Source organism: Streptomyces daliensis (assembly GCF_054782395.1).
This window is the reverse complement of the sequence record NZ_BAAGSO010000029.1, coordinates 110,884-168,554: the sequence shown is the minus strand read 5'-3', so window position 1 is coordinate 168,554 and position 57,671 is coordinate 110,884. Positions and strand designations below refer to the sequence as shown.

Here is a 57,671-nt window from a genome sequence, read left to right as displayed (position 1 = left end):
CCCATTCACCCGTACGAAGGACCTCCGGTGCCGGGCGGGACGACCACCGTGCTCTACGCGCCGACCTGGGAGGGCTGGACCGACGACCCGGGCAACACCTCGGTCGTCCTGGCCGGTGAGGCGATCGTCCGCGCCCTGCTCGCCGACCCCGCCGTACGGCTGCTCTACAAGCCGCATCCCATGACCGGCTCCGTCGACCCGCGCGCCGCCGAGGCCGACCAGCGCATCCGGGAACTGGTGCGCGAGGCGAGCGCCGCGCGCGCCGCCGAGCGGGGCGAACGGAACGGGGGAGCCGAGGGAGCCGGGGAGGGGGCGGCGGAGCTGGAGCGGCGCCGCGCCGAGCTGGAGGCGCTGACCACGTGCGCCTTCCGCCGGGGCGCCGACGAGGCCGAGCGGATGCTGCTCCAGGGCGCGCCCAGGGGCAGCCGCACCGCGCGCGTGGAGGAGGCCACCCGCGCCTGGGAGGAGGCGTACTGGGCCTCGTTCCCCGCGTGGGAGCACCGCGTCGTCACGGGGCGCAGGCCCGGCATCTACGCCTGCTTCAACCGGACGCACCTGCTCGTCTCCGACGTCTCCTCCGTGGTCTCCGACTTCCTCGCGAGCCAGAAGCCGTACGCCGTGGTCAACACCAGCGGACTGAGCGAGGCCGACTTCAAGGCCGGGTACCCGACCGTGCGGGCCGCCACGATCCTCTCCCCCGACGCGTCCGGGGTGCCCGCGCTGCTGGAGTCGGTCAGGCACCCGGAAAAGGACACCCTCGCGCAGGCCCGCAAGGAGCTGAAGACGCACTTGCTCGGCCCCTCCGAGCCGCCCTCCCTCGTCCGCTTCAACCAGGCGGCGCTCGCCCTCGGGGCGCAGGCCGAGGCGCGCAACGCGCGGCAGACGAACGGGCACGCGGCGCGCCTCGCCGAGGCCGAGGCGGTGGGCAGGGAGGCCAGGGACGACGCCGAACTCGTCGGCCGTCAGGCCCTGGCCGACGCGCTCGGCGACGAGGAGGGGCTCTGCCCCTGACGCGGCGAGGACGGCTGGCCCTGGGCCGGGTGGCCCCCCGTCTGGTGGCCCCCGGTCTGGTGGGGCGTCCGCTCGGCCGGTTCCTGCTCGGGCATGGTGTCCGCCGTCTGCGGCTCCTCCTCCGGGACGGGCTGGAGGGCGAGCGCGAGGTCGTTGTTGACGGAGAAGTACGCGCGGACCCCCGTACCGCTGTCGCCGAGCCGCGCCCGGGGCAGCACGTCCGTCTTCTTGCGGGCCGCGAGGTCGTCCAGCAGCCGCGCGAGGCGCACGGCCGCCGCGTCCTGGCCGCCGGGGCGCAGCCACAGGTCCCAGACCGCGTCGCCGGAACCGGAGTCCAGGGCACCGGGAAGGTCGTAGGGCAGCTCGAAGGCGACCGACGGCGGCCCGTCGCCGCCGTCCGCAGCGCTCCCGGTGTTCGCGACGCTCACCGGCACCTCGAAGCCGCGCTCCTTGTCCGTCCGCGCGACGGCCAGCACGGCCGCCTCCCTGAGCGCTTCCGGGCGCCCGGCAGCGCCGTACAGCAATGCCTCTACGTGGAACGCTTCCCGCCCCAGGGCGATCGAGGTGACCTCGGCGTGGCCCTGGCGGCGCCAGGTGCGCAGGGCGAGATAGCCGTCGGAGGTGGTGTACGGCACCCAGGGCGCCACGGCTCCGTCCTCGTCGAGCGGCACGGGCAGGGACAGCAGCCGCGCCGTCTCCACGAGGTCGGCGCGCACGCGCTTGCGCTTGCCGTCCCGTTCCCGCTCCACGTAGAGGTCCCAGCGGGCCTCGGCCAGGCGGTGGCCCGAGCGGTCGAGGCGGGTCTCGGTCCAGCCGTCGACGGCGGCGCCGCGCGGGGGGAGGGGGACGCGGACGGTCTCCGTCCTGGCGCCGTGCCGGGTGCGCAGCAGCAGCGCGGCGCCGTCCTCGGGGAGCCGTTTGGCGCGCAGCCTGACCACGACCGAGCCGTCGGCGGCGACGCGCACATGGGCCTGCGGCCGGGGCAGCGAGGCCGGGGCCTTGCGGGGCACGGGCTGCTGCCCGCGCAGCAGCCGCCGCACGGCGCGCACGAGGGGGGCGAGGCGGCGGCGCAGGGAGGGGCGGAGGAGACGGCGCAGAAGGCGCCGCAGGGACGGCCGGCCGCGGCGCTTCCCCTTGCCGCCCGCGCCGCCGGACGCGCCGGGCCTGTCGCCCACGCCGGACCCGTCGCCCGTGCCGGACGCGCCCGCCCCGTCGGACCCCGTGACCGTGGACGTGGCCGCGCCCGCGTCCGCGCCCTCCGGAGGCTGCGCCTGCCGCGCGCCCCTGGCGGGCCGCGCTGCGGCCAGCACGGGCCGCTCGGCCAGCAGCTTCCCGATGAGCTGCTCGTACTCGGCGGCGACGCGGTCCGGCGCGTACCGCGCGGCCTTCAGCAGCGCGGCCTGGCCCATGCGGCGGCGCAGGTCCGGGCTCTCGACGAGCTGGAGCAGCGCGTCCGCGTAGGCGCGCACGGTGAACGATTCCTCGTCCCCCAGCGGCGCGAGGAGGCCGTCCTTGCCGTTGGTGAGGATCTCGCCAGGACCGTACGGGCAGTCCGTGCTGACGACCGGGACCCCGCAGTGCATGGCCTCGACGAGGGTCATCCCGAAGGACTCGGCGTCGGAGGAGACGGCGGCGATGGCGCCCTTGGCCCACTCCGGCTCGATGGGGGAGTGGGCGCCCATGAGGAAGGCGCGGTCGGACAGGCCGAGGCTGTCGATGTGGGCGCGCAGCGCGGGCTGGCGCTTGCCGCGCCCGTAGAGCCGCAGTTTCCAGTCGGGGTGCTTCTCGGAGACGAGCGCGAAGGCGTTCAGCAGCCGGTCGTAGCGCTTGATCTTGATCAGCCGCCCGGCCGCGACGATCAGCTTGCTCTCGCCGTCCGACGGCTCGATGTCGGCAGCCGGAACGGCGTTGGGGACGCAGACGACGCGGACGCCGGTGCCCTCGTCGTTCTCGCCCCTGGCGCCCAGCGCCTCGCGGTAGTGGGCCGCGTCGGCGTAGGAGACGGTGACGAAGGCGTCGAGCCGTCTGATCGCGGCGTCCTGGTGGCTGCGCACGTGTTCGACGTGCATCTCGCGGGTGAGGTGCTCCTGGCCGATGCGCACGTACCGGTCGCTGCCGTAGGCGGCGAGGTAGTCGTTGAGCTTGGGCCGGGTGGCGATCACGACGTCGGCGTCGGTCTGGTGCAGGTAGTCGCGGATCCGCTGGTCGCCGAGGTGGGTGGCGATGCCGCGCTCGAAGTGGTCGGTGCCCTCGGTGAAGCGTCTGCTGGGCCGGTGGAAGAGGGGATCGTCGCCGTCGTAGTCCCGGGAGTCCCTGCGCAGGTCGAGAAGCGGGATCAGCTTGACCCTGGGGTCGAAGGGGAGGGCGGGCTTCTCCGTGTTCCGGCGGAGGCTGGCGACCTCGACGGTGTGGCGCTCGGCGAGTGCCCGGGAGAGGTTCACCGTTGACCGGATCGTTCCGCCGATGCCGTAGGCGTTGTCCAGCAGGAAGGCGATCTTCATCTGCTCCAGCTTCCTCACAGAGTGCGACTCGGAAGACGCGGTCATAATGCCCCACATCGTGAATATTGTTCCGTTATGTAGTGAATGCCGCGACGGGGGTTGACGAGGGCTCGACGCGCAACGCGGTCAGGTGATATGGGCTAAGAGAACGTCGTATGTCCCTCTTTCGGGGGTGCGGCGGCATGGCCCACCCCGTGGCGCGGAGGGCGCGCCTACGGTCTGGTCAATGTCCTCAGCCACGCTCGGCCGCACCGACCGGTCCGATCACACCGACCGCACCGTGGCCGCGGCCCAGGCCGGAGCCGGGGCCGACGGTGCCGCCCGTGATCCCTTCCTTGACAACGCCAAGTTCCTGCTGGTGGTTCTGGTCGTCATTGGTCACGGATGGGGACCGATTTCCGACGAGATGCGCGGTCTCAAGACGCTCTATCTCGTCGTCTACGCCTTCCACATGCCGGTCTTCGTCTTCCTCTGCGGCTACTTCTCGCGGGGCTTCACCGGCAGCCCCGAGCAGATCAGGAAGCTGGTCGCCGGGGTCCTGCTGCCGTATCTGGTCTTCGAGACGGTGTACGCGGGGCTGTACGCGCTGCTGTGGGACGACCCGTTCCCCGTCTCCCCGAGCGACCCCCTCTACCTGTGCTGGTTCCTGCTGGCGCTCTTCCTCTGGCGGCTGACCGCGCCCCTGTGGCGCGCCGTGCGCTGGCCCGTCGCCGTCGCCGCCGTGATCTCGGTGGCCGCCGGGGCGCTGGACGTCGGCTACGAGCTGGGGCTCGCCCGCGTGCTGATGTTCCTGCCGTGGTTCGTGCTCGGGCTGCGGATGCGACGCGAGCACCTGCGGCCCCTGCGCTGCGCCGCGGCCCGCCGCCTGGCCCTGCCCGTGCTGGTGACCGCCGTCGCCGGGGCCTGGTGCGTGGCCCCGTACGTCAGCACGGGCTGGCTGCTGATGCAGCACGGCGCCGCGGACCTGGGGGTGCCCGACGTGGTCTACGTCCCCATGCGGCTCGCCCTGTTCGCGGTCAGCGCCGTCGTGGGCGCCGCCTTCCTCGCCCTCGTGCCGGGGCGCCGTGCGGGGTGCACCGCGCTGGGCGCTGCGACGATGTACCCGTTCCTGCTGCACGGGCTCGTGATCAAGACCTTCGAGGGTGCCGGGGGCTACGACATCATCCTCTCGGGTGGTCTTCTGGCGGGCGCCGTGTTGACGGTCGCGACGACGGCGCTCGCGCTCGGCCTCTACGCCCCTCCCGTACGCCGCGTGCTGCGGCCCCTCGTCGAGCCCCGGTTTCCCCGGTGGCTGGAACCGGACGCGGAGCGGGGCGGCAGGCGGGACGCCGAGCGGGGGAGTCCCGGCGCCGAGCGGGGCGGGGGAGGGGCCGGTGAACGGGCCGCGGAGCACCGCCGTCCGTCACCCGTACGGACGAATCCGGCGACGGATGCCGGGCCGTCCAACACGAGCTGAACCCTCAGTGGACGCCCCGAGGCGCCTGGCGGAAGCCCTTTCCGGCCACCGGCCAACGGGATGCGCCACCCCTCGACGCCGCCGTATACAGGATGGCCAGATGCTCCGCCGTCCGAGGAGAAGCGCTCCGCATGACTCCCGCAGCAACTGCAAACGCCACCGCCGCCTCCACCACCTCGTCGGCCGGGGACCTGCCGCAGCCTCGGTCCTTCTACGAGGTGCCCGGCTGGTTCTACAACTCCGACGTCGTCCTGTTCGACTGGTTCCTCGACCGCCAGTGGCGGCGGGAGCAGCGGGGCGACCTGCTGGAGATGGGCGCGTACATGGGCAAGAGCGCCGTGATGATGCGCGCCTACCTGCGCGAGGAGGAGACCTTCACCGTCTGCGACCTCTTCGACTCCGAGGAGGCCCCCAGTGAGCACAACGAGCGCGAGATGCGCGGCTCCTACGCGTCGCTGACCCGCCGCGCCTTCGAGGCCAACTTCCTCGCGTTCCACGACGAGCTGCCCCGCATCATCCAGGCCCCGACCTCCGTGGTCCCCGACGAGGTCGAGGCGGACAGCTGCCGCTTTGTGCACGTCGACGCGTCGCACATGTACGAGCACGTGCACCAGGACATCGCCTCGGCCCGCGACGTGCTCACGGACAGCGGCGTCGTCGTCCTCGACGACTTCCGCTCCGAGCACACGCCCGGCGTCGCCTGCGCGGCCTGGCAGGCGGTGCTGGAGGGCGGTCTGAAGCCGGTCTGCGTCAGCGGCCAGAAGCTCTACGGGACGTGGGGCGAGCACGCGGCCGACCTCCAGGAGGAGCTGCACGCGGAGCTGCGCGAGCGCGGCGACTGCTGGCTCCAGTGGCAGGAGGTCGCCGGGCAGCCGCTGCTGCTCGTCGGCGGGCGCAAGGCGGAGCCCCCTCGGGTCCCGGCCTCGCGCCACGAGCGGCGCGGCGGACGCGGCGGCGGGGGCCGTCCCGGGGGCCCCGGCGGCCCCGCGGGCACCAAGCACCCCGCTGGCTCCCCCCGGCTGCGGCGGATCGCCCGCGACCTCCTCCCGCCCCTCGTCGCCCGCCCCCTCGCCCGCGCGCTGCGGTCCGGGCGGCGCGGCTGACGCGGGCCGACGACGGGCCACGGCCACGGCCGACGGAAGCCGACGGCGGCTGACGCGGCCGACAACGAAGGAGAGCCACCGTGACGTACCGCAGCATGCCCGGCGCGCAGGTCGCCGACGACGCCGAGATCGGCGCGGGGACCACCGTGTGGGAACTGGCGCAGATCCGCGAGCACGCGAGGCTCGGGGAGGACTGCGTGATCGGCCGGGGCGCCTACGTGGGCCCCGGCGTGCTGATCGGGCGCCGCGTCAAGCTCCAGAACCACGCCCTCGTCTACGAACCGGCCCGTCTGGGCGACGGCGTCTTCGTCGGCCCCGCCGTGGTCCTCACCAACGACCGCAACCCCCGCTCCGTCGATCCCGAGGGCGGCCTGAAGCGGGCGGGGGACTGGGAGGCGGTCGGCGTGACCGTCGAGGAGGGTGCCTCGCTGGGGGCGCGCTGCGTGTGCGTGGCGCCCCTGCGGATCGGCCGCTGGGCCATGGTCGCGGCAGGCGCCGTGGTCACGGCCGACGTCCCCGACTTCGCGCTCGTGGTCGGGGTGCCAGCGCGCCGCGTCGGCTGGGTCGGCCGCGCGGGGGAGCGGCTGCGCGAGCGTCCGGGGCACCCCGGCGTGTGGGAGTGCCCGGAGACCGGCACGGTCTACGAGGAGTCGGGCGGCACGCTGACGGAACGAGCACGTTGACGGAACGGGCGGGTTTACGGTCCTGGCGCGTCGGAAGAACGCAGCCGCGCCGCGCGAGCCCGGGCACCCCGGTCGGGCGAACCGTGTGGGCAAGGCGGGTGAATTGTCGTACCGGAGTGCAAGGTCCTACGGGATTGCGGGTTGACATAAGGCGTACAGCCATATCCGCCGTGAACCCAAAGGACACCGCTATGCAGGGCTTGCACCACGACATGATCCCGCCTGCCAGCCCGGTGATCGGGGACGAGGAGATCGAGGCCGCCGTGCGCGTGCTGCGCGACGGGCGGGTCGTCCAGGGGCCGGAGGTCGCCGCGTTCGAGGAGGAGTTCGCCGAGGTCACGGGCGGGCGCGAGTGCGTCGCCGTCAACTCGGGCACCTCCGCGCTGCACCTGGCGCTGCTCGCGCTGGGCATCGGCCCAGGGGACGAGGTCGTCGTCCCCTCCTTCTCCTTCGCGGCGACCGCGAACGCCGTGCGCCTCGCGGGCGCCGAGCCCGTGTTCGCGGAGATCGACCCCGACACGTTCTGCCTCGATCCGGAGGCGGCGGCCTCGGCCATCGGGCCCCGCACGGCCGCGCTGCTGCCCGTGCACCTCTACGGGCATCCGGCCGCCATGGACGCGCTGGTGCCGCTCGCCGAGCGGCACGGGCTCGCGATCGTCGAGGACGCCTGCCAGGCGCACGGCGCGGCGCTGCACGACAAGCCGGTCGGCAGCTTCGGCGCGGCGGCCTGCTTCAGCTTCTATCCGACGAAGAACATGCACTCCCTGGAGGGCGGCATGATCGCCGTCGCGGACGGGCGCCAGGCGCGCACGCTGCGGCTGCTGCGCAACCAGGGCATGGAGCAGCGCTACGTGAACGAGATCGTCGGCGCGAACATGCGGATGACGGATGTGGCGGCGGCCGTCGGCCGCGTCCAGTTGCGCAGGCTCCCCGACGCCACCGAGGCGCGCCGCGCCAACGCCATGGCGCTCGACGGCGCCCTCCACGCGCTGCCCACCCCGAAGGTGGCGCCCGGCGCGCGGCACGTCTACCACCAGTACACGGTGCGGGTGCCGGGCGGCGCGGCCGTACGGGACGAGCTGGCCCGTGAGCTGGCGGCGCGCGGCGTGGGCAGCGCGGTCTACTACCCGACGCCGATCCACCGCCTCAAGCCCTACGAGAGCTGCGGCGCGCAGCTGCCGCTGACCGACCTGGCCTGCGACGAGGTGCTGTCCCTGCCGGTGCACCCCGCGCTGTCCGTGTGCGACATCGCCCGTATCACCGAGGTCGTCAACGGCTCGGCGACCGCCGTGCTCGCGGGCGCGATGGCCACGCCCGGCACGTCCACCACGACGGCCGCACCCGTCGCGCCCACGGAAGGCCCCGGCGTCGCGGAGGTGCCCTCGTGACCCGCCAGGCGCTGCGCGCCGGACTCGTCGGGCTCGGCGCCATGGGCCGCAACCACGCGCGCGTGCTGGCCGGGCTCGACGGGGTGGAGCTGATCGGTGCCGTCGACCCGGCGGGCGACCCGAGCGGCAGCCTGCACGGCGCGCCCGTACTGGAGGGGCTGGCGCAACTGCTGGCGCTGCGGCCCGACTACGTGGTCGTGGCCTGCCCCACGGCGCACCACGAGGAGGTCGGCCTCCAGCTCGCCGCCAACGGGGTCTGCGCCCTCATCGAGAAGCCGCTCGCGCACTCGGTGGCCGCCGCCGAGCGCCTGGTCGACGCGTTCGAGGCGCGGGGCCTGGTCGCCGGGGTCGGCCACATCGAGCGCTTCAACCCGGCGCTCCAGCAATTGCGCGCCCGCCTGGAGGCGGGCGAACTCGGCGAGGTCTACCAGGTGGTGACCCGTCGCCAGGGCCCCTTCCCGCACCGCATAGCGGACGTGGGCGTGGTCAAGGACCTGGCCACCCACGACATCGACCTCACGAGCTGGATCACCGGGCGCTCCTACGCGTCGCTGTCCGCGCGCACCCTCTCCAAGAGCGGGCGCCCGCACGAGGACATGGTGGCCGTGGTCGGGGAGCTGGACGACGGCACGATGGTCAGCCATCTCGTCAACTGGCTGAGCCCGCTCAAGGAGCGCTTCACCGCCGTGACGGGGGAGCGCGGTTGCTTCGTCGCGGACACCCTGACGGCCGACCTGAGCTTCCACGCCAACGGCGCCGTCACGACGGAGTGGGAGGCACTGCGCGCCTTCCGGGGCGTGGCCGAGGGCGACATGATCCGCTACGCCTTCCCCAAGCGGGAGCCGCTGGCCGTGGAGCACGAGCGGTTCAGGGACGCGGTCGTGGGCGAGGACAGCGGGATCGTCACCGCGCGGGAGGGGCTGCGCACGGTGCGGGTCTCCACGGCCGTGCTGGAGTCGGCGCGGCTCGGGCTCGTGCTGCCGGGGCACGCCGGGGCCGACGGGTTCGACGGAACCGGCGCGTCCGGCGCGTCCGGCGCGATGGCGGACTGGGAGGCGTGGGACCCGGAGGCGGAGGCCAGGGCCGTCGGCCTGGGCGGGCGGCACGACGGCGCGGCGGACGCGGAGGACCCGGTTCCCTGAGCCGGTCCGGGTTCTCTCTGGGTTCTCCGGCGACGGCGACGGCGCCGGCGCACCGACTCCGTCCCCCGTCTCCGTCGCCGGAGAACCGGTCGGTCGTCTCAGTCGTCCTGGGCCGCGGCCTCCTCCGCCAGCAGCTCCACGACCAGCTCGGCGGCCGAGCCGTCCCCGTAGGGCGCGTCGGCCGGTGCCTCCGCCGGGGCGCTGCGCACCGCCGTGTCCGCCCAGGCCGTGCCGCCCAGCAGATGCGGGTCGGGCACCAGCGTGTTCCAGCCCTCGGTCAGGGTCTCGGGCCACTCGGTCTCGGTGCGCAGCGTCGTGCAGGCGCGGCCCAGCAGATATGCCTCCTTCTGGAGCCCGCCCGAGTCGGTGACCACCCCGGACGAGCCGAGCACGGCCGCGATCAGCTCCGCGTACGGCAGCGGCCTGCCCACCCGCACCGCGCCCCGCTCCAGCTTCACGCCATGCTCCTCGGCGCGGGCCAGCAGCCGGGGGTGCGCGGGCAGCACGACGGGCAGCGGCAGTTCGGCCAGGGCTCCGACGAGCGCTTCGAGGCGTCCCGGGGGGTCGGTGTTCTCGGCGCGGTGGAGGGTGGCGACGAGGTACGGCCTGGACGCGTCCACCCCGTCGGGCAGCTCGGGCGCCGGGATGTCACCGGCGAGCACCCGGTCCCGTACGCGCAGGCACACGTCGGCCATCACGTCGCCGGTGAGCCGGGAGCGGTCGGCGAGGCCCTCGGCCGCGAGATGGCGCATGGCCTCCTTGGTGGGCGCGAGCAGCAGGTCGGCGGTGTGGTCGGTGAGGACACGGTTGTGCTCCTCGGGCATGCGGCGGTTGAACGAGCGCAGCCCGGCCTCCAGGTGTGCCACCCGTAGGTGCTGCTTCACCGCCGCGAGCGCGCCGGCGAGGGTGGAGTTGGTGTCGCCGTAGACGAGGGTCCAGTCGGGCCGCTCCGCCTCCAGCACCGGGTCGAGCGCGCTCAGCGCGGCCCCCGTCTGCGCCCCGTGGCTGCCGGAGCCGACGCCGAGGTGCACATCGGGGGAGGGGATGCCGAGGCCGGTGAAGAAGACGTCGGAGAGGTCCGCGTCGTAGTGCTGTCCGGTGTGCACGATGGTGTGGCTGACGCCGAGCGCGGCGCACGCCTCGGCCATGGGGGCCAGTTTGACGAGTTGGGGGCGGGCGCCGACGACGCTGAGTACCTTCACTTCGGTGAACCGTCCTTGTCGTTCTTGTCGAGTGCGGTGGTGGCGACGAGGGACGGGTGGCGGCGCGCCAGCCGGGCGCCCAGCGCGATGGAGACGGTGTCGGCCGCCACGACGCGGTCCACGGTGCGGAAGTCGATCCGTCCGGCCGTCCGCTGGGCCACCCTCGCCAGCAGCCACGGGCGCAACTGCCGGTAGAGGGGGAGGAAACCCTTCTTGTGCACGGCTCCGGCCGCCCTGCGGTGCGCCCGTTCACCGAGGGCGGTGCCCCGTGCGACGGGTCCGGCCAGCGGGGCGCGGGTACGGGCCGCGAGCGTTCCGGCCGCCCTGGCCCTGGCCAGCAGGGCGCGCGGCAGGCGGTGGACGAGGGCGCGCTCCAGGCGGGGGAGCGGGTGCCGCTGCTCGGCGTCCCGCAGCGTGTGCGTCCGCAATCCCGGCGAGGCGGCGAACCGCTCCCACTCCTCCGGGGCCGTCGTCACCAGCTCGACCTCGGTGCCTTGGTCGAGCAGATGTGCCAGATAGCTCTTGACCCGGCCGCCGACGGGTGTGGCCAGGGCCAGCAGGACGACGCGGCCGTGGGCAGGGCCGGGCCCGTGCGCCGGGCCGGGGGTGCCCGTGCTCATGCCGGGGTCTCCTCGGTGTGCGGGGGACGGTGCGCCGCGACGGAACCGGGGGGTCCGTCGGCGTGCGGGGTGCCGGTGCTGGCGCCGGAGCCGTCGGCGCTTGGCGTGCGTCGTCCCGCGAGGGAGCGCAGCCGGGCTTCGAGAGGGGCCAGCAGGGTGTCGCGTACGTACGCGTCGGAGTGCCGCAGCGCGTGCGCGTGGCGTGCGCGGGACGGTGCGAGCGCGGCCCGTCCCGCGGCCAGCAGGGAGCGCGAGACGGACTCGGCGTCCAGCCCCTCGCTCGCGAACCAGAGCGGGTAGCCCTCCAGCACCTCGCCCGCCGCGATGCCCGGCAGATGGACGGAGGCGATGGGGCGGCCCGTCGCCATGTACTCGAAGATCTTGCCCGAGGTGACATAGCGGGCGCCGCCCGCGAGGAAGACGAGCACGTCGGCCTCCTCGTAGGCGCGGGAGATCTCGGTCTTGGAGAGCGGGCCGCGCACCCGTACGCCCGTGTCCCTGCTGCCGCCCCGCTCCGTGCCGTTCTTGTCCCCGTCCCCGTCTCCCGCGAGGCGGCCGAGCAGCGGCGTGTGGCTCTGGCGGAAGAAGCCCAGGTGGCCGTGGATGTGCAGTTCGGCGTCGGCGAAGTCCGGGTGGGCGCGCAGCCGCTGGAAGCCCGCCACCATCTCCTCGACGGGCTGCGCGCTGCTGACGGTGCCGACGTAGCTGAAGCGCAGCGGCCGGCGCCGGGCGCCCGAGGGCGGCGCGGGGAGGGCACGGGCCTCGGCCGAGAGGAGGTCGGCGTCCCAGCCGTTGGGGACGACCATCATGCGGTCCGCGACGTCCGGGTACCGCTCCGCGTGCCAGCCCCGCAGCGCCTCGTTGACGAACACCGACGCACCGGCGGCGCCCAGCACCCTGCGCTCCCACTCCCACGCGGGGTGCCCGGCGGGGAAGGCGGGCTCCTCGGTGAAGAGGTTGAGGGTCCACGAGTCCCGGTAGTCCAGCACGTAGGGGACGCCGGTGAGCCGGTGGAAGGCCCAGGCGGCGGCGAAGGACGCGAAGGGGTTGCCGGTGGCCAGTACGGCGTCGAAGCGGCCCCGCGTCGCGTGCAGCCGCAGCGCCCTGCGGACGGCGGCGAGCGCCCAGGAGGCGTAGTGCTCGGGGAACAGGCGCCGCATGCCCCAGTCGTAGAGGTCCTGCGCGGCGACCGGGAAGGTGCGCCGGAACGGGCCGTACCGGCGCAGGTCCTTGTCCCACACGAACTGGTTCAGCGACGGCCGCTCCATGCGCACACCGGGGGACACGGTGTCCAGCAGCGCCTCGTCGACGGACCCCGTCACCTCGTGCAGGAAGGAGAGCGGCGCCGCGCACACGGTGACGTCCCAGCCCCGCGCGGCCAGGTGGTTGGCGGTGGCACGCGCGCGGTAGACGCCGCTGGCCCGTGAGGGCGGGAAGTAGAAGGCGAGGTAGAGGACGCGCGGTCGGCGGGCACCCCGTGTACGGGCACCTCGCGTGCGGGCACGGAGCGCGCGGGGCGGGCGGGAGGGTGGGGGCTCGGGGGACACGGGCGGTCTCCGGTACGGGGAGGGTGCGGGGTACGCGGTGCGGGTGGCGCGGTGCGGCGGTGGTGCGGGACGGGGCGGGGCGCGAGGGGCGCGCGCCGGATCGCGGGGCCGGTGGCGGGGACGAGGGCTGGACGGTGGCGTCGCGGAGGCCGCGGCCCGAGGACCTAGGGGCCGGGGCCCGGCGCTAGACGGCGGCCTCCAGATGCGCGGCGCTGTAGGAGAGGCCGGGCACCGGCACGCCGTCACCGGCCCGCCCCGTGCCGACCGCCCGGCCGCTGACCGTGCCGCCCCTCGCCCCGGGGGCCGCGCTGCCCCGCGTGAGCTGGAGCGCCATGGGCATGGACGCCGGATCGCACACCACGACGTGGTCCATGGACCGCTCGCGCACCAACTGCCGCGCGAGCCGGTGCCGCACGGTGACGGCGTCGCCGTACAGCCCCCGGTAGCAGGGGAGGAAGAGCCGGTGGTGCACGCGGCGCGCGAGGCGCCGCTCGTACGACCGGCCCGCGCGCCCCACGGGCTGCCGCAGCGGGCCTCGGCCCAGCAGCGAGACCGCGGCGCGCGGGGCGCGGAAGAGCAGCGCCCACTCCAGGAAGCGGGGCGCGTGGCGCAGTTCGAGCCGGGTCATCTCGACCAGCTCCACGCCCGGCGCGAAGGGCTGGTCCCGCCACGACTCGGCGGTCTCCGTCAGCACCAGCACGGTGTGCCCGCAGGCCACGGCCTCGGCCGCCTCCTCGCGCACGGCCCGCTTGCGGGTCGCGCCGAGGGCGATGAAGAGCACGCGCACGGCCTACGCCTCCTTCTCCAGCTCGTCGGGGGACGGGTGGTGCGGGTGGTGCGGGGCGCGAGGGCGGCTGTCGGGCCCGTCCGCCCCGTCCGCCTCGTCGGTCCTGTCGGCGCCGCCGAACCAGTGGCCGTGGTGGGCACGCCCTACGGCCTCGACGCCGTAGCGCTCCGCGAGGACGCGGCGGGCCCTGGGCAGGTCGAGACCGTGCGGGAAGCGGGCGCGGAGCCTGCGGTAGCCGTCGGCGATGGACTCCGCGTTCTCCTCGACGTCGATCAGCTCGCCCGCTGCCTCCTCGATCCCGGCGAGGGTCTCCTGGGGGCCTCCGCTGCGCGTCACCAGCACGGGAAGCCCCGCCGCCACGGCCTCGACGACGGTCATCCCGAACGTCTCCAGCCTGCTCGGGTGGACCAGCAGATCGTGCTCGCGCATCATCCGCAGCGCCTCGCCAGGCGGCACGGGCCCCGCGAAGGTGACCGCCTCCGTGAGGCCCAGTTCCGCGCTGAGTGCCGTCAGCCGCCGCTCCATGGATCCCTCGCCGACCAGCGTCAGCGTCAGCTCCGGGTCCTCGGCGCGGCACAGCGCGAACGCCTCCAGCAGCCAGTCGACGCCCTTGCGCGGGATGAGGTTGCCGACGAACAGCCAGCGCCGCAATTGGGTGACGGGCGCGGGCCTGTGGTGGTCGAAGGAGACCGGGTTCGGGATGAGCCCGACGCGGCCCTCGTGGTGCGGGAACGTCTCGTACAGCAGCCGCCGCACCGGCTCCCCCACCGCGAAGAAGCCGGTGCAGCGGTGCAGCACCTCGTCGTACATCGCCCGCGCCTCCGGCTGCTCCAGCACGCGGTCGAGGAAGCTGGCGTGCTCGGTGACGAAGACCCGTGCGTCGGGCCGCGCGTTGCGCAGGGCGACCCAGCCGCCGCGCAGGCCGACGTGCGCGTGGACGACGGCGGCGTCCAGGGGACGGCCGCGCAGTGCCGTGCGCAGCGCCTCGTCGTGTGCGCGCGCGTGCGCGGCCCACACCTGCCGCGGGGGCGTCAGCACCGGGACGTAGCGCAGCGCGGCCCCGGCGACCGTGGGCACCGCGGGCTGGGGGCGCTCGGCGAGGAGCCTGCGGTGGGCGCCGCGCACCTGGCCCGGGTCCCAGGACTCGGGGAGGGAGAGCGACCACGGATCGCAGTGGTACACCGTCATCCGTGTGCAGCCGGGGGCCGTCGCCTCGACCATTCCCCGGACGAAGGCGCCGCCGAAAGGGGACTGCCGCGTCGGATACCAGGGGGTGACGACGGCCACTTCCCGCTCCGGATCACCGCGATCACTGCGCACCCGAATTCCCTTCGGTCGGCCATGAAAGTACGTGAGGACGTGCGTACGTGAGTACGTCAGTACGTGGCTTACAAACTGACCTTATGGGCCCGGCAAGTAGCAAGTCGGCGTTCCGACCGGAGAGTCACCCGAAGGAGCCCGTACTCCACGCGCTCAATGGGTGAAGGTGCCCGGAGAGCGGGGCGGGGGTGAGGGCGGGGACGGGGGCGGAGTAATCCGGCATGCCGGTTCGGGGAAGCCTCGTTAGGCTGCTTCTGCCGACCAAAAGAAGGGTTTCCCCGTGGAGCTCGAAACGGTCTCCGGCAGCGGAGCAGAAGAAACTGAAGCGCGTCGCGGGCGTGTGGTCATGCTCGTGTGCAACGGCGTCGCCGGTGACTCCCGCGTCCAGAAAGCCGCCCGTTCGGCGGCGGAGGCCGGCTGGGACGTGACCCTGCTGGGCCGTTCTCCCGACGGGCGGCCCCGGCGCTGGAAACTCGGCGAGGCCGAGGTCAGGCTGCTGCCTGTGCCGATGCCGCTGGCCAGGCGCCCGCACCAGTTCCGGCGGGCCTTCCTCACCAGGCCGCTCGCCTACCGCCCTGGGCACACCGCCGCCTACCGCATGCAGCGGATGAAGGCGTGGCGGGGCGAGCTGTTCGTGCGCGGGGTGGAGATCGCCGAGGAATCCTCCGTCGGTGGGTATGGGGGCGCGATACGTTCCGAGGCGGCGATTATCGCGGCGAAGGCGCGGCTCCTCTCCTCCCGCGCGGTGGCGAAGGCCGCCTACCGGTGGGTGGCTTTCCGTAAGGGGAGACTGGACGCGGGAATCGCGGCTCGTAGAAGAGCGGACACCCGGCTCGACCGTTTGGGTACGTCGTTCTGGATCGCCGCGATGGGAAAGCGTTCCTGGCGGAAGCTGTGGCCGATGCTGCACGACTTCGAGCTGGCCTACGGGAAAGTCATCGACGAATTGCGGCCGGATCTCATCCACGCGAACGACTTCCGTGTACTGGGCGCGGGAGCTCGCGCCAAGCTGCGGGCCCGCGCTTACGGAAGGGACGTGAAACTCGTCTGGGACGCGCATGAATTCCTGCCCGGCGTGCGGCCCTGGAACGACAACGCGCGCTGGCTTCCCGCGCACATGGCGCACGAGCGCGAATACGTGCCGTACGCGGATGCGGCCGTCACCGTCTCGGACTCCCTCGCGCATCTGCTGCGCGAGACCCACGGGCTGCCCGAGCTGCCCACCGTCGTCCTCAACGCGCCCAGCACACGGCCCCCTTCGGCGGAGAGCGAAGCGGACGCCGACGCGGACGCGGACGCGGACGCGGAAGGCGAAGAGGAGGGCGAGGAGGAGCCGTCCGGGCCGCCCGACCTGCGCGAGCTGTGCGGCGTCGACGAGACGACCCCGCTCCTCGTCTACAGCGGCGGAGCCGCCCCCCAGCGCGGGCTCGCCACCATGGTCGAGGCGCTGCCGCTGCTGGAGGGGGCGCATGTGGTGTTCGTCGTGCCCAGCCCCCGTCAGGACTACGTGCGCACGCTGCTGGGCCGTGCGGCGGAACTCGGCGTCGAGGACCGGGTGCACGCGGTCCCGTATGTGCCGTTCTGGCAGGTCGTCCCCTTCCTCTCCCGCGCTGACGTGGGCGTCATCCCGATCCACCACTGGGTCAACCACGAACTCGCCCTGATCACGAAGTTCTTCGAGTACGCGCACGCCCGGCTGCCCCTCGTCGTCAGCGACGTGCGCACCATGGCGCGGACCACCAGGGAGACGGGCCAGGGCGAGGTCTTCCGCGCCGAGGACGTCGAGGACTACGCGCGGGCCGTGCGCGCTGTCCTCGCCGACACGGCGCGCTACCGCGCCGCCTACGACAGGCCGGGGCTGCTGGAGCAGTGGACCTGGGAGGCGCAGGCCGACGTCCTCGACGAGCTGTACACCCGGCTGCTGCCGCACCTCCCGCCCCGCCCTGGAAGCCGCGCCGGACAGCCGCCGCGCCGCACGCTCCACGCCGCCTCTCCGGCAGGCCAGGACGACCGCGGCGACCCTGGCAACCCCGGCGACCCCGACGAAGGGCCCGCCGCACCCGTCGGAGCGCACGAATGAGCCTGCCCGACGTACGCGAGGCGGACGGTTCCGACGAGACGGGCGGGGGAGGGGGCGGGAGCGCGGGCGGTGGACGGCGGCGCGCCGGCGGGGCGCCCGCCCCCGCCGCTGAACCCGCCGTCGCGCCCGAGGCGAGCGCGCCGGGCCGGCCCGGCGGCCCGGGGGAGCCGGACGTCACCGTCGTCGTGCCCGTCTACAACACGATGCCGTATCTGACCGGCTGCCTGGACTCCCTCGTACGCCAGAGCATCGGGCAGGCCCGCATGGAGGTCATCGCGGTGGACGACGGATCCACCGACGGCAGCGGCCCCGAACTGGAGCGCTACGCCCGCGCGCACCCCCGCCTCTTCCGCGTGCTGCGCCAGCCCAACTCCGGCGGCCCCGCCGCGCCCAGCAACCGGGCGCTCGACCTCGCCACGGGCCGCTACGTCTTCTTCCTCGGCTCCGACGACTACCTCGGGCCCGAGGCGCTGGCCCGCATGGTCGCCACCGCCGACGCGCACGGCACGGACATCGTGCTCGGGCGCATGGTCGCCGTCGGCGGCAGGGACGTGCCGCGACTGGTCTTCCGCAGCACGGAGTGCAGCCTGCCCGCCGACCACTGGAAGCTGTCGTGGGCGCTGTCCAACACCAAGCTGTTCCGGCGCTCCCTGATCGAGCGCCACGGCCTGCGCTACCCGGAGGACCTGCCCGCCTTCAGCGACCAGCCCTTCACCCTGGAGGCCCTGCTGCGCTGCGAACGGGTCTCCGTACTGGCCGACTACGACTACTACTTCGCCGTACGCCGCGAGGACGCGGGCAACGTCACGCTCCGCGCCCGGCACGCGGACCGGCTGCGCGGCCTGGAGGCGGCCATGGCCGTGACCGAGCGGCTCAGCCGCCCGGGGCCGCGCCGCGACTCGCTCAACAAGCGGCACTTCACCTGGGAGGCGGCCCAGCTCTTCGACGACGCCTTCCCCGGCCTGGACCGCGAGCTGCAAGAGCGCGTCGTGCGCTCGGTCGGCGCACTCGCGTCCCGGCACGCGCACGCCGCGCTCACGGCACGGCTCGACGCACGGCTGCGGGTATGCCTCGCGCTGGCACGGGACGGACGGCTGGACGCACTGCTCGACGTCGTACGGGCCGCGCCTGCCGGCGGGGCGGACGGCGCGGGGCCGCTGCCGCTGCGGCTGTGCGTGGAGGGCGACCGCGCCTACGCCCGCCTTCCCGGCTTCCGCGGCTTCCGCGGCCTCCGGAGCGCCGGTGCCTCCGGCGGTACGGGTACGGCTGCGGAGCCCGCGCCCGGAGCAGGTCCGGGCCCCGCCCCAGACTCGGGCCCCGGCCCGGTCGCCAGCTCCGACGTGGGTTCCGGCCCGGTCACCGGCACCGGCTCCGGTGCGGGCCCTGGCCCGGTCAGCCGCTCGGGTCCTGGTACCGGCACTGACCCGGGCTTCGGCCCGGTCACCGGTACCGACGCTGGCGCGGAGCCTGGCCCGGGCTCGGGCGACGGCTCCGTCTCCGGCGGCGGGGAGGCACTGCCCGACCGGTACTTCGATGTCACCGAGCAGGCCGCCGAGCGGTTCGCCGGGCAGCGCTTCGTGGTGGAGTCGCTGACCGAAGGGCCGTCAGCGACCGGAAGCGGAACCGGAAGCGGAGGCCCCGCCACGGTCACCGTGACGGCCCGCAGCTCGCTGCCCGAACTGGCCGACTTCCGCGCGCTTCCGGGCGCCCCCGGCGAGCTGACCGTGCGCCCGGCCCCCGAAGGACGCGGCTGCCTGGTCTCGCGCACCGTCCCCCTCGACGACCTCCTGCGCGAGGGCCACATGGGCGTGCCGTATCTGCGCGCCCTCGGCCACACCCGTGCCGCAGTGCTCGACGCGGCGGGCGCGCCGCCCCCGCTGGACCGCGTCGTGCACCGTGGCCGCCCGTACCGCGTCCGCGTCGTGCGGTGGCGCGGCGAGGACGCCGGGGACGGCGCGCAGTCCGTGCCCGTCCTCGTCGCCACCCCCGCGAGCCCCCTCCGGGCCCTCGCACCGCGCCTGCTGGGCCTGCTGCGTCTGCTGGGCCTGCGGCGGCTGTCGCCGCCGTCGTGACCGGCCGTCCGCCAGCAGGCGGGACGGCCCCGGCACCAACCGTGAGGAGAACCGGAATGCGAATCTGTGTGGTGGCGCTCGGAAAGATCGGACTGCCGCTCGCCGTGCAGTTCGCGGCCAAGGGGCACCAGGTCGTGGGCGCTGACGTCGACGAGCGCGTCGTCCACATGGTCAACGACGGCGCCGAGCCCTTCCCCGGCGAGGACGGCCTCAAGGAGCGGCTCAAGGAGGCGGTGACGGGCGGCCTGCTGCGCGCCACCACCGACACCACCACGGCCGTGTCCGAGGCCGACGCTGTGGTGCTGGTCGTGCCGCTGTTCGTGGACGGCGAGGGCGTGCCGGACTTCGGCTGGCTGGACGAGGCGACCCGCGCCGTCGCCTCGGGGCTGCGCCCCGGCACGCTCGTCAGCTACGAGACCACGCTGCCCGTGGGTACCACCCGCGAGCGTTGGGCGCCGATGCTGGAGGAGGGCTCGGGGCTGACGCCCGAGCGCGACTTCTCCCTCGTCTTCAGCCCCGAACGGGTGCTGACGGGCCGGGTCTTCGCCGACCTGCGGCGCTATCCGAAGCTGGTGGGCGGCCTGGGCCCCGCCTCGGCCCGGCACGGCGTCGAGTTCTACGAGTCCGTGCTCGACTTCGACCCACGGGACGACCTCGAACGCGCCAACGGGGTGTGGGACCTGGGCTCGGCCGAGGCCGCCGAGCTGGCCAAGCTGGCCGAGACCACGTACCGCGACGTCAACATCGGCCTCGCCAACCAGTTCGCGCGCTTCGCCGACCGCGCCGGGGTGGATGTGGAGGCGGTCATCGCGGCCTGCAACACGCAGCCGTTCAGCCACATCCACCGCCCCGGGATCGCCGTCGGCGGCCACTGCATCCCCGTCTATCCACGGCTGTACCTGTGGAACGACCCGGCCGCGACGGTCGTGCGTTCCGCACGCGACACCAACGCCGCGATGCCCGGCTACGCGGTGGAGCGCCTCGCCGAAGCGTACGGCGAGCTGTCAGGAGCTGGGGTGCTGGTGCTCGGCGCTGCCTACCGGGGCGGGGTGAAGGAGACCGCGTTCTCCGGCGTCTTCCCCACCGTCGAGGCCCTGCGCGCGCGAGGGGCGCGCCCCTACGTCTCCGACCCGCTCTACGACGCGGCCGAGCTGACGGCGCTCGGACTGCCCCCGCACGAGGGCGAGCCGGTGACCGCCGCCGTGCTCCAGGCCGACCACCCGGAGTACGCGGAACTGGGCGCCAGCGACCTGCCGGGCGTACGGGTCCTGGTTGACGGCCGCCGCGTCACGGACCCGGCGCTGTGGCCGGGGGTGCGGCGCGTGGTCATCGGCGCGGGCGCCGCCTGAGCGGTCCTGACGGGCCCTCGCGCCGGGGGCGTCACAGCGCGGGTGCGCCGAGGCTGTCGCCGTCGGGCGAGGGGTTCTCGCCTGTGCCGTCCGCGCCGTCCGCGTCAGCGGTACCGGACCCGCCGGACGCGACGGCCCCCGCGCCGTCCACCGTCGCGCCCCTCGCCGCGCCGCCCCGCACGGGGCACGCCACGTCCTCGCCGAGGAAGACGCGCCGGACCACGCGTTCCGCCGCGTGCCCGTCGTCGTAGGAGCGGAAGCGGTTGCGGAAGGCGGTGCGCAGCTCGTGCGAGCGGGGGCTGTGCCAGGCGCCCGTCGCGAGGATGTCCGTCAGCTCCTCCTCGGTGCGGGCGACCAGCCCTGGCGGGCAGGCGAGGAGGTCGAAGTAGGTGCCGCGCGAGGCGCGGTAGGTCTCCCAGTCGTCGGCGTGGATGACGATGGGGCGGTCGAGGTTGGCGTAGTCGAACATGATCGACGAGTAGTCCGTGACCAGCAGGTCGGCGGCGAGGCACAGTTCCTCGACCGAGGGGTGCCGCGAGACGTCGATGATGTGCGTGTCCTCCTCGCCCGCAGGTTCGGCGCCCTCGCGGTAGAAGTAGTGCGGGCGCATCAGCACCACGAAGTCGGGCCCCAGGGTGCGCGAGAGCCGCGCGAGGTCGAGCCGGGGCGTGTAGCCGCGCTGGTAGTCGCGGTGGGTGGGCGTGTAGAGGACGGCGGTGGCGCCCTCGGGGATGCCGAGCGAGGCGCGCACGCGGGCGATGTCCTGCGGCGTCGCCGTGTGCAGCACGTCGTTGCGGGGGTAGCCGTACTCCAGCGTCGTGTAGCCCGAGGGGTAGGCGCGCTCCCAGGTGATGGTCGAGTGCCGGTTCGCTGAGAGGCTGAAGTCCCAGCGGTCCACGCGCTCCAGGAGCTTGCCGAAGTGCATTCCGTTGGCCCCGGCCGGGTACCGCTGGAGGTCCACGCCCATGTGCTTGAGCGGCGTGCCGTGGTGGGTCTGGAGATGGATCTGCCCCTGGCGCTTCACGTAGGCGCCGGTGAAGTTGACGTTGTTGACGAAGTACGTGGCCCGCGCCATCGCCTTCCAGTAACCGGCAGAGCCAGGGTGCAGCCGCCGCACGCCCCGCGGCAGCGTGTGCGCGTGCTCCGGGGTGGTGATCCAGGCGGTGCGCATGTGCGGCGCCAGCTCGCGGACCTTGGCCTCGATGGCGGCGGGGTTGCAGGCGTAGCCCTTGTTCCAGTACGCGGCGAAGACGGCCAGGTCGCGCTGGAGGGGAAGGCGGCGCTGGAGCGCGTAGTGGGCGCGCAGCAGGGACTCGCGCGTCGTCCGGTACGCCGCCTGCGCGCGGGCCCGCAGCCGCTTGCGCGTGCGGTTCGTGGTCAGGAGCAGTTGGAAGAGGCGGCGCGCTCCCGCCCGTACCAGCAGATGCCGCAGCTCGGCGCGCCCGCGCGCCCCGCGCCGCGACCGCCGCGCACCCCCGGACCTGGACCCGGGCCCGGATCCCGTCCCGGCCCCGGTTCCGCCTGCGGCGCGGTCGGCGTCCGCCGCCATGACGTCGGCCGCCGCGACGTCCGCCGCCGAGGGCAGATGGCGTCGGCAGTGCGCGCGGCTGCGCCGGAAGAACTCGGCGCGCGAGGACGGCGGCAGCCTGCCGGGCGTGTTGTAGACGGTGGTGAGGTGGTCGACCATCCGCTCGTACAGCAGCGGCTTCCAGCAGCGCAGCGCGGGTCGCTCCCCGACGAACGCGAAGACGCGGTCGTACTGCTCGAAGATGTCGAAGTGGTTCCGGCTCGTGGTGCCGAGGATGTTGCCCTGGCGGCGCTGGCGGTAGTGGACGCAGACCCGGTCCAGGGTGCCGATCGACCCGGCGGCGAGCAGCGTCGGATACGTCCAGGGCGTGTCCTCGTAGTAGCCGGACGGGAAGGTGAAGCCCTCCCGCTCGACGAAGTCACGGCGGTAGACCTTGTTCCACACGACCATCAGCAGCATCAGCAGCGACGGACGCTCCGCGAGCGTGAAGACCGGGGGCCCGCTCTGCGCGAGGAGGTCGCAGCGGACGTTGCGCGCGGTGCGCCCGTACCAGTACGTGCGCGCGTAGTCGTAGACGAGCACGTCCGGGTCCCCGGTGCGCGCGAGGCGGTCAGCGATGGCCTGGAGGGAGCCGGGGGTGAGGGAGTCGTCGCTGTCGAGGAAGAGGAGGTAGTCGCCGGTGGCGCGGCGCATGCCCGTGTTGCGGGCCCGGCCGAGGCCGACGTTCTCCTGGAGGTGGAGCGCGGTGACCCGGGAGTCGGCGGCGGCGACCTCGTCGATGATCTCCCCGCAGGCGTCGGGCGAACAGTCGTCGACGACGATCAGCTCGAAGTCGGTGAAGGACTGGGTCAGCACGGAGTCGAGGCACTCGTGCAGATACGCCTGGACCTTGTAGGCCGGGACGATGACGCTGAAGCGGGGCACGGGACATCCACTGGTCGACATGAGGCGGGGGAGGCTACTCACCGTAGGGGCGGCAAAGTGAGTATCGACCAGTTTTCTGACGGTTTCGACCAGAAGAGACCCCACGTTCGAGGGGAAGGGCACGAGATTGCTCCGTCCGGGGCAACAGAGCGTGACCGCCACGCGTTGTGATCCGGGGGGCACCGGAACCGGAGCACCGAGCCCCGGTTCCCTCTTCCCCTACGTGCCCGCGCCCGCCTTACTTGACAGCCCCCGCCATCACCCCGGACACGAACTGGCGCTGGAAGGCGAAGAAGACGGCCAGCGGGATCAGCATCGAGACGAACGCGCCGGGCGCGAGGACGTCGATGTTGTTGCCGAACTGGCGGACCTGCTGCTGGAGCGCGACGGTGATGGGCGGGTTGCCGCCGTCGGCGAAGATCAGGGCCACCAGCATGTCGTTCCACACCCACAGGAACTGGAAGATGCCCAGCGAGGCGATGGCGGGCCCGCCCAGCGGCAGCACCACCCGCGTGAACAGCCGCACTTCCCCCGCCCCGTCGAGCCGCGCCGCCTCCAGCAGCTCGCGCGGGATCTCCGCGAAGAAGTTGCGCAGCAGGAAGACGGCGAAGGGCAGCCCGAAAGCGGTGTGGAAGATGATCACGCCGGGCGTGGTCTCGAAGATGCCGAGCGTGTTGAAGAGCTTCGCGATGGGCACGAGCGCGATCTGCACCGGCACCACCAGCAGGCTGACGACGAGCAGGAACCACCAGTCGCGCCCGGGGAAGTCCAGCCAGGCGAAGGCGTAGCCCGCCAGCGCGCCGATGATCACGACGAGCGCGGTGGAGGGCACCGTGATGAGGACGGTGGTGAACAGGGACCCGGTGATCTGGTCGTTGGCCAGCAGCGCGTCGTAGTTGCCGAACGTGAGCTGGCCCGGATCGGTGAAGACCTTCCACCACCCGGTGGACCCGATGTCGGCCGAGTCGCGGAACGAGGAGCTGAGCAGCCCCGCCGTCGGCGTCAGCCACAGCAGCGCGACGACCACGAGCCCGGCGCGCACCGCCCAGTGCCCGGTGACGGCCGACAGGCGGGAGGCGAGCGGACGCTTCGGCCGTACGGACGACGGCGGGTGCCCCGGCGGTACGGGCGTGGGCTCGGGGCCGTGCTCGGCCGCGCTCACGGTGCTCATCGGCGGGACTCCCTCCGCAGGCGGCGGACATTCATGACCATCACCGGCACGACGAGCAGCAGCAGGATGACGGCGATGGCGCTGCCCACGCCCTGGTTCGCGCCGCCGCCGAAGGACGACAGGTACAACTGGAGCGCGAGGACGTTGGCGTCCTTCTGGGTGGCGCCCGGGGCGATGATGTAGACGAGGTCGAAGATCTTCAGCACGTTGATCATCAGCGTGACGAGCACGACCGCCAGCACCGGCGCGAGCAGCGGCACGGTGACCTTGCGGAACACCTGCCACTCGCTCGCCCCGTCCACCCGCGCCGCCTCCAGCAGCTCGCGCGGCACCCCCGCGAGCCCGGCCGCGATCAGCACCATCGCGAAGCCCGCCCACATCCAGATGTACGAGCCGATGATGGACGGGGTGACGAGGGACGGGCCGAGCCAGTCGACGCCGTTGTACGGGGCCGCGAAGTTGGCCGCCGGGAGCCGCAGTTGGGCCCCGTCGGCCTTCGCCGGCAGCCGGTAGGTGCCGTCGTCGCCCGTCGTGGCGCTGGCGACCACCTCGCCGCCCTTGACGGCCTCGACGGTGATCCCCGCGAGCGCCTTCTCCTTCGCGTCGATGACGTCGGGCTTGCCGCCGCCGCCCTTGGAGAAGTCCAGCCATACGGTCCCGGTGACCTCCCCGCCCTTGCCGGGTGCCGCCTTCTTCGCGGGCGCGGCGCCCTCGGTCTCGGCCGGGGGGACGCCGACGAGGGCGAGGTCGGCGGGGCCTGGCGCGGTGACGGGGGACTTCGTGGTGAAGGAGCCGCCGCCGGAGGGCGCCAGCTCGGCGTTGGGGCGGGGCCGCGCTCCGGGCCAGGCGGAGGAGTCGGTGAAGGTGTCGTGCACCCCGACCCACACGGCGTTGGCGACTCCGCGGTCCGGGTTCTGCTCGTAGACCAGGCGGAAGATGATGCCGGCGGCGAGCATGGAGATCGCCATCGGCATGAAGACGATCAGCTTGAACGCCGTTCCCCACCGCACCCGCTCCGTCAGCACCGCGAAGATCAGGCCGAGCGCGGTGGCGATGGAGGGCGCGGCGACGACCCAGATGACGTTGTTCTTGACCGCCGTCAGGATCGTGCTGTCGGTGAAGACCTCGCCGTAGTTCTCCAGTCCGACGAAGCCGGAGCCCGAGGCGTCGAAGAGGCTGCGGTAGACGGAGTAGCCGATCGGATAGACGACGAGCGCGCCCAGCAGGAGCAGCGCGGGCAGCAGGAAGCACGCGGCGATGCCCGGGCGGGAGCGCATCACGGAGACCCGCGCGGGGGTGGCGGGGCGCGCCGCCGCGCCGCCGCCTGGCGGTGCGCCCGCTGGCGGGTTCGGTGCCGGTGTCGCGGTCGGCATGGCGTGATGCCCCCTGTCCGGGTCGCGTCGGGTCGGATCGGGCCGGGTCCGGGTTCTGATGGCGGTTACGGGCCGTGCCCGGGGCTCGGGGTGGGTGGGGTGTGGCGCGGGGCGCGGGTTCGGGTTCGGGTGCCGGTCCCGGTGCGGGGCGCGGTTGCGGGGGCCGGTGCCGGTGCGGGGTGCGCGCGGTGGTGCGGGGTGCGAGGTGTCCGGCCCCGCGAGGGGCACCCCGCCACGTCCCCGCCCGTCGCGACGCAGTGACGCCGCGCTCCGCGCCGTGGGCCGGGGCGCCGGTCCACGGCACGGAGGGACGCGGGGGAGGCGGGGGCGCGGGGGACGCTCAGCGCCGTCGGGTCACTCGTACGCCTTGGCCGCCGACGTCTCCAGCGCGCGCTGCGCCCCCGCCACGTCGTCCGGGTTCTTCAGGAAGTCCTGGAGCGCCTTCCACTCGCCCTCGCCCTTGGTGCCGCCGAAGGCGGCGGGTGCCTGGTCGGACATGTCGAAGCGGAAGTCGTCGCCCGCCGCGATCAGCGCCTTGGCGATCTCGCGCTGTACGTCGTTGGGGTAGGCGGACCCGTCCAGCTCCTTGTTGGGCGAGATGAACCCGCCCTCCTTCGCCCAGATCTCGGCCGCGTCCGTGGAGGCGAGGAACGTCAGCAGTGCCTGCGCGCCCTTGCTGTCCTTGAGCGCGACGGCCGCGTCGCCGCCCGTGACCACGGGCGACTCGGCACCGGCGGCCGGGAACGGATACGCCTTCGCGTCCGTGCCGACCTTCGCGTCGGTGTCCTGGGCGATGTTGATCCCGACGAAGTCGGCCTCGAAGACCGAGGCGGCCTTCGGCGCGTCCATGGAGGAGAAGGTGTTGGTGACGGACGTGGGGAACTCCGTCTGGAGCGCGCCCGAGTTGCCGCCCGCCAGCAGCTCCTTCTTGCCGAACAGCTCGCCGAGGGTGGTCAGCGCCTCCTTGACCGAGGCGTCCGTCCACTTGATCTCATGCTTGGCGAGCTGGTCGTACTTCTCGGGGCCCGCCTGGGAGAGATAGATGTTCTCGAACCAGTCGGTGAGCACCCAGCCGTCCGCGCCGCCGACCGACACCGGCTCGACCCCGGAGTCCGCGATCGTCTGCGCGTTGGTCAGGAACTCCTTCCAGGTCTTCGCCTCGCCGACGCCCGCGTTCTCGTAGGCGGTGGTGTTGTACCAGATCAGCGACTTGTTGGCCGCCTTGAAGTACACGCCGTACTGCTTGCCGTCGTGCGAGCCGAGATCCTGCCAGCCCTTGGCGAAGTTCTTGTTCAGCTCCGCCTCGGTGTCCGAGGACAGCGGCTTGAGCCAGTCCTTCTCCGCGAACTGCTGGAGCACGCCCACCTGCGGCAGCATCGCGACGTCCGGCGGGGCGCCGCCCTCGATCTTGGAGCCGATGTAGGTGGCGACGTTGTCCCCGGTCGGCACGAACTTCACCGTGGCACCGGTGCGCTTCTCGAACTCGTCGAGGACCTTGCGGAACGCGTCCTGCTCCGGGCCCGTCCACACGGCCGCGACCTGGAGGTTCTCCCCGTCCAGCGAGGGCAGTTCGACGCTCTTGCCCTCCGAGCCCGCCTTGTCGCCGCCGCTCTTGTCGTCGCCACCGCCGCCACAGGCGGTGAGCGACAGCGCGGCCACCGCACAGAGCGCGATCGCGGCACGGCCGGTGCCGCTGCCCCTGGTACTGGTGATGCGTTTGGTACGGACCGAAGTGCGCATAGCTACCGCCGTCCCCATCCGAGGCACGGCCCCTCGTCGAGCATGGCCGCGCCGTCTGCGTAGCAAGACTCGTCGAGGGCGGGCGCCCCCGCGGGCCCCCGTGAGCCCTACGTCCCGTGCGGAATTCCTACGCCCGAAGCGGGAAGCCCCGCAATACTCTGTCAGCGGTCAAGAGCATCATCTTGACCAGTCCGTGACCTGCTCGCGGCGCCCGTTGTCAGAGACTGCGCAGCCCGCGCGACGGCGCTGGCGAGCAGCGCGAGGTCGGTGGGGCCGTTCCCCAGCTCCCGCACGGGGCGGCGGGCCGGTGGATCACCGGCCCGTGCCCAGTCCAGGGGCACGACGGTGGGCCGCAGCGTGGAGGTGCGCGGAATGCGCCCGGTGACCCGCCCCGCCTGGAAGGCCGTCGGCTCGTCACCGGCCGCGTGCAGGACGCCGCGCCCGGGAACGGCCTCGGGACCGCCGCGCTGCGGGGCCGCGCCGCGTCCCTCGCCGTCCTCGTCGGCGCCGTCGTCCGCGTCCACGCCGCCCGTGGGGCCCAGCGCTTCGGCGCTGCCCGTCAGTTCGGCGTGCAGTCCGGCCGTGCGCGCGAGGAGCGTGCCCGCCGTACGGTCAGGACGGCCGCTGGCCGCGACCAGATGCACCCCGAGCCGCGCCCCGTCGCGGGCCACCGCCTCCAGGGCCCGCACGACCGAACCGGCCGCGGGGCGGCCCGGGTTGCCGAGCGCGGGGTCCACGAGGGTGTCGAAGTCGTCCACGACGATGACGAGCCGGGGCAGCGACGTGTCGCCCTCGGGCCCGGAGAGCGCCGACTCCACGACGGACGCCTCGCCCTGCGCGGCCCCTTGACCGGTCGCCTGGCCGGTTCCGGTTCCGTGCCCCTCGACGGTGCCCTGTGGCGCCTGCGCCGCCTGCGCGGTACGGGCCGTCTGCGTCACCTGATCGCCGTGGGCCTGGGCCTGCGCCTGGGCCTGGGCCTGGGCCGGTACGGCACGGGAGGCGGCACGCGACTCGCCCTCGCCGTCGGGGGAGCCGCCTTCGCCGGGTGCCGTGGCCTGGCCGGGTCCCGTGCCCGTGGGGGGCGTCGGGCCGCCGGCGCCGCCCGTGGTTCCCGTCCGGGTGCGGAGTCTGAGGGTGCCGCGCGTGGCGTCGGACTCGATGTCCCCGCCGCCCCTGGCCGCCGCCTGGGCGCCCGTGTCCACGGGAGCCCGTGAGCCCGCGCCCTCGCCGCTGCCCGAGGGCGCGGGTCCCGGCGGGGTCACGCCCGGCGGGGTGCGCTGGGAGACGACGCGGCCCGTGTGCGCGAGGGCCGCGGCGCGATGGTGTTCCTCGTATGTGCCGTCCGGGCCGATCAGGCCGTCCCTGCGCTTCAGCTCGGCCGACAGCGCCTGCGCGAACTCTCGCATCCGCACCGGACCGCCCGCCGCCAGATGCCCCGTGACATGTGGCAGTTCACAGCAGGGGCGCAGCCCCTCGCGGGCCGCGTCGCCCTCGCCGTCCAGCAGGAACAGCCGCAGCCGCTCCGGGCGTTCGCCGGCGGCGAGCGCTGCGGCGAGGGAGCGCAGCAGCTCGGTCTTGCCCGAGCCCACGGGGCCCGTGACGAGCAGATGCCCGCCGACGCCGCCCCGTGCACCCGGAGCGCCCGCTCCCGGCGCACCCGTTCCGGCGCCGGCACCGCTCAGCTCGGCCTCGACGGGGCCTCGGGGCCCGGCGCCGAAGACGAGGGAGGCGCGTCCGGCCGCCGAGCCGTCGGGCTGCTCGGACCAGCGGGCCAGCAGCGCGGCCGGGGTGGCGCGGGCGAGCCCCAGCTCGTCGAGGAGGCGGCAGTTGCGGGGCAGGGTGACGGCGGCGCGTGCCGCCTTCCCCGTGCGCACCGCGGCGCCCTCGGCCTCCCGCAGGGGGGCCAGCGCCCGGGCGAACCGCTCGGCCCAGGCGGCGGACACGGCGTCTATCGTGGCGACGGTCCCGCCCGCGCCGACGGTCCCGCCCGCACTGGCCGCGCCCTCCGGCACGCCGCTTCCGTGCCCCCCTGCGCCGTGCCCCGGCCCGGCCTCCCAGACGGGCCCCGTGCCCTGGTCGCCCGGAGCGCGCCGCACCAGCCGCACCGCCGTCGCGACCGCGCCGCTCAGCAGGGCGAGCGTGCCGCACTCGCGGAAGACCGGTGAGGCCGCGTGCGCGGCCTCGATGGTGGCGTCCAGAGGCGAAGCGGGCGAGGCGGCGGGCGCCTCCGCGAGACAGAGCGCGTGGATACCGGCGGCGGGCCCCTCCACGGCCAGCCGCGCCACGGCCTCGCGCAGCGCGGCCGATCCGGGATCGCCGTCGACGATCAGCAGCGTGTACGGGCCGGGGTGCTCAGCGAGGGCGTTCCCGTGCGACGAGGGGGACGAAGGGGAGCCGGGCACACCGGGGGCGCCGGGCACGCCGAGCGCGCCCGGTGCCGCGGCGCGCAGGGCGCGGGCGCGGTCCGTGCGCTCCTGGTCGAGCCGACGGGTCAGCTCGGTGGTCCGGGCGGCGGCCTGATCGCGGTCGTAGGCCGTCAGCAGACGGCAGTCCTGGCCGTGCGCGGGCCGGACATGGGGGAGCCAGCCGAGCCAGGACCACTCGGCCGTGCGCGCGGCGGACGGGCGGGCGCGGTCGGCCGAGAGCAGCACGATCTCCAGCGTGCTCGGCCCGTGCAGCGCGGCCAGTTGCGCCACGACGGAACGCGCCATGCCCGCCAGCCGCGAGCGCGGCCCGGCCAGTCCCAGCGCGCCAGCGCCCCGGAGATCCACGGTGACGGGCTCGCCGGGACGCCCGCCGCTGCGGTGCGCGCTGCCGAGCCGCACCGTCATGGCCGCGGGGTGTCCGGGGCCGCGCTCCCACAGGCGGGGCCCGGGGCCGAGCGCCGTGAGCAGTACACCGGCAGGGTCGGGCCAGCGCTTCCCGGGGGACGTGGCCGTGCCCCGCGCCCCGTGGAGAGGGGAGCCGGAAGCCGGGTACGGGTGCGCCGGCCCGTCGACGGAGCCGTCCCACGGGCCCGCGTCGGCGCCGGGCCACAGCGCGCCTTCGGGGCCGTCCGCGTGCCCGCCTGGGCGACCCGGACCGCCCGGGCCGCCCGGACCGCCCGTCGGCCTGGCGGTGGGCGAGGTGTCGGCCTCGTCCTCGCCGCGCACGCCCGTGAAGCGGCGCGCCCAGGCGCCCAGGCCGCGTGCTCGCCTGCGCTCGCGCTCCGGTTCCGACTCGGCGGGCAGCGGCGCAGCGAAGCCCGCGCCGTGCGTGCGGTCCGAGCCGGGGAAGGGGGCGCCGGGCGCGTAGGAGTGCGTGGGCCGCGACGGGTCGGCGCTGGGCCGTGGCGGTACGGCCGACGCGTGCGCCCCGGCCTCCCAGGGGCCCGCGCCTGCCGCATGGGCCCCGGCCCCCGGCCCGTCATCGGGCCCGGCGGCCAGCCGCAGCCTCCCCTTGCCGTCGGGCACGGTGGCCAGCGAGACGGGCAGCGCGGGCGGTGTGTCACCGGGCGCGCCCGCGCCGGAGGTGCCCGACGCTTCCAGCCGCACAGCCGACTCCCCGATCCGCAGCGTGGCGCCCGGCTGGAAGAGGGCGGGACGGCCGCCGACGGGCGCGCCGTCGACCGAGGTGCCGTTCGTCGAGCCGAGATCGGTGACGGTGACGGCGCCGCCGTCCGTGACCGTGACCGCGCAGTGGAGGCGGGAGACATCGGGATCGTCCAGCGGCACGTCCGCCTCGGCCGAGCGGCCCAGCGTGACCTTGCCGCCCTGGAGCAGATGCACCCCGCCCGCGTCGGGCCCGGAGACCACATGGAGCCTGGCCTTCGCCGAGCCGTAAGCGGAGAGTGCCGAGGCATACGCGGCGGCGGACGCCGGAGAGGGCGCGGCGGGGCCGTGCAGCGAGACCACGGCGCCGTCCAGCAGCGGGGGCTCGCCGAGCACCTGGCGATGCGGGTCCAGGCGCTCCGTCCCCACGTACACAGCGACGGGCTCGGAGCCGTGCTCGGCCGCGCCGCCCTTCCCGCGCCGCTCGCCCCTGCCGCCGCCCTCACCGGCACCAGAACCGGAACCTGCACCGGCAGCACCGGCACCTGCACCGGCAGCACCGGCACCTGCACCGGGCGCCCCGGAAACGGCACCGCCCGCACCCGCGGCCGCGCCGCCCGACGCGACGGCCGAGGCGGCCGTCGACGCCAGCGCGCCGGTCACAGCGGCCAGCACCGTACCCGCGGGGGCCGTCACCACGACGTCGCACGCCGCCCCGCTCCCTGCCTCCGCGCTCTGACCGCCACGCGGCCCGAGGGCGACAGTCAGCCGGATCTGCATCGGCCCCTCCCGGTCCCGTCCCCCTGGGCTGACGCCCCGGGGATACCCCATGCCACGAGCGCCCGAGAGGCCGCGGGCCCCTCCGCGCTCGTGCGTCCAGCACACACACTCACACCGCACTTGATGCCGGGTGCATCCTCGCACCCGGCACTGACAACGCGCCCCCGCACCGCCCCTCAATGATCTTGATTGGTCGGCTCGGCGCGCAAGAGGCCCTGCTCGGACCGTACGAAGAACGGGGAAAGACCGAATCGGGAGCCATCGGGACCGCTCACCGGACGCTCCGCGCGCACTCGCCGCACGCTCGGTGACCGCTCACCGCACGTTTCGGAACGGTCACTTCCGGCCGTCGGTCCGGTGCCGCAACCGATCCGCACGCGCCGCGCGTCCTCCCCTGAAGCCCCCACGGCCGCGCCGCGCGGGGAACGGTGCGGACAACAGTTGTGCACAGGTGTGCACGCGGCCGGTCGGCCGTCCCCGGAGACGGCACTATTGTGGGCGGGATTGCAGTACGAGACCAGGGAGCGCATGACGTGCGGCCGGTAGGCAGCAAGTATCTGCTCGAGGAGCCGCTCGGACGCGGCGCCACGGGGACCGTCTGGCGGGCGCGCCAGCGGGAGACGGCGGGCGCCGAGGCGGCCGTGGCCGGGCAGCCCGGTGAGACGGTTGCGATCAAGGTGCTCAAGGAGGAGCTGGCGAACGACCCGGATGTGGTCATGCGCTTCCTGCGGGAGCGCTCCGTCCTCCTCCGCCTGACGCACCACAACATCGTCAGAACCCGGGATCTCGTCGTCGAGGGCGATCTGCTCGCCCTCGTGATGGACCTCGTCGACGGTCCTGACCTGCACCGTTATCTCCGCGATAACGGTCCCTTCTCACCCGTCGGCGCGTCCCTGGTGACCGCGCAGGTCGCCGACGCGCTCGCCGCCAGCCACGCCGACGGCGTCGTGCACCGGGATCTGAAGCCCGCGAACGTCCTGCTCGCCAACGACGCGGACGGCATGCGGCCGATGCTCACGGACTTCGGCATCGCGCGCCTCGCGGACTCCCCGGGGCTGACGCGTACCCAGGAGTTCGTCGGCACCCCGTCCTACATCGCGCCCGAGTCGGCCGAGGGCCGCCCGCAGACCTCCGCAGTGGACATCTACGGTGCGGGCATCCTGCTGTACGAGCTGGTCACCGGCCGTCCGCCGTTCTCCGGCAGCAACACCCTCGAAGTGCTCCACCGCCACCTCGGCGAGCAGCCGCAGCGACCCCAGGGCATCCCGGAGCCGCTGTGGACGGTCATGGAGCGCTGCCTGCGCAAGAGCCCCGACGAGCGCCCCAGCGCCGTCAACCTCGCGCGCGCCCTCCGGGCCGTCGCCTCCGGCATCGGCGCCGGTGCCACGGCCGAGCAGGCGGGCGCCGCCATGGGCGTCGCGGCGCTGCTCGCGCCCGATCCGGCGCCCGCGCCCGTGCCCGACACGGGAGCGGCCGGTGCCGGAGCGGGCACAGGGGACGCCGATCCGACGCAGGTGCTGCCCCACACGGGGCGCGGCGCGGCCGGCGCTGCGGGTGCCGCGGGCCTCGCGGCGGGTGCGGCGGGCGGCGCCGCCGCCGCGCACCAGTCGGGCGGGTACGACCCGGACGCGCAGACCAGCGTGATGCCCCAGACCGGAGGCCCCGGACAGGGGCAGGGCCAGGGCGGTCAGGGGTACGGGCAGGGCGACGGCTCGGGCTCCGACCCCACCCAGGTCATGCCCCCGGTGCCCGGCGGACCGCCGCAGCAGCCCCCGCAGCCTGACGGGCCGCATCCCTGGGAGAACCAGTTGCGGGCCGCGCGCGACCGCAACGAACAGACCCAGGTCCAGCCGCTCGACCCGAGCCTGGACCCGCTGCGCCGCAGGCCCCAGCGCCGTGCGGGCCCGCCGCCCGCGCAGCCGCCGCAGCAGCAGGGCCCGCCGCCGCAGCAGTACGGGCAGCGCCCGCAGCAGCCGCCGCAACGCCGCCAGCAGCGGCCTCCGGAGCGGCAGCGTCCGCCGCAGCCCCCGCCGGAGCCGCGTCCGCGCCGCGAGCCCAGGCAGCGCAGCGCGAACCCGATGCGCATTCCGGGCCTCGGCTGCCTCAAGGGCTGCCTGTTCATGATCCTGATCATCGTCGTGATCTGTGTTCTGGTGTGGAACTTCACCCCGGTTCCCGAGTGGTGGGCCCAGGGCAAGAGTTTCTGGCAGTCGGTCACGGATGTCTTCGGACAGATTCAGGATTTCGTGAGCACCGCGGGCGGCGGCTAATGACGCCGTCTCCGTAACTCCGTGGAAGCGCGAGGGAATCGGGTCGGCCGGATACGAGCCGGTCGGCCCGAATGGGGCGCGAGTTCGGAGATTTATCGACTTCTGGAGAGGGATTTCCCCCACAGAAGTGACTGTTAACGGCATCCAGGGCTCTCAAGACCCCACTTGCCGCGTAGCTTTGTCGCTATGGCACGGAAGATCGGCAGTCGCTATACCGCTCACCAGATCCTGGGACGCGGCAGCGCCGGCACGGTGTGGCTGGGCGAGGGCCCCGAGGGCCCCGTCGCCGTCAAACTGCTGCGTGAGGACCTCGCCTCCGATCAGGACCTCGTCGAGCGGTTCGTACGGGAGCGCTCGGTGCTGCTCTCCCTCGACCACCCGCGCGTGGTGTCCGTACGCGACCTCGTCGTGGACGGCAACGACCTCGCGCTGGTCATGCAGCTCGTCCGGGGCACTGACCTGCGTACACGGCTGGAGCACGAGCGGCGCCTCGCGCCGCAGCCCGCCGTCGCGATAGCGGCCGACATCGCCGACGGGCTCGCCGCGGCGCACGCGGCGGGCGTCGTCCACCGGGACGTCAAGCCCGAGAACGTCCTGCTGGACGCGCTCGCGCCCCCCGGGCCGGGCGGGGCGCCGCCCGTGCTGCTCACCGACTTCGGCGTCGCCAAGCTGATCGACTCCCCGCGCCGCACCCGCGCGACGTCGATCATCGGCACGCCCGACTACCTCGCCCCCGAGATCGTCGAGGGCCTCCCGCCGCGCGCGTCCGTGGACATCTACGCGCTGGCCACCGTCCTCTACGAGCTGCTCGCGGGCTTCACCCCCTTCGGCGGCGGCCACCCGGGCGCGGTGCTGCGACGGCACGTCACGGAGACGGTCGCACCGCTGCCCGGCATCCCCGACGAACTGTGGCAGCTCATCCACCAGTGCCTGGCCAAGGCGCCCGCTTCCCGGCTGCGGGCCGTGGAGCTGGCGGCGAGGCTGCGGGAACTGCTGCCGTCACTCGACGGGTATCCGGCGCTGGACATCGACGAGCAGCCCGAGGAGTCGTACGGCGGGTTCGAGGGGTACGGCGAGGAGCCGGGCGCGGCGTCGGGGGCGTCCCCGGTGCGGTCCGGGGGCGGAGCGGGTTCGGGTGCGGGTCCGGGTCCGGGAGGCGGGGCCGGGCAGCAGCCTGGTCCGCAGCAGGCCGCGGTGCCGCTGGTGCACAGCGGTGCGGGGCCCGACTCGAACCGGGACACGCATACGAGCATGCGGGTGCCCGGTGCCGACGAGCTGGCGGGGGGTGCGCACGGGACGGCGCGGGCGCCCCGGGCCGCGGGGGAGCGGCGCGCCGGGTCGGCGCGGCACCGTGCGCCTTCGGCGGCGGAGCTGAGACGGCGGCGCCTGAAGCTCAGCGCGATCGCGGCGGCGGTGGCGGCCGCTGCCGGAGTGGGCGGATGGTTCGCCACGGCCGACGACGAGGGCGGCACGACGCAGCCCGCCCCGGCGGTGGAACAGCCGGACACGCCGTAGCGGTTCCCTTCGCGGGGTGCGGTGCGCCGTGTTCGGCTGCCTGGCCGGTGGCTTCGGCGCGGCGTGTGGACCGGTGCGTCGCGGCTTGCGCCGCGTGGTTCTTGGCTTGTGCCGGTGGCCGTGCGGGGTTGGTGTGTGGTGGGGGTCGGTGCCGTGCCGGGGTGTCTCCTCGGGCGGCGACAAGTGCGGGTCGGTTTTTCGGCTGCCTGCTGGTGGGGGTCGGTGCCGTGCCGGGGTGTCTCCTCGGGCGGCGACAAGTGCGGGTCGGCTTTTCGGCTGCCTGTACATACTCGTCGCCACCACTTGCGGGGACACCCCACCACGTCCCCTCCCGGTCGCGGCCAGCTTCCGGCCGGTGGCCTCCACTGGTGTGAACCGGCGCCCCGCCGGAGGGGCTCCGCCCCCTGCCGTGGACGGCGCCCCACTGTGTGGGCAGGCGTTCCGCATGGCGAGGAGGCACAACCCGTGCCATCGGGCCGCAGTCGCGCAACGAAACCCCAGGGGGCACCCGGGCTGCGCCCCCTGGCAAGGGGGCGGGCCGGGCCCCGGTGACCGGGAGGGGGGTGTTCGGGTGGGCAGCCGTTAGGGTGGAGGGGTGGCAGTCGTCGATGTATCCGAAGAGCTGAAATCCCTCTCCTCCACCATGGAGTCGATCGAGGCCGTCCTCGACCTCGACAGGATGCGCGCTGATATCGCCGCGCTGGAGGAGCAGGCGGCGGCCCCTGACCTGTGGGACGACGTGGAGAACGCGCAGCGCATCACGAGCAAGCTGTCCTACCTCCAGGGCCACCTGCGCCGCGCGGAAGAACTCCGTTCCCGCATCGACGATCTTGAGGTGCTCTTCGAGCTGGCCGCCTCCGAGGACGACGCGGACGCGCGCAGCGAGGCGGAGACGGAGCTGGAGTCCGTCCGCAAGGCCGTGGACGAGATGGAGGTCCGCACGCTGCTGTCCGGCGAGTACGACCCCCGCGAGGCCGTCGTCAACGTACGGGCCGAGGCGGGCGGCGTGGACGCAGCGGACTTCGCCGAGCAGCTCATGCGGATGTATCTGCGCTGGACCGAGCGCAAGGGCTACCCGACCGAGGTCTTCGACATCAGCTACGCGGAGGAGGCGGGCATCAAGTCCGCGACCTTCACCGTGAAGGCTCCGTACGCGTACGGCACGCTCTCCGTCGAGCAGGGCACCCACCGCATGGTGCGGATCTCGCCGTTCGACAACCAGGGCCGTCGCCAGACCTCCTTCGCGGGGGTCGAGGTGCTGCCCGTCGTCGAGCAGGTCGACCACATCGACATCCCCGAGAACGAGCTGCGGATCGACGTCTTCCGCTCCTCGGGCCCCGGTGGCCAGTCCGTGAACACCACGGACTCCGCCGTGCGCATGACGCACCTCCCGACCGGGATCGTCGTCTCCTGCCAGAACGAGAAGTCCCAGATCCAGAACCGCGCCGCCGCCATGCGCGTCATGCAGTCCCGGCTGCTCGCCCACCGCAGGGCGGAGGAGCAGGCCAAGATGAACGCGCTCAAGAGCGACGGCGGCAATTCCTGGGGCAGCCAGATGCGTTCCTACGTGCTGCACCCGTACCAGATGGTGAAGGACCTGCGTACGGAACACGAGGTCGGGAATCCGCAGTCCGTTCTCGACGGCGATATCGACGGATTCCTCGAAGCGGGCATCCGCTGGCGCAAGCAGCAGGAGCAGCAGGAGCAGAACTGATCACGTCTAGGACACGATGACGTGCTGAACGTGCGGGAGTCGCGCGGGAATTGAAGTGATTCCCGTCGCACATCTCGAACTAGTCGCCCTGCACGGACATTTCACTCGGATCTCGCTTGACGCCCGTGTGAAAAATGGGAAAGCTGTTCGCTCGGCATGCCTGTGTCATGGGCGCTGTATGGGGGCGAGTGGATGCGCCCGAGCCCCGAGTGATGTTCCGCAGCCCGGCACAGGGCTGTCCCACTGACAAGTACAGCTACTGGGGGTAGTTGGCACATGACCAATTCGAAGACGCGGCTGCGTGTAGCGCGTATCGCAGCCGGTGCCGTGTTCGCGGCCGGCGCGTCGCTCACTGCCGCGGGCGCCGCACAGGCCGCCGACACCGGCGGCTCTTCCTCGCAGGAGGAGAGCGGCGGGATCATCGGCGGCATCATTGGCGGGATCATCGGTGGCGGAGACGGTGGCGCGGACGGCGGCACCTCCGGCGACACCACTGGCGGCGACTCCGGCAGCACCGGCGGCGACACGGGTGGTGACACCGGTGGCGACACTGGCGGTGACACCGGCGGCATCGGCGGCACCGTCACGGGTGGTGACACCGGTGGGGACACGGGTGGCGACACCGGTGGGGACACCGGCGGCGACACCGGTGGAGACACGGGTGGTGACACGGGTGGCGACACCGGTGGAGACACGGGTGGTGACACTGGCGGGGACACCGGCGGCGGCAACTCCGGCGGCTCCAGCAGCGGCGGCGACTCCGGCGGTGACTCCGGTGGCGGCGAAGAGCCCGCCACGATCGGCGGCTCCGGCGGTGGCGGCGACGACACCGGCACCTGCGAGCTGGACGAGTCCAGCGTGAACTGCGACAGCGGGAGTACCGACCCGGACAGCGCGGGCAGCACCCCGGTCGAGCAGCAGCCGCAGACGCCGTCGGACGCCAAGGAGGAGCTGGCCGAGACCGGTTCCGCCGAGACGACCTTCCTGCTGGTGGGCGCCGCGACGATGATCGCGGGTGGCGTCGGCTTCCGTCTGATGCCGCGCATGATCAACCGTCGTACGGCCGCCTGAGAAGGCGCACGTAATCCGGCGTAAGCCATGACGAGGGGCCCGGAACGGTACGCCGTTCCGGGCCCCTCGTGCGTGCGGTGGGTGTGTGGGTGCGTACACGCGCGTGCGCGCGCGTACGGCTACGGACATCCGTGCGGATACGCCGTAATGTGCGCGCTTACGCCGTGGCCATGCGCTCCGCGAACAGCGCCACCGCGATCAGGGCCAGCAGAAGCCCGAGCAGTGTGGCGGGGGAGAGGCTCGCGAGGGGGGACTCCCGGTGCAGGCGCGCACGGTGGGCGCGGCAGACCGAGCAGCGGCCCTCGCTCACGGGACCCGCGCAGTTGGCACACACCAGTCGGTCGCATGTCATGCGAACTCCTCCTCAGCCATGCCAACGACACCCGCGTGTGATTCGTTCCCCAAGGGTGCTCCCCCTCCACTGTGCCAGCTCTCGGCGCGTCCCGCAGAGGCGCGGGCAAGACCGGCCGTGCGGCTTCCGGAAGCGTCCCGTAGACCCTCCTGGAGCGCCGGAGGAGAGCCCGGCGGAGAAGTTCCGGGGGTGAGCCCCAGGGGAGAGCCTACGGGGGTGCCGGAAGGCCCGAGGCGCCGGGAAGGCCCGTGAAGGGCGGGAAGCGGCGGGTGCCTGTTTTATACCTAAAGGATCCGTGAATAAACCCACCAACACCGGGCGCTGACTGCGCGGTGCGCACGGCTTCGCGTAAGGTCGCCCCACCGACGGGGAGCCGCACTCCGGCTTCCGCTGCCCCTACCCAGGTCGACGTGGTGTATCCGTGATCCGATTCGACAACGTCTCCAAGTCCTACCCCAAGCAGAACCGTCCAGCCCTCCGCGATGTGTCGCTGGAGGTCGAGCGGGGCGAGTTCCTGTTCCTGGTGGGTTCTTCCGGCTCCGGCAAGTCCACCTTCCTGCGGCTGATCCTGCGCGAGGAGCGGGCCTCTCATGGCCAGGTGCACGTCCTCGGCAAGGACCTGGCCCGGCTCTCCAACTGGAAGGTGCCGCACATGCGGCGCCAGCTCGGCACGGTCTTCCAGGACTTCCGCCTGCTGGCCAACAAGACCGTCGGCGAGAACGTCGCCTTCGCGCTGGAGGTCATCGGCAAGTCCCGCGGCCAGATCCGCAAGACGGTCCCCGAAGTGCTGGACCTGGTCGGTCTCGGCGGCAAGGAGGACCGGATGCCGGGTGAGCTGTCCGGTGGTGAGCAGCAGCGCGTGGCCATCGCGCGTGCCTTCGCCAACCGGCCGATGCTGCTGATCGCCGACGAGCCCACGGGCAACCTCGACCCGCAGACCTCCGTCGGCATCATGAAGCTGCTCGACCGCATCAACAGGACCGGCACCACGGTCGTGATGGCCACGCACGACCAGCAGATCGTCGACCAGATGCGCAAGCGGGTCGTCGAGCTCGAACGCGGCCGGCTCGTGCGCGACCAGTCGCGCGGCGTCTACGGCTACCAGCACTGAAGCGGCCCGAACGGCACTGCCGGTCGAGGCAGCAACACCACTGAAAGGCTGAAAGGACGCCATGCGCGCCCAGTTCGTACTGTCGGAGATCAGCGTCGGTCTCCGCCGCAATCTCACGATGACCTTCGCGGTGATCGTCTCGGTCGCCCTCTCGCTCGCCCTCGCGGGAGGCTCACTGCTCGCGCGCGAGCAGGTCAGCACCATGAAGGGGTACTGGTACGACAAGGTCCAGGTGTCGATCTACCTCTGCAACAAGAACGACGCCGCCTCGGACCCCAACTGCGCGAAGGGCGCCGTCACCTCGCAGCAGAAGCAGCAGATCAAGACGGATCTGGAGAAGCTCCAGGTCGTCGACAAGGTCTACTACGAGTCCTCGGACGCGGCGTACAAGCACTACAAGGAGCAGTTCGAGGACTCGCCGCTCGCCGACTCGCTGACGCCGGACCAGATGCAGGAGTCGTACCGGGTCAAGCTCAAGGACCCGACCAAGTACCAGGTGCTCCAGACGGCGTTCTCCGGCAGACAGGGCGTGCAGGAGGTACAGGACCAGCGAAGTCTGCTGGAGAACCTCTTCAACCTGCTCAACGGCATGAACATCGCGGCGCTGTGTGTGATGGCGCTGATGCTGGTCGTTGCCCTGCTGCTGATCGTCAACACCGTCCGGGTGTCGGCGTTCAGCCGGAGGCGGGAGACGGGGATCATGCGGCTGGTGGGCGCCTCCAGCTTCTACATCCAGATGCCGTTCATCCTGGAGGCCGCCATCGCGGGGCTGATCGGCGCGGGCCTGGCCTGTGTGCTGCTGGTCGGGGGCAAGTACTTCCTGATCAACAACTGGCTCCAGGAGAAGATCGTTCTGATCAACTTCATCGGCTGGGACGCGGTGGTGAAGGTGCTGCCGTTCATCATCGCGGTGGGAGTGCTGATGCCCGCTGTGGCGGCGTTCTTCACGCTTCGCAAGTACCTGAAGGTGTGACCAATGACGCGGGCGCCGTACGCCCAACGCCCCGTGCGGCGCCCGCGTCTGGCCTAGACTCCGCAGCATGTCGGGCTTGTGGTTCTCTGTTCCTCCCCCTGATTCCGGCCGGGGGACTTCCAGGCGTCTCCGCCGCGGAGCCGCACTGACACTGGTTTTCGCGAGCGTCCTGGGGACGGGCGCGGCCACCGGATCCTGGGGCGACGAGGCACGCAGCCTCGCGGGCGCCGCAGACGGCTCGGCCGGCCGCCACCCCGTGAACGCGCACTTGGACGGAAGCGGCGGCGACGCCAAGAACACGGGGCCCGGCTCCGGCCCCCAGGACGACACGGGACGCGGGCGCGGCGCGGAAGCGGAAGGCTCCGAGGAGGCCGACGAGCTGGTCAGCCGCAGCGGCGACCGCTGGTCCTCCTCCTACACGGCGCGCGAGTACGAGGGCCTGCGGCGCACCCTGGACGGCGAGTACGTGGGCGTCGGCATCTCCGTCCGCCAGGAGAGCGGCGCACACGGCGCCCCGGAAGTGGACGTGCACCGGGTGCAGCCCGGCAGCCCCGCCGACAAGGCCGGAATCCGCGCGGGCGACCGGCTGCGCTCCATCGACGGCGAGGACGTGACGGGCCGCCCCGTCACCGAGGTGGTCTCCCTGCTGCGCGGCTCCGGGCCCGACCCGGCGACCGCCTCCCCCTCCTCTTCCACCTCACGCTCCTCCTTCGCCCCCTCCGACTCCTCGGCGACGGCACCGGCGGCACCGGCGGCGGCGTCCGTGGCCCGGCACGCGTCCGCGCCAGCCGCCTCCGTCCCCGCCGCTTCGAGCGGCGCGGGCAGCACCGTCACCGTCGGGCTGAGCCGCGATGGCGAGCGGTGGACCGAGACGCTGCGGCGCACCAGGCTCACCGCGGACGCGGTCGACGTCGACCAGCTCGGCCCCGGCGCCACCCGGATCCAGGTCTCCTCCTTCACGAAGGACTCCGGCGAGCAGGTGCGCGAGGCCGTCGAGGACGAGGTGCCGCGGGGCTCCGGGATACTCCTCGACCTGCGCGGCAACTCCGGCGGCCTGGTCACCGAGGCCGTCTCGGCGGCCTCCGCCTTCCTGGACGGCGGCCTCGTCGCCACCTACGGCGAGCACGGCGCGCAGCGCGCCCTGTACGCCGAGCGCGGCGGCGACGCCGACCGCCCGCTCGTGGTCCTCGTCGACGGCGGCACGATGAGCGCGGCCGAGCTGCTGACCGGCGCGCTCCAGGACCGGGGGCGGGCCGTGGTGGTCGGCTCCCGCACGTTCGGCAAGGGCTCGGTCCAGGTGCCGAGCAAGCTGCCGGACGGCTCCGTCGCCGAGATGACCGTCGGGCACTACACCACCCCGTCGGGCCGCGAGGTCGAGGGCGCGGGCATCACCCCCGATCTGACGGTCGAGGGCGGCTCGGACCGGGAGGCCACGGAGCGGGCCCGCACAGTATTGAGTGGCCTCGCCACCCGGTCGTAGTGGAACAATGGCCTGGCTATGGCGAAGATGAAGACCGTCAGGTCGAAGGCGAAGGCCAAGGACGAGAAGGACACGCGCAAGCTCATCGCGCAGAACAAGCGCGCCCGGCACGACTACGTCATCCTCGACACCTATGAGTGCGGCATCGTGCTCACCGGTACCGAGGTGAAGTCGCTGCGTCAGGGCCGCGCCTCCCTGGTGGACGGGTTCGCGCAGATCGACGGGGGTGAGGTCTGGCTGCACAACGTGCACATTCCGGAATACGCGCAGGGCACGTGGACGAACCACGCGGCACGCCGCAAGCGGAAGCTGCTGCTGCACCGTTCCGAGATCGATAAGCTGGTCGGCAAGACGCAGGAGACGGGCCACACCCTGGTGCCGCTCCAGCTCTACTTCTACCGGGGGCGGGCGAAGGTCGAGATCGCCCTCGCCAAGGGCAAGAAGGAGTACGACAAGCGGCAGACGCTCCGCGAGAAGCAGGACCGCCGCGAGACGGACCGCGCGATCTCGGCGGTCAAGCGGCGGCAGCGGGTCGCGGAGGGGTGACGGGCCCGGCGTCCGGGCGGTCCGAAGTGGCCGGTTTGCCCAGGTCAGCGGCTTGGGAATAGGCCGGACCGGTAAAAGGTTGGCCTAGGCGTGGCCGGGTCCCGTACCATGGTCACAGAGCCGCCCGCGAGGGTGTGCTGTTTGTTAACTCAACATGGGGATGATCGGTTTCGACAGCGAACGTCGAAGCAGGGGAAGCGAGCCGAGGAACGCGGCAATGATCTCGTTAACCATCTGCCGCAAAAAAATAATCGCCAATCAGAAGCGCGATTCCTTCGCGCTTGCTGCCTAAGCAGCAAGCATGAAGTGTCAGCCCGGGTGCGTTCCCGACCCGGATCCTGGCATCAGCTAGGGAACTTCACCGCGTAGGCCCGGTCACGGGGCCTGCCGGGACATCTCACAGTGACTGGGCCCGTCGGAGACTTGTCCGCGAGATCTCCGGGGCCGAGAAAATCGCAGCGGACTGCGCTCGGAGAAGCCCTCCTTCCACTTCGTTGGACGCGGGTTCGATTCCCGCCATCTCCACGAGTTCGAGGACGGTGTGTGCCTGCACACGCCATCCTCGACGTTCGCTCACCCCATGGCACCCAGGCCGTGATCGCTTACCAGCGGTCACGGCCTTCGTGTTGTGGTCCCCCGTCGTGGGAAGGGAGCGGGGAGGCCACCGTGCGTGTGTGCGAGGGCGAGAGCGAGGCGAGACGAGAGGTGCGGGTGCCATGCCGTCACGCGAACCGGAAGAACCGGAACAGGGTGCCGAGCCCGAGCCGCTGGGGCCCGAGACGCTCACCTGGCGGTTCTTCGGGGACTGGCGCGGCGTCCTCCTCGCGCCCTGGGCGGGCGCGATGCAGAACATGCACCCGGGCCTGGGCGCCGGGGTCGAGGAGCACTCGCGCTTCTTCGAGGAGCGCTGGGAGCGGCTCTTCCGCTCGCTCTACCCGATCGGGGGCGTCGTCTACGACGGCCCCCGCGCCGCGCGGACGGCCCGCGAGGTGCGCGGCTACCACCACACGATCAAGGGTGTGGACCGGCACGGCCGCCCGTACCACGCGCTCGACCCCGACACGTTCTACTGGGCGCACTCCACGTTCTTCATGCTGACGGTGCTCGTCGCCGACCGCTTCGGGCCCGGCCTCTCCGAGGCGCAGAAGCGGCAGTTGTTCGAGGAGCACGTGCGCTGGTGGCGGATGTACGGGATGAGCATGCGGCCCGTGCCGCGCGACTGGGAGGCGTTCCAGGCGTACTGGGAGCGCATGGCCCGCGAGGTGCTGGAGGACAACAAGGCGACGCGCGACGTGCTCGACGTGCGCTACATCGCCAAGCCCCCGGCGCTGCGCCGGATGCCCGACGTGGTGTGGCGGCTGCTGCGCGGGCCGCAGGCGCGGTTCACGCTCTGGTACACCGTCGGACTGTTCCCGCCCGCCGTGCGCGAACGGCTCGGCTACCGCTGGACGGTGCGCGACGAGCGGCGGCTGCGGCGCTTCGGGAAGCTGGTCCACCACGCGTGGAAGCTGGTGCCGCGCTCGCGGCGCTTCCACCCGCGCGCCCGTGCGGGCTGGGAGCGCGAGGCGGGGCTGCACGCTGCGGGCGCCCCGGCCGTGGAGACCCCGGCGCGGAACCTGCCGCTGCCCGAGGAGCGGGACTGGCCGCAGCACTACTCGCCCCGCGTGTGACGGCGCGCGGGGCGCGGGGTGCGCCATGGGGACGTCAGCGCCGTCACCGCCGTCGCGGTGAGCGCGGCGGCCACCGGGACCGCGTACGCCACGGCGCCGTCGCCCGGCGCGTGCTCGGCCGCCCAGCCGCCCAGCGCCGAACCCGCCGCGATGCCGCTGAGCAGCGCGGTCACGGCCAGCGTCATGCCCTCGTTCAGCCGTGCCGCAGGCACCACGCGCTGCACCACGGTCATTCCCGTGACCATCGTCGGAGCCGTCGCCATGCCCGCGACCAGCAGCGCGGCGCCGAGGACGACGAGGCTTCCCGTGGCGGACGCCGCCAGCAGGGGCAGCGTCATCAGGGCCGACATGGCGCCGACGCACACGAGCAGCCGCCGGGGGAGGGAGCCGCGAGGGGGGAGCGTGCCGAGGACGAGCCCCGCGACGCCCGAGCCGAGGGCCTGGAGCGCCAGTACCGCGCCGCCCGCGGCCCGGTGGCCCGAGGCGTCCGCGTAGGCGAGCGTGACCACCTCCAGCGAGCCGAAGACCGCGCCCGTCGCGAGGAAGGTGACCAGCAGCGGCAGCAGCGTGGGCAGGCGCAGGGGCAGGGGTGCGCGACGGGGTCCCGTTTCCGCGTGGACCACGGGCGGCTCGGTGCGGCGCTGCGCCGCGAAGATCAGCGTCCCCGTCAGCAGCAGCGCGACGCCGGTCAGGGTTCCGGCCTCGGGAAAGAGCGCGGTGCACAGGAAGGCGGCGAGCACGGGGCCCGTCATGAAGCACAGCTCGTCGGCGGCTTGTTCGAAGGAGTTGCCGGTGTGCCGGGCCGCCGCGTCGCCCCTGTGCAGATGGGCCCAGCGCGCGCGGGACATGCCGCCGGTGTTGGGGGTGGTGGCGGTCGCGGCGTACGAGGCGAACAGGGCCCAGTCGGGGGCCCCGTACCGCACGCACGCGACCAGGCTCAGCGAGCCGCACGCGGCGAGCGCTGCGGCGGGCACGGCGATCCTGGCCTGGCCGTACCGGTCCACGAGCCGGGCCGTCAGAGGGGCGACGACGGCGGTGGTGGCCAGCCCGGTGGCGGTGACGGCCCCGGCGAGCGCGTACGAGTCACGCGTCGCCACGATCATGATCACGGCGGACACGGTGAACATGCCCATGGGGAGCCGCGCGAGGAGGTTGCCCAGGGTGAAGGCGACCGCGCCGGGCGGAGCGAAGAGGCGCGCGTAGGGCGCGGCCCAGGCGGGGCGGCGTCGCGGGGGCGGGGTTTTCGGCGGCGGTTCGCCGGACGGCTCGGTGGACGGCGGGTGGTCCACGGTGACGAGCGTGTGGCCGTTGACGGCGAACCGCGTCTTCTGCCCGTCGCCCCGGGGCACGGGGACGGGCGCTGCGAAGCGGACAGGGCGGAACCTGGGCCGCTGAGCGGGCCCTTGGGGGGTTTTCGGCATGGAACAAGCGTCGTGGCGCCGCCGCCCCTCGGTCCAACACCGATTGCCACACCATTGACGCGCGACCGTTGTTAATCTCCGAGGAGTGAGCCGCGACATCGACCCCCGCCTCCTGCGCGCCTTCGTGGCCGTCGCGGACGAACTGCACTTCACGCGTGCCGCCGCACGCCTGTACGTAGCCCAGCAGGCGCTCAGCCGCGACATACGGCGGCTGGAGCGGGAGACGGGGGCGACGCTGTTCCTGCGCACGACCCGCCACGTCGCGCTCACCCGGGACGGCGAGCGGCTGCTGCCGTACGCGCGGCGCGTCCTGGAGGCGTACGGCGAACTCGGCGCGGCTCTGGGCCCGTTCGGCTCGTCCGGCCCGTTCGCCGACCGCCCGCTGGCCGTGGACGCCGCCGCGCCCGTCAGCACGGGGCAGCGGGTGCTGGACCTGGCGCGTACGCGGGCGCCCGGCGTCGAGTTCGTCGCCCGTTACCACTCGGGTCTGACGGCCGCGGCGGCCGATCTCGCGGCCGGGCGGCTCGACGTCTCCTTCGGCCGCTTCGCGGGCCTGGACGCGTCCGTACGGGCCGGGCTCGGGCACCGGCTGGTGCGCTACGAGCGGGTCGCGGTGCTGCTCCCCGAGGAGCACGCGCTCGCGGGCGCGGCCGAGGTGCCGCTCGCCGCGCTGGCCGGGGAGACCCTGTACGCGGGCGCGGGCAACGACGGCACGGCCGAGTGGACGGACTACGCGCGTGCCCTCTTCGCGGGGCGCGGCATCGGCCTCGCGCCGCCCTTCCCGAAGATCGACGGTGAGGCGGAGTTCGCGCGGGTCGTACGGAAGCGGGGCTGGTCCGTGCTGGCCAGCGAGGTGTTCATCGGGGTGCCCGGCATGGTGCTGCGGCCCCTCGTCGCGCCGGTGCCGCTCTCGCCGGTCTCGATGGTGTGGCGGCGCGGGCTGCGCCATCCGGGGCTGGACGCGCTGGAGGGGGCCGCGCGCGAACTGGGCGACGAGGGCGGGTGGCTGGCGCGCCCGTCCGGCGCGTGGCTGCCCGAGGCCGATCTCGCGGTGGCGCGCTGAGGGGACGCCCCGGCGCGGGGGTGTGGGGCGTGGGGGAGCGCGTGCCGGGGTCCGGTCGCGCGCGGGCTTCCGCGTCCATCGAAACGGTGACGTGTCCCGTCCGGCGCGGGCCCGCTCCCGCCCCTCGACGGGCGGGCGCCGCCTCCCCGTACGCCGTGAAAACCGCTGCTGAGGCGCGTGGTTGACGTACGGGCGTGCGGCTGCGCGAGGCGGCCGGGCCGGTCACGGTTCGCTTACGAGCCGTCACACGATGCCATTAGGGTGTCGCGCATGACCGCAACGCCGCCCGACACGGGCCAATTCCAGCACAGCCAGTTCGGCACGCTCACGGTGATCGGCTGGACCGGAGCGCACCCCGAGGACAACGAGGACATGCCGTTCCTCCTGGCCTATTCCCTCGGGGACGGCAGGGACGGTCCCGAGGTCGCCGAGGCCGCGGCGCGGCGGCTGATCGGGGACGCGGGGCTGACGGTCGGCGGGGTGATGCCGGACAGCTCCCAGGTGAACCGGCTGCCGCTGAAGCTCATCGTCCAGGGCGGCCAGGCGGTGCTGACGATGCCGCACATGACCACGCAGTACCCGGCCCCGCCCGAGTGGGTGGCGGCGGCCGACAAGCGCAAGCAGGTCTATTTCATGATCGCCACGCGCCCCTGGCCGGAGGCCAAGCCCGGCAGGCCCGTCAGCGAGGAGGCGCTGAAGTCCTTCGTGGACGAGGACATGCTCGCCAGCTCCGCGCACTGCGTCCTCCCTGTGAGCGGCCTCCAGGGCTGAGCGGCCGGGCGGGGCCGGTCGGGGTCCGGACGGGCCCCGACCGCCGGTCCGCTCACTCGCCCGGCTTGTTGGGCGCGGTGCAGTGCTCGTCCGGGGGCTTGTTCTCCGGCCAGGCGAGACCCACGAAGTCGATCTTCGGGCCCGAGGGGTTCAGATGGACGACGGCGACGGCCTTGTTGTACGGGTTGCCCGCGTTGTCCAGGCAGATCCAGCCGCTCGCGCCCACCACCTTCTGGCTGCCGCGCAGGTTCAGCCACGCCCGCCGCACGTCGTCCGTGCTCGGCATCGGCGTCTTCTGGCCCGTCTGGTTGCGGATGGCCGTGATGGCCGTCCACGCCGAGTCGTATGCGGAGATCGTCCGCGAGTCGTCCAGCTCGACGGGGCCTACGGGCCCGGCGGACCCGTCCGTCTCCACCGTCCGCGCCAGGTCCTCCAGCTCCTCGACGGCCTCGCGCGAACCGCCCGTATCCGGTGCCCTCTTGTCGCTCCACGCGTCAGGGTGCGCGACGGAGGCGTACTCCACCGTGATGCCGCCCTTCGGGGCCAGCGCGTCCCAGTTCAGCTCGCTGTCCGTGGCCAGCGTCGAGGCGCCGGACCCTGTGACGACCTTGTACGTCTTCTTGTCGCAGCCCCGCCCGCCCAGCGCGTTGACGAACAGGCGCAGATGCACGGGGCGCCCGGCGAAGTAGATGACCTCGGCGTCGGAGTCGCAGATGTTGTTGACCATGCGGGAGAAGTCGTTGGGCAGGCGGCCCTCGTCGTTCATGTCCGCCGGGGACTCGTACTGCATCGGGATCTGCGGCGCGTTCCTCGTCTGCTCCTGGAACGCCTGCTTCAGCGTCTGGACGTAGTTGTCGTCCTCGCGCCTGTCCTCGACGAGGAGGGTCCTGGACGCCTTGATGCCCTTGTTGAAGTTGGCCAGCGCCTTGGCCTGGTCGCTGTTGGTGGGCACGACGCGGGCCAGGCCCCGGTAGCGGTCGGGCTCCTTCGCCGTGTTGGCGAGGTTGTCGGCCGTGATCGGGCCGCCGACGACGGGGATGCCCTTCTCGTTCGTCAGATAGTCGATCGTGTCCTGGGTGCGCCGCACGCTCAGGTCGAAGCCCGTGACGGCGCGCAGGTTGTGCCCGTCGTGCGCCATGGCCACGAGCTGGTCGGCGACGGGGCGCCAGTGGGCGCTGTCGTGTCCCGGGTTGGCCAGGACGAGGCGGATGGGCGGCGACTGCGCGTTGGACCTGTGGTTGGCGCGGTACTGCGCCAGGTAGGCGCCCTGGACCTCGCGTCTGATCTGCTTCTTGACGACGGGGTCGGTCGTGGAGACGGGCACCATGATCGCGACGGTGGCGTGCTCCTTGTCCGCGATCCGCTCGTTCTCCCGCGCGATGGCCCGCATCACCGGCTCCAGCTCGTCGGTGAAGGAGACCCCGCCGCTGCCATCGGTGACCCCGGTGCACTCCTCGTCCTCGCCGCGCTTCTCGACGCCGGGGCCGCAGGAGGGGTCGGGCCCGAAGTACGTCCACAGCGCCCAGCCGCCCGCGCCCAGCACGGCGACGAGCAGCGCCGCGGCCAGCAGCTTCCGCAGCCTGCCCCAGTCCCTGGCCCGGTCCACCGCGTCCCTGAGCGACACCCGCATCCGGTTCGGGCTCATGCGTCTTCCCCTCCTGGTATCGGCAGGCCGGGGACGCGTGCCCCGTCCCGGAGCGCTCGCGTCCACCGTCCGGCCACGTCGGGGAAGGCGAGCCCGCCGCCCTCGCCGTAGCGGCCGGGGCGCGGGCCGCCGCCGCTGCCCCCGTAGCCCCCGTAACGCAGCGAGGCCAGCGCCGAGGTGATCCGGCCCAGTTCGCCCTGGGTCGGCTCGGCGGCGAGCGAGGACAGGCGCCACAGCACGTCGACGAGGTCGGCTATCGCGTTGTGCGCGGTCAGCGGGTCGTGTGTGGCCCCGCCTCCGGGGCCGCCTGGACCGCTGGGGCTTCCGGGGCTGCCGCCGCCCGTCGCGCAGGCCGCGCAGGGCGGGGGCTCGCCCGACGCCTCGGGCGAGGGCGGCACGTAGCCCTCACGCGGGCGCGGCGCGGCGCACACGAACTGGAGGTCCGCGAGCCAGTCCCGCGCCCGCCGCTGGGTGAAGCGGTGGTGCAGCCAGGCGACGACGCTGCCCGTCAGGCCCAGCGCGAGCGTGTGGTGCAGATAGCGGCTGTCCTGCTCGGGCGCGTACGGGCTGCGGCCCAGCGGGTCGTACCCGGCGCGTGCGCGCCGGTGCAGCCTGGCCCACATCCCGTCGTCGCAGGTCACGGTCAGGGTGTGGAGCAGCAGTTCGCGCAGTGCCAGGTCCCGTACGAAGGGCACGTCGGCGCCGCTGCCCGGCCAGGGGCTGTGGTGCCAGTGCGCTTGGCCCACGTACTCGGCCGCCGCAGCGAGGAGCACCGCCGTCTCCTCCGCGCCGTCCTCGGGGTGCGCCACCTCCCACAGGCGCGCGGCGCACTCCGGGTCCAGGGCGAGGGCGTACAGGGGCAGCCGCTCGCGCAGCCCCGGGTCCGGGACGAGGTGCTCCAGCAGGTGGGCCGCCACCGTCGTGCCGGGGCCGTGTCCCCGGGCGGGGAGGGTGAGCAGGGCCTCGGGCCGCAGCGCCCGGTGGTGCCCGAGGTGGTCCTCGGCGGCCTCGACGAGGACGTGGGCGCTGTAGGCGCGCCCGGCGCTGAGCCGGGTCACGGCGCCGGGGAGGGGGCGGCGCGCGCGGTCGACGGCGGGCAGCATGTCGCTGACCTTGGCCTGGTCGAGCGGGGGGATGCGCAGGCGCAGCAGCCAGCGCGCCGGCGACCCGTCGCCCGTGTCCTCCCACAGATCGGGCGCGGTCACCTCAAGGGTGCTGGGCAGCCCGTCACCCCCGCCATGCCCGTCGCCCCCGCCGAGCGCGGTGCCGACGACGACGGGTCTGACGGGCGGGCGTTCGGGCCCCGGCGCGTCGTACGCCGTGTCGTACGCGCGCAGCAGCGCGTCGAGGAAGCGTCGGCCGAGCGCTGTGTGGAGGTTGTCGAGGAGGATGAGCGGCGGGGGAGCGCGGTCGAAGATCATGGCGCGTCCGTAGGCGGCGTTGATGTCCGCGAGGAAGGCCGCCGTCAGCAGGTTCTCGGCCGTCGTGCGGTCGCCGCTGGCCTGGAGGTCGAGGACGAAGCGGAACAGGCGTCTGAGGGGGTCGCCGCGTCTGTCCCGCAGGTTCCAGTTCCACCATGCGAGGGCCGCCTTGTCGGGGCGGCGCCTGAGCAGGAGGTGCCGCGCGGCGCGCGAACCGGCCTCGGCGGCCGAGCCCAGCACCGGCAGCCCGGCGAAGACGCTCGGCAGCAGCGGCTCCAGCACGCCGAGCCAGGTCTCGAACGCGGCCTTGATGCGGTGCTCGCTGGCTTCGTCGGCGACGAGCCGCCGCAGGTCCGCCTCCGCCTCGGCCAGCCCGGACTGCCTGACCTGCTGACGCGGGTTCCCCTCCGCGTCGAGCGGGTGCCAGGCCGTCACGACGAGGAGGCCGAGGGAGAGGCGGGGGAACTTGAGGGAGTGGTGACGGGAGCCCGGCGAGTCGAGTTCGTGGGCGAGGCCGTGGAGGAGCAGGACGACGGGGGAGGCGTTGGCGTCGCCCTCGGTGCCGGTGCCGGTGCCGGTGCTGGTGCCGGTGTCGGCCGGTTCCAGTGCCGCCAGGTCCTTGCAGGCGAGCGGCAGCCGGTCGTCGTAGGAGCGCTCCAGGACGTGCAGCAGCGCGCTCTTGCCGCTGCCGCGCGCGCCGACGACCTGCACGACGGGCGCACCGCGCGGATACGTGAATCCCGCCCGTCCCCGTGTGCCGCGCTTCATGCCGACCAGGCCGGGGACGAACTCGTCGAGCAGGTCCTCAAGGCCGTACAGATGCTCGTCCAAGACTCTCCCCGTCACTGCCGAAGGACGCATCCGTGCAGAGTTCGAACACTGAAGAATAGATCTCAACTGCCGCTGATTACAGGGGGTTTGGTGCGACGGAACGGAGGGTGAGAAAGCGGCGGGCGGCCCTCCGGCAGCCACCGGCGGCGCGGCGTTGTGCCGTGCTGCCAACCCGGAACGCGCCGTTCATCCATCACCTGCATTGGCACGCCCCTGCCCCCTCGCTACTTTCCGCTGCGGACCCGCACCCGCACCTGGCGGCCCGTCAGCCGTAGTGCCCCGGCGAGGAGGTACAGCCCATGCGTGTACGCCGTACGAGCACGAGGAGTCCGAGAAGCCCGGGAAGCAGGCCCCGCCCGAGAAGCGCCGGGCTCGCGGGAGTGGCCGTGCTCTGCGCCCTTCCCGCGACGGCGCCCCCGAGCGCGAGCGCGACGGCCGCGACGGATCCGGGCGCCGCAACGGAAGCGGCCGCCGCGTCTGCCGCCCCGCGCACCGAGACCCCCGTGCACACGAGCACGCCCGACCCGGCCGTCGCGGAGTCGGTCGTACGGGTACGGGTGCCGCTCCCCGCGTCCGCAGGCCCGCACCCCGCCGCCTGCGACCACCTCTCCTACCTCCGCTTCCGCGACGCCGAGGGCCCCGCCGACTCCCGCGAGGCGGACCGCGTCCTCATCGCCCAGCCCGGCATCCTCGAAGGCGCGGCGGCCTTCAGCACCGTCGCCCGCAACACGGTGCGCGCGGCGAAGGCGAAGGGGAGCAGCGTCGAGTTCTGGGCGCTCGACCGGCGCTCCAACTGCCTGGAGGACCGCACCGGCATCGCGGCGGGCGCGGCGGCGCACGACGTGGACAGAACCGTCGGCTACTACTACGGCGGCGAAGAGATCGGAGGCCGGACCTTCGACGGCTTCCTCGGGAACGACCAGGTCCGCTGGCTGGAGAACGTCGGCCTGGAGCAGACGGTGCGCGACCAGTACGACCTGATGAGGGCCGAGCTGCCCGGCGAGGAACTGCGCCGCGAGAAGGTGCTGTGCGGCGGGCACTCGCTGGGCGGGCTGCTCACCGGCTACTTCGCCACCTGGGACTTCGACGGTCACCCCGGCTACCGCCAGTGCGGCGGCTACTTCGCGCTCGACACCGTCGTCAGCACCTCACGCGGCGGCGACGCGTCCCTCCTGCCGACCGAGGGCACGCCCGCTTCCACCGGGCTGGACGACCTGCTGCCCAACCCGGGGCTCGGCTACCTCGCCACCCAGGCGGGCCTGCGCAGCGGGCTCATCCCGCGCGCGATCGGGGCGCCCGCCGTCATCAACGCCGAGACGATGAACCTGCTCGCCATCGGCGGCCTCGCCTCCGCACTCGAACCGGAGGGCGAGTCCACGCTGCTCACCTCGGTCCCCGACAACGCGAACCTGAACCTCACCTCGCGCTTCATGTTCTCCAAGGACGCGGGCACGTTCCTGACGGGTACGCCGTCCGTACGGGACTTCCGGCAGACCAACAACGCGGTCCTCGGCGGCTTCATGGACGACAACGCGGCCCCGCTCGCCTTCATCCAGATGAGCTTCGGCCTCTACCGCAGCCCGGAGGGCGGGCGGATCGTGGACAAGGAGTTCCCCGGCTCGAACGACGAGGCGTCCCCGGTCTTCGGCGTACGGCCGAAGGCGATCCCCGACGAGCCGGACGGCCCCCTCTACACCTGGGCCACCCACGACGACATCGACGCGTCCGACGCGCGCTGGACGAACCCCGGCGAAGAGGTCACCGACATCGCCGACCTGGCCCGCAGCCTCTCCGGCTACCCGCTCGGCTTCACGGAGGACTACTTCCCGACCAAGCTGGCGACGGACGTCTCCCAGAGAACCGACCCCCAGATCGCCCGCTTCGTGAAGCACCCGGACGGCATCACGGCCAACCCGACGAGCACCCTCCTCGCCGGAAACGGCATCCTGTCCCAGGACCCGCCCGAGGAACTGAACCCGGTCATCGCGGAGGGCTACGAACACGTCGACGTCCTGACGGCGGCACGCGACCAGAACGGGGGCGGGCCCGAGGTGGTCTCCGCGAACCTCGGGGCGTTCGCGGTCAGTCCGGGGCCTGGGGCCGGGACGCGTACGCGGTGAACGCGATCAGAGCCCTCGTGACCCTGCTGTTGGGCCTGTGACGTGCTCCTTTGACTCCATGACTGTCCATTGACATCCGATGCGGTCTTGGTGTGGCTGCTTCGTTTGGCCCCTGCTCTTGCCCCCCGGTCGGCTTGGCCATGGTCAGCACATCTGCGCTTTGACCAGGGATGTCGCTCGGCGGGAGGGCTGATCCAACGAACGTTTGACAACGCCTCTTGCTGCCTGCTGGGTGAGTGGCCGCTTGACAGTGCCGGTTGGTGTACGTACATTGTACGTACACCAACCGAGTGGCTCTTCTCGCCTTGGCCGGAGCGAAGAGCCGCCTCTAGGGGCGAGCCCCGCCCGCATGCCAGTGAAGTGAGGATTTACCACCTTCCCTTCAGCGGGGCTCGCTAGATGGAGACCCCTTTCAATGCGCGAGACACAGGAACTGAAGACCAAGGAACAGGCCACCCGCCGCAAGGAAAGCGCCCGCACCAGTACAACCCGACTTGAGATCCGCATTCCAGAAGAAGATAAGAAGTTGATCGAGCGGGCCGCACAGACCAGTAACGCAACAACCACCGGTTTCGTGTTGCAGGCCGTAAGGCAGGCAGCGCAAGATGTGTTGCGTCGCGAGCAGGTGACGGTCGTCCCGCCTGATTTCTACGAAGCCATGGTGGCTTCGTTGAATGAGCCGTACGAGGCGAATGCCGCTTTGTCTAAGGCGGCTGCCCGGGCCCGGGAGATCATCAGGAAGGTATAGGGCCGAGTTCGTGTACGAATCGGAATCGCTCAGTGACCGGCATATCCTGGAGTCCTTCGACTGTGGGAAGGTCACGCTGAACGACTGGCTGATGAACTCAGCGAGACACTGTCAGAGCAACAGAACGGCGAGCACGTTCGTGTGGTGTGCTCCGAGCGACCCTCATGTGGCCGCCTACTACTCGTTGGCGGGGCATGTGGTGGAGAAGCAAGCGCTGCCACCGAAGCTGGGCCGGGGGTCCCCGGAACAGATGCCGGCTGTGTTATTGGCTCGACTGGCGATCGACAAGACGCTACAAGGTCAAGGCCTAGGTGGCGTACTCCTCGCCGATGCCATGGGCCAAGTCGTTGCTGCGGTTCAACGGGTAGCAGCTCGATTCGTCATCGTCGATGCCCTCGATGAGGAAGCTGCCGCGTTCTATGACCGGTACGGCTTCAAGCGCATTCCGGGGGACATGCGGATGTACAGGAAGATCAGCGATATTGAGCGCAGCTTGTCGCTTGGCTAGCGGCTCTGAGTACATAGGGGCGCCGACCTCAAGGTCGGCGCCCCTATGTTGCGGTATGGCGGAAGACGTGACCATCTCAAGCGCGGTTGTTACCGCCCGAGCGGCAACGCACAAGCCGCTTGAGCCATGCCAGTTCGTCGGAGCCCGGGGAGGTCTGTGCGTTCGCGCAGCCGCTCACCGTCCCCGGTGCTCCCGGGTGAGAGCAAGGTTTCGTCCACGTCACCTCGCGGCACAAGGCCGAAACGCGTCGTCCCTAGCGTCGACTGGAGACACCGGACACCGGAACACCGGAGACGACACGTGGAGGCACCATGACCGCCCCGACCACCGCGCGTAAAAGGGGCCGCTGGATCGAGCACTGGGATCCGGAGGACGAGACGTTCTGGCGCGAGGGGGGCAGGCGCGTCGCACGGCGCAATCTGCTCTTCTCCGTGCTGTCGGAGCACATCGGGTTCTCGGTGTGGACCCTGTGGTCGGTCATGGTGCTCTTCATGGGGCCCGAGTACGGCGTGGACCCGGCCGGGAAGTTCTTCCTGATCTCGATGGCGACGCTGGTCGGCGCCGTCGTCCGCGTCCCGTACACCTTCGCCGTCGCCCGCTTCGGTGGCCGCAACTGGACGGTCATCAGCGCGATGTTCCTGCTGCTGCCCACGGTGGCCGCGTTCGTCGTGATGGAGCCGGGCACCTCGTACACGACGTTCATGGTCGTGGCCATGCTCACCGGCATCGGCGGCGGCAACTTCGCCTCCTCCATGACCAACATCAACTCCTTCTTCCCGCTGCGCGAGAAGGGGTGGGCGCTGGGCATGAACGCGGGCGGCGGCAACATCGGCGTGCCGGTGGTGCAGCTCGTCGGGCTCGCCGTGATCGGGATCGCGGGGGCCGGGCACCCGCGGATCGTCCTCGGCATCTACATCCCGCTCATCGTCGCGGCCGCGCTCTGCTCCGCGCTGCGGATGGACAACCTGGCGCCCGTACGGAACGACACCGGCGCGGCCAAGGAGGCCGTGCGGGACGCGCACACGTGGATCATGTCGTTCCTGTACGTCGGCACGTTCGGCTCGTTCATCGGCTACAGCTTCGCGTTCGGGCTCGTACTCCAGACCCAGTTCGGCCGCACCCCGCTCCAGGCGGCCTCGCTGACCTTCCTCGGGCCGCTGCTCGGCTCGCTCGTACGGCCCGTCGGCGGGCGCCTCGCCGACCGGCACGGCGGCGCTCGCATCACGCTGTGGAACTTCGCGGCCATGGCGGCGGCGACGCTGCTGGTGGTCGTGGCCTCCGTCATGGAGTCGCTGCCGGTCTTCCTCGTAGGTTTCACGGCACTGTTCGTGCTGAGCGGGCTGGGCAACGGGTCCACCTACAAGATGATCCCGGGCATCTTCCGGGCCAAGGCCGTGGCGCGCGGCATGGGCGACGAGGACGCCTCGGCCTACGGGCGGCGCCTGTCCGGTGCGGCGATGGGCCTGATCGGCGCCGTCGGGGCGCTGGGCGGGCTCGCCATCAACCTCGCCTTCCGCCAGTCCTTCGAGACCGGGGGCACGGGGACGGCAGCCTTCCTCTGCTTCCTCGCCTTCTACGCCGCGTGTTTCGGAGTCACCTGGGCCGTATACCTGCGCCGCCGCCCGTCGACGGTTCCGGTGGCCGGGGGCGAGGGGGACGGAACCGGCCATGATCCTGCGGCTGGAACGGGACAGGGCGGCGCCGAGGCCGGACCGGGAAGGGGCGAGGAGCGGGAACCCGCGTTTGCGGAGGTGTGAGGGGGCGACGGACCCTCTTTACAGCGGGGAAATCCTCGCGAACCGAGCCTGTCACGGGACGACGGCAGGCTCGGTTCTTCGTACGATCACGAGCCCACGGGGCGGAGCAGCGAGAACCATGGAGCGTATGCAGGGATCATCCGGGGACGCCGGGACGGAACGGGGCGGTACCGAGCGGGGCGGTACGGGGCGGAGTGGCACGGCGGCGCGGGGCGCGCCCTCGGACACCGGGGTGAAGCCGCTGGCCGGGTTCAGCGTGGGCGTCACGGCGGCCCGGCGCGCCGACGAGCTGGGAACGCTGCTGACGCGGCGCGGCGCCGAGGTCATGCACGCGCCCTCCCTGCGCATCGTGCCGCTCGCCGACGACAGCGAGCTGCTGTCCACCACCAAGGAGCTGCTCGCGCACGCGCCCGACGTCGTGGTCGCGACCACCGCCATCGGCTTCCGCGGCTGGATCGAGGCCGCGGAGGGGTGGGGGCTGGGCGAGACGCTGCTGGACAGGCTGGGCGGCGTCGAACTCCTCGCCCGCGGCCCCAAGGTGCGCGGCGCGATCCGCGCGGCCGGGCTCACCGAAGACTGGTCGCCGGCGTCCGAGTCCATGGCCGAGGTGCTGGAACGGCTCCTGGAGGAGGGCGTCGAGGGGCGTCGCGTCGCCATCCAACTGCACGGGGAGCTGCTGCCCGGGTTCGTCGAGTCGCTGCGGGCCTCGGGCGCCGAGGTGGTCGGGGTGCCGGTGTACCGGTGGATGCCGCCGGAGGACATCGGCCCCGTGGACCGGCTGATCGACGCGGTCGTCGCGCGCTCACTGGACGCGGTGACCTTCACCAGCGCGCCCGCCGCGTCGTCGCTGCTGAAGCGGGCGGAGGAGCGGGGCGTCCAGGAGGCGCTGCTGGACGCGTTGCGGCACGACGTGCTGACCGCGTGCGTGGGGCCCGTGACGGCGCTGCCACTGGAGGCGCACGACGTGGCCACGTCACAGCCGGAACGGTTCCGGCTGGGGCCGCTGGTGCAGTTGCTGTGCGTCGAGCTTCCTGGGCGGGTGCGGGCGCTGCCCGTCGCCGGGCACCGCGTCGAGATCCGGGGGCACGCGGTGGTCGTGGACGGCGAGCTGAAGGCGGTGCCGCCGGCCGGAATGGCCCTGCTGCGGGCGCTGGCGCGGCGGCCCGGGTGGGTGGTTCCGCGCGCCGATCTGTTGCGGGCGCTGCCGGGGGCCGGGCGTGACGAGCATGCCGTGGAGACGGCGATGGCGCGGTTGCGGGCCGCGCTGGGGGAGTCCCGGTTGATCCAGACGGTCGTGAAGCGGGGGTATCGGCTGGCGCTTGACCCGACGGGGCCCTCTACGAAGTATTCGGGCTGAAACGGGGGGTTCTGGTTGTC

At 73.1% G+C, this 57,671-nt stretch carries 40 protein-coding genes and 1 other RNA gene (1 of these 41 running past the window's edge); 26 read left to right on the top strand and 15 right to left on the bottom strand.

The window, feature by feature from the left end; translation table 11 throughout:
- On the top strand, positions 1-1,011 hold the 3' portion of the coding sequence (locus ACYVOO_RS07115; RefSeq protein WP_461014774.1) for a hypothetical protein. The gene continues 1,116 nt to the left of window position 1, outside the view; the window shows 1,011 of its 2,127 coding nt (coding positions 1,117-2,127); its start codon lies beyond the left edge, outside the window; the stop codon is at positions 1,009-1,011.
- Here the strand turns inward: ACYVOO_RS07115 and ACYVOO_RS07110 are convergent.
- Positions 963-3,557 (bottom strand): glycosyltransferase family 4 protein, encoded by a 2,595-nt coding sequence (locus tag ACYVOO_RS07110; protein WP_461014761.1) that lies wholly within the window; start codon positions 3,555-3,557, stop codon positions 963-965. The genes ACYVOO_RS07115 and ACYVOO_RS07110 overlap by 49 nt on opposite strands.
- A gap of 181 nt (positions 3,558-3,738) precedes the next feature.
- Between ACYVOO_RS07110 and ACYVOO_RS07105 the strand changes: the two genes are divergently transcribed.
- The 5 genes from ACYVOO_RS07105 (at position 3,739) to ACYVOO_RS07085 (ending at position 9,284) form a co-directional block, all read left to right on the top strand.
- On the top strand, positions 3,739-4,968 hold the full coding sequence (locus ACYVOO_RS07105) for an acyltransferase family protein (RefSeq protein WP_461014760.1): 1,230 nt from the start codon (positions 3,739-3,741) through the stop codon (positions 4,966-4,968).
- A gap of 131 nt (positions 4,969-5,099) precedes the next feature.
- On the top strand, positions 5,100-6,071 hold the full coding sequence (locus tag ACYVOO_RS07100; protein ID WP_461014759.1) for a class I SAM-dependent methyltransferase: 972 nt from the start codon (positions 5,100-5,102) through the stop codon (positions 6,069-6,071).
- A gap of 80 nt (positions 6,072-6,151) precedes the next feature.
- Positions 6,152-6,754, top strand: a complete 603-nt coding sequence (locus tag ACYVOO_RS07095) for an acyltransferase (protein ID WP_461014758.1) — start codon at positions 6,152-6,154, stop codon at positions 6,752-6,754.
- Positions 6,755-6,945: 191 nt separating this feature from the next.
- Positions 6,946-8,142, top strand: coding sequence for a DegT/DnrJ/EryC1/StrS family aminotransferase (locus ACYVOO_RS07090; protein ID WP_461014757.1), 1,197 nt, complete (start codon positions 6,946-6,948; stop codon positions 8,140-8,142).
- A 41-nt stretch (positions 8,143-8,183) separates the two neighbouring features.
- Entirely contained in the window at positions 8,184-9,284 is a 1,101-nt protein-coding gene (locus ACYVOO_RS07085; RefSeq protein WP_461014773.1) for a Gfo/Idh/MocA family protein, read from the top strand.
- 98 nt (positions 9,285-9,382) lie between these two features.
- Here ACYVOO_RS07085 and wecB read toward each other — a convergent pair whose 3' ends face one another.
- The 5 genes from wecB to ACYVOO_RS07060 form a co-directional block, all read right to left on the bottom strand.
- Positions 9,383-10,486, bottom strand: a complete 1,104-nt coding sequence (gene wecB / locus ACYVOO_RS07080) for a non-hydrolyzing UDP-N-acetylglucosamine 2-epimerase (protein ID WP_461014756.1) — start codon at positions 10,484-10,486, stop codon at positions 9,383-9,385.
- Positions 10,483-11,106, bottom strand: coding sequence for a hypothetical protein (locus ACYVOO_RS07075; protein ID WP_461014755.1), 624 nt, complete (start codon positions 11,104-11,106; stop codon positions 10,483-10,485). The genes wecB and ACYVOO_RS07075 overlap by 4 nt, the downstream gene beginning before the upstream one ends.
- Positions 11,103-12,653, bottom strand: a complete 1,551-nt coding sequence (locus ACYVOO_RS07070) for a glycosyltransferase (protein WP_461014754.1) — start codon at positions 12,651-12,653, stop codon at positions 11,103-11,105. Before ACYVOO_RS07070 ends, ACYVOO_RS07075 begins: the two co-directional genes overlap by 4 nt.
- A gap of 184 nt (positions 12,654-12,837) precedes the next feature.
- On the bottom strand, positions 12,838-13,440 hold the full coding sequence (locus tag ACYVOO_RS07065; RefSeq protein WP_461014753.1) for a hypothetical protein: 603 nt from the start codon (positions 13,438-13,440) through the stop codon (positions 12,838-12,840).
- 3 nt (positions 13,441-13,443) lie between these two features.
- Positions 13,444-14,760 (bottom strand): glycosyltransferase, encoded by a 1,317-nt coding sequence (locus ACYVOO_RS07060; RefSeq protein ID WP_461014752.1) that lies wholly within the window; start codon positions 14,758-14,760, stop codon positions 13,444-13,446.
- Positions 14,761-15,040: 280 nt separating this feature from the next.
- Between ACYVOO_RS07060 and ACYVOO_RS07055 the strand changes: the two genes are divergently transcribed.
- The 3 genes from ACYVOO_RS07055 to ACYVOO_RS07045 are packed head-to-tail and all read left to right on the top strand — an operon-like array spanning position 15,041 to position 20,261.
- Positions 15,041-16,840 (top strand): glycosyltransferase family 4 protein, encoded by a 1,800-nt coding sequence (locus ACYVOO_RS07055; RefSeq protein WP_461014751.1) that lies wholly within the window; start codon positions 15,041-15,043, stop codon positions 16,838-16,840.
- Positions 16,837-18,912, top strand: coding sequence for a glycosyltransferase family 2 protein (locus ACYVOO_RS07050; protein ID WP_461014750.1), 2,076 nt, complete (start codon positions 16,837-16,839; stop codon positions 18,910-18,912). Before ACYVOO_RS07055 ends, ACYVOO_RS07050 begins: the two co-directional genes overlap by 4 nt.
- Before the next feature lie 56 nt (positions 18,913-18,968).
- Complete coding sequence (locus tag ACYVOO_RS07045; RefSeq protein ID WP_461014749.1) at positions 18,969-20,261, top strand: nucleotide sugar dehydrogenase; 1,293 nt, start codon at positions 18,969-18,971, stop codon at positions 20,259-20,261.
- 31 nt (positions 20,262-20,292) lie between these two features.
- On the opposite strand, the gene ACYVOO_RS07040 is transcribed toward ACYVOO_RS07045, so the two are convergent.
- The 5 genes from ACYVOO_RS07040 to ACYVOO_RS07020 all read right to left on the bottom strand — a co-directional run bounded on the left by ACYVOO_RS07040 (position 20,293) and on the right by ACYVOO_RS07020 (position 31,307).
- Positions 20,293-22,713 carry a bifunctional glycosyltransferase/CDP-glycerol:glycerophosphate glycerophosphotransferase gene (locus ACYVOO_RS07040; protein WP_461014772.1) on the bottom strand — a complete coding sequence of 807 codons (2,421 nt, stop codon included), beginning with the start codon at positions 22,711-22,713 and terminating at the stop codon, positions 20,293-20,295.
- Positions 22,714-22,951: 238 nt separating this feature from the next.
- A complete protein-coding gene (locus tag ACYVOO_RS07035) occupies positions 22,952-23,884 on the bottom strand; it encodes a carbohydrate ABC transporter permease (RefSeq protein ID WP_461014748.1) in 933 nt (310 codons plus the stop codon).
- Entirely contained in the window at positions 23,881-25,257 is a 1,377-nt protein-coding gene (locus ACYVOO_RS07030) for a carbohydrate ABC transporter permease (protein ID WP_461014747.1), read from the bottom strand. The genes ACYVOO_RS07035 and ACYVOO_RS07030 overlap by 4 nt, the downstream gene beginning before the upstream one ends.
- Before the next feature lie 354 nt (positions 25,258-25,611).
- Positions 25,612-26,997: an ABC transporter substrate-binding protein gene (locus ACYVOO_RS07025; protein ID WP_461014746.1), complete on the bottom strand. Its 1,386-nt coding sequence runs from the start codon at positions 26,995-26,997 to the stop codon at positions 25,612-25,614.
- Positions 26,998-27,158: 161 nt separating this feature from the next.
- Positions 27,159-31,307, bottom strand: coding sequence for an FHA domain-containing protein (locus ACYVOO_RS07020; protein ID WP_461014745.1), 4,149 nt, complete (start codon positions 31,305-31,307; stop codon positions 27,159-27,161).
- Positions 31,308-31,840: 533 nt separating this feature from the next.
- Between ACYVOO_RS07020 and ACYVOO_RS07015 the strand changes: the two genes are divergently transcribed.
- From ACYVOO_RS07015 to ACYVOO_RS07000, 4 genes are all read left to right on the top strand, one after another.
- Entirely contained in the window at positions 31,841-33,577 is a 1,737-nt protein-coding gene (locus ACYVOO_RS07015) for a serine/threonine-protein kinase (protein WP_461014744.1), read from the top strand.
- A 186-nt stretch (positions 33,578-33,763) separates the two neighbouring features.
- Positions 33,764-35,092, top strand: a complete 1,329-nt coding sequence (locus ACYVOO_RS07010) for a serine/threonine-protein kinase (RefSeq protein ID WP_461014743.1) — start codon at positions 33,764-33,766, stop codon at positions 35,090-35,092.
- A gap of 595 nt (positions 35,093-35,687) precedes the next feature.
- Positions 35,688-36,806, top strand: a complete 1,119-nt coding sequence (gene prfB, locus ACYVOO_RS07005; RefSeq protein ID WP_453348417.1) for a peptide chain release factor 2 — start codon at positions 35,688-35,690, stop codon at positions 36,804-36,806.
- A gap of 276 nt (positions 36,807-37,082) precedes the next feature.
- On the top strand, positions 37,083-37,877 hold the full coding sequence (locus ACYVOO_RS07000; RefSeq protein WP_461014742.1) for an LPXTG cell wall anchor domain-containing protein: 795 nt from the start codon (positions 37,083-37,085) through the stop codon (positions 37,875-37,877).
- 157 nt (positions 37,878-38,034) lie between these two features.
- Here the strand turns inward: ACYVOO_RS07000 and ACYVOO_RS06995 are convergent, their stop codons facing one another.
- Entirely contained in the window at positions 38,035-38,229 is a 195-nt protein-coding gene (locus tag ACYVOO_RS06995; RefSeq protein ID WP_461014741.1) for a hypothetical protein, read from the bottom strand.
- Between the two features lie 421 nt (positions 38,230-38,650).
- Here ACYVOO_RS06995 and ftsE point away from each other — a divergent pair, with 421 nt between their 5' ends.
- From ftsE to ACYVOO_RS06965, 6 genes are all read left to right on the top strand, one after another.
- Positions 38,651-39,340: a cell division ATP-binding protein FtsE gene (ftsE, locus tag ACYVOO_RS06990; RefSeq protein WP_453348414.1), complete on the top strand. Its 690-nt coding sequence runs from the start codon at positions 38,651-38,653 to the stop codon at positions 39,338-39,340.
- A gap of 61 nt (positions 39,341-39,401) precedes the next feature.
- Positions 39,402-40,313: a permease-like cell division protein FtsX gene (gene ftsX / locus ACYVOO_RS06985; RefSeq protein ID WP_453348413.1), complete on the top strand. Its 912-nt coding sequence runs from the start codon at positions 39,402-39,404 to the stop codon at positions 40,311-40,313.
- A 256-nt stretch (positions 40,314-40,569) separates the two neighbouring features.
- Positions 40,570-41,793, top strand: coding sequence for a S41 family peptidase (locus ACYVOO_RS06980; RefSeq protein WP_461014740.1), 1,224 nt, complete (start codon positions 40,570-40,572; stop codon positions 41,791-41,793).
- 18 nt (positions 41,794-41,811) lie between these two features.
- Positions 41,812-42,339: an SsrA-binding protein SmpB gene (smpB, locus tag ACYVOO_RS06975; protein ID WP_461014739.1), complete on the top strand. Its 528-nt coding sequence runs from the start codon at positions 41,812-41,814 to the stop codon at positions 42,337-42,339.
- A gap of 156 nt (positions 42,340-42,495) precedes the next feature.
- Positions 42,496-42,867, top strand: a transfer-messenger RNA (tmRNA) gene (ssrA, locus tag ACYVOO_RS06970).
- Between the two features lie 188 nt (positions 42,868-43,055).
- Entirely contained in the window at positions 43,056-44,009 is a 954-nt protein-coding gene (locus tag ACYVOO_RS06965; protein ID WP_461014738.1) for an oxygenase MpaB family protein, read from the top strand.
- On the opposite strand, the gene ACYVOO_RS06960 is transcribed toward ACYVOO_RS06965, so the two are convergent.
- On the bottom strand, positions 43,991-45,430 hold the full coding sequence (locus tag ACYVOO_RS06960; RefSeq protein ID WP_461014737.1) for an MFS transporter: 1,440 nt from the start codon (positions 45,428-45,430) through the stop codon (positions 43,991-43,993). The two genes, ACYVOO_RS06965 and ACYVOO_RS06960, sit on opposite strands and share 19 nt — an antisense overlap.
- Before the next feature lie 85 nt (positions 45,431-45,515).
- Here ACYVOO_RS06960 and ACYVOO_RS06955 point away from each other — a divergent pair, with 85 nt between their 5' ends.
- Together ACYVOO_RS06955 and ACYVOO_RS06950 are read left to right on the top strand one after the other, a co-directional pair.
- Positions 45,516-46,493 carry a LysR family transcriptional regulator gene (locus ACYVOO_RS06955; RefSeq protein ID WP_461014736.1) on the top strand — a complete coding sequence of 326 codons (978 nt, stop codon included), beginning with the start codon at positions 45,516-45,518 and terminating at the stop codon, positions 46,491-46,493.
- Positions 46,494-46,763: 270 nt separating this feature from the next.
- The gene (locus ACYVOO_RS06950) at positions 46,764-47,264 is read left to right on the top strand and encodes a DUF5949 family protein (protein ID WP_453348407.1); all 501 of its coding nucleotides are present in this window, start codon (positions 46,764-46,766) and stop codon (positions 47,262-47,264) included.
- Positions 47,265-47,316: 52 nt separating this feature from the next.
- Here the strand turns inward: ACYVOO_RS06950 and ACYVOO_RS06945 are convergent, their stop codons facing one another.
- Positions 47,317-48,909 carry an ABC transporter substrate-binding protein gene (locus tag ACYVOO_RS06945; RefSeq protein ID WP_461014735.1) on the bottom strand — a complete coding sequence of 531 codons (1,593 nt, stop codon included), beginning with the start codon at positions 48,907-48,909 and terminating at the stop codon, positions 47,317-47,319.
- A complete protein-coding gene (locus ACYVOO_RS06940) occupies positions 48,906-51,161 on the bottom strand; it encodes a hypothetical protein (RefSeq protein ID WP_461014734.1) in 2,256 nt (751 codons plus the stop codon). Before ACYVOO_RS06940 ends, ACYVOO_RS06945 begins: the two co-directional genes overlap by 4 nt.
- 503 nt (positions 51,162-51,664) lie before the next feature.
- Here ACYVOO_RS06940 and ACYVOO_RS06935 point away from each other — a divergent pair.
- The 5 genes from ACYVOO_RS06935 to ACYVOO_RS06915 all read left to right on the top strand — a co-directional run bounded on the left by ACYVOO_RS06935 (position 51,665) and on the right by ACYVOO_RS06915 (position 57,651).
- Positions 51,665-53,281: a hypothetical protein gene (locus ACYVOO_RS06935; RefSeq protein ID WP_461014733.1), complete on the top strand. Its 1,617-nt coding sequence runs from the start codon at positions 51,665-51,667 to the stop codon at positions 53,279-53,281.
- A gap of 415 nt (positions 53,282-53,696) precedes the next feature.
- Entirely contained in the window at positions 53,697-54,029 is a 333-nt protein-coding gene (locus ACYVOO_RS06930; protein ID WP_461014732.1) for a type II toxin-antitoxin system TacA family antitoxin, read from the top strand.
- A 10-nt stretch (positions 54,030-54,039) separates the two neighbouring features.
- Positions 54,040-54,537 carry a GNAT family N-acetyltransferase gene (locus ACYVOO_RS06925; RefSeq protein WP_461014731.1) on the top strand — a complete coding sequence of 166 codons (498 nt, stop codon included), beginning with the start codon at positions 54,040-54,042 and terminating at the stop codon, positions 54,535-54,537.
- A gap of 311 nt (positions 54,538-54,848) precedes the next feature.
- Positions 54,849-56,294 carry a nitrate/nitrite transporter gene (locus tag ACYVOO_RS06920; protein ID WP_461014730.1) on the top strand — a complete coding sequence of 482 codons (1,446 nt, stop codon included), beginning with the start codon at positions 54,849-54,851 and terminating at the stop codon, positions 56,292-56,294.
- 127 nt (positions 56,295-56,421) lie between these two features.
- Positions 56,422-57,651: a uroporphyrinogen-III synthase gene (locus ACYVOO_RS06915; RefSeq protein ID WP_461014729.1), complete on the top strand. Its 1,230-nt coding sequence runs from the start codon at positions 56,422-56,424 to the stop codon at positions 57,649-57,651.
- Positions 57,652-57,671: the final 20 nt, after the last annotated feature.

Excerpts from the sequence above, each read along its gene's own strand:
- ACYVOO_RS07110 (WP_461014761.1), bottom strand. The coding sequence starts at position 3,557 with ATGACCGCGTCTTCCGAGTCGCACTCTGTGAGGAAGCTGGAGCAGATG.
- ACYVOO_RS07105 (WP_461014760.1), top strand. The coding sequence starts at position 3,739 with ATGTCCTCAGCCACGCTCGGCCGCACCGACCGGTCCGATCACACCGAC.
- ACYVOO_RS07100 (WP_461014759.1), top strand. The coding sequence starts at position 5,100 with ATGACTCCCGCAGCAACTGCAAACGCCACCGCCGCCTCCACCACCTCG.
- ACYVOO_RS07090 (WP_461014757.1), top strand. The coding sequence starts at position 6,946 with ATGCAGGGCTTGCACCACGACATGATCCCGCCTGCCAGCCCGGTGATC.
- ACYVOO_RS07085 (WP_461014773.1), top strand. The coding sequence starts at position 8,184 with ATGGGCCGCAACCACGCGCGCGTGCTGGCCGGGCTCGACGGGGTGGAG.
- ACYVOO_RS07075 (WP_461014755.1), bottom strand. The coding sequence starts at position 11,106 with ATGAGCACGGGCACCCCCGGCCCGGCGCACGGGCCCGGCCCTGCCCAC.
- ACYVOO_RS07050 (WP_461014750.1), top strand. The coding sequence starts at position 16,837 with ATGAGCCTGCCCGACGTACGCGAGGCGGACGGTTCCGACGAGACGGGC.
- ACYVOO_RS07045 (WP_461014749.1), top strand. The coding sequence starts at position 18,969 with ATGCGAATCTGTGTGGTGGCGCTCGGAAAGATCGGACTGCCGCTCGCC.
- ACYVOO_RS07035 (WP_461014748.1), bottom strand. The coding sequence starts at position 23,884 with ATGAGCACCGTGAGCGCGGCCGAGCACGGCCCCGAGCCCACGCCCGTA.
- ACYVOO_RS07030 (WP_461014747.1), bottom strand. The coding sequence starts at position 25,257 with ATGCCGACCGCGACACCGGCACCGAACCCGCCAGCGGGCGCACCGCCA.
- ACYVOO_RS07025 (WP_461014746.1), bottom strand. The coding sequence starts at position 26,997 with ATGCGCACTTCGGTCCGTACCAAACGCATCACCAGTACCAGGGGCAGC.
- ACYVOO_RS07020 (WP_461014745.1), bottom strand. The coding sequence starts at position 31,307 with ATGCAGATCCGGCTGACTGTCGCCCTCGGGCCGCGTGGCGGTCAGAGC.
- ACYVOO_RS07010 (WP_461014743.1), top strand. The coding sequence starts at position 33,764 with ATGGCACGGAAGATCGGCAGTCGCTATACCGCTCACCAGATCCTGGGA.
- ACYVOO_RS07000 (WP_461014742.1), top strand. The coding sequence starts at position 37,083 with ATGACCAATTCGAAGACGCGGCTGCGTGTAGCGCGTATCGCAGCCGGT.
- ACYVOO_RS06995 (WP_461014741.1), bottom strand. The coding sequence starts at position 38,229 with ATGACATGCGACCGACTGGTGTGTGCCAACTGCGCGGGTCCCGTGAGC.
- ftsX (WP_453348413.1), top strand. The coding sequence starts at position 39,402 with ATGCGCGCCCAGTTCGTACTGTCGGAGATCAGCGTCGGTCTCCGCCGC.
- smpB (WP_461014739.1), top strand. The coding sequence starts at position 41,812 with ATGGCGAAGATGAAGACCGTCAGGTCGAAGGCGAAGGCCAAGGACGAG.
- ACYVOO_RS06965 (WP_461014738.1), top strand. The coding sequence starts at position 43,056 with ATGCCGTCACGCGAACCGGAAGAACCGGAACAGGGTGCCGAGCCCGAG.
- ACYVOO_RS06960 (WP_461014737.1), bottom strand. The coding sequence starts at position 45,430 with ATGCCGAAAACCCCCCAAGGGCCCGCTCAGCGGCCCAGGTTCCGCCCT.
- ACYVOO_RS06950 (WP_453348407.1), top strand. The coding sequence starts at position 46,764 with ATGACCGCAACGCCGCCCGACACGGGCCAATTCCAGCACAGCCAGTTC.
- ACYVOO_RS06945 (WP_461014735.1), bottom strand. The coding sequence starts at position 48,909 with ATGAGCCCGAACCGGATGCGGGTGTCGCTCAGGGACGCGGTGGACCGG.
- ACYVOO_RS06930 (WP_461014732.1), top strand. The coding sequence starts at position 53,697 with ATGCGCGAGACACAGGAACTGAAGACCAAGGAACAGGCCACCCGCCGC.
- ACYVOO_RS06920 (WP_461014730.1), top strand. The coding sequence starts at position 54,849 with ATGACCGCCCCGACCACCGCGCGTAAAAGGGGCCGCTGGATCGAGCAC.
- ACYVOO_RS06915 (WP_461014729.1), top strand. The coding sequence starts at position 56,422 with ATGCAGGGATCATCCGGGGACGCCGGGACGGAACGGGGCGGTACCGAG.